This window comes from Novosphingobium sp. 1529, from assembly GCF_040544855.1.
Classification (GTDB): domain Bacteria; phylum Pseudomonadota; class Alphaproteobacteria; order Sphingomonadales; family Sphingomonadaceae; genus Novosphingobium; species Novosphingobium capsulatum.
Genome location: NZ_JBEPKW010000014.1, coordinates 1 through 56,018, shown reverse-complemented (window position 1 = coordinate 56,018; position 56,018 = coordinate 1). Strand labels below are relative to the sequence as shown.

The window sequence follows — 56,018 nt, the reverse complement described above, 5'->3', positions numbered from 1 at the left end:
GCAGGTCCATGTCTTCCACATGAGCCGGGCCACTCGCTTGCAGGGCGGCGCGCAGCGCGTCCATCGCGCGCTCGATCACCAGCATCTGTTCGGCCGAGCGGCGCTGCGCGGCCAGGCGTGCGGCTTCTGCCTCGAGCACCAGGCGCACTTCATAGCTGCCCATGGTGGCGGCAAGGTTCTGCATCGGCAGATGGCTGCCCAGCCGTTCGGACGGACGCCGCTTGACGAACGAGCCGGCGCCGCGCCGCGCTTCGGTAAAGCCGTCGGAGGCGAGGCGGACCAGCGCCTCGCGCACCACGGTGCGCGACATGCCGAACATTTCCGCCAGGCGCGTTTCGGAGGGCAGGCGGTCGCCGATCTGGAGATCGTCGGTGTTGATCAGTTCGACGATCCCGGCATAGGCGCGATCGGCCAGGCGTTCCTCGTGCATGGTCCTCCCCTTCTTCAGACGATCCATCCGGCGGCCAGCACCAGCACCAGGCCTACCACCGAAATCAGCGTTTCCAGCACCGACCAGGTGCGGAACGTGTCGGGCGTGCTGGTGCCGAGATAGCTGCGCACCAGCCAGAACCCCGGATCGTTGACGTGGGAGAAGAACACCGAGCCAGCGCCGATGGCAAGCACGGTCAATTCCGGCGAGGCGCCGGTGGCGGCGACTACCCCAGGCATGATGCCGGCGGCAGTGATCGTGGCGACCGTGGCCGATCCGGTGGCCAGGCGGATGCACACCGCCACGGCCCAGGCCATCGGCAGCGCCGGAATGCCGCCGTGGGCGGCGAGGTGGGCCAGGAAATCGGCCAGGCCGGCCGAGACCAGCACCTGCTTGAGCGCGCCGCCCGCGCCGATCGCCAGGATGATCGCTCCGGCCGGGGCCATCGCTTCCTTCCAGATCGCGCTCTGGATCGCCGGGGCGCTGAACCTGCGGCCGAACAACAGCGGCAGGGCAACGAGATTGGCGAGCACCAGCGCGAGCACCGGATTGCTCGCTAGGCCGAGCCAGGCAAGATGCGGGGCTAGGGCTGGCGGCGCCACAGCCGCGATCTGACCAGCCGCGATCAGTACCACTGGCAGCAGCACGCACAGCAGCGCGCGGCCCACGCCGGGTGCGGTGACGATTGGGGCGGCCGGCGTCATCACCGGGGCATCGGGCCGAACCCGGCGCGCGATCCACAGCGCGAACAGCGGGCCAGCCACGATCGCGGTGGGCACGCCGATCAGCAGGCCATAGAGCATCGTGCGCGGCAGGCTGGCGTGCAGTGCGTCCACCGCCAGCAGCGGGCCGGGATGGGGCGGCACCAGGGCATGCAGGGTGGAGAGGCCTGCCAGCGCCGGGAGGAGCAGGCGCAGGCGCGTGGTGCCCGCATCAGCCGGCCCGGTCATCGCTGCGGCTGCCGCCGCCGCGATCGGTAGCAGCAGCACCACACCGGTTTCGAAGAACAGCGGCAGGCCGATCAGCAGCGCGACCGCCATGCTCAGCCAAGGGGCCGCTGCCGGCCGGCCATGGTGCAGCGCCATGCGGGCCAGCACGCCCGCCCCGTCGGACAGTTGCAGCATGGCACCGAGCGAGAGGCCCAGCGCCACGACGAGGCCGGTGCCGCCCAGCACGTCGCCGGCGCCTTTCTGCACGGCTTTGGCGGTTTCGGCGACGGGCATGCCGACCGCGATGCCCACGGCAAAGGCGCCGCAGAGCAGGGCGAGAAAGGGATGGAATCGCCCGCGCACGATCAGGGCGATGGCGAGGCCAATGCCGAGCAGCGCGGCCAGGACCAGGCGCAGATCGTCGCTCATCGCGCTGCCGCCGTCCGGGTGGTGGTGATTCGCCCCGACCTGCCTTGCCCCGATCCGTGATGGCCCATCCTGCTCTCCTCTCGCGCCATGGCGCTGCCTGCCTGCGCTTGTTCTGTGAAAAGTTGTATAACAGGTGCGCGCCGATTTCAGCAATAAATCGTGTATTGACGGGATAACTCCGGCATAATATCAGAAAGCTGTCTAACTGATATTGGATTTCGCCATGCCGATCCGAGCATGGACGCGCGGTAGATGCCGCAACGGTAGGCGATAGGGAGAGACAACGGTGACCGACTTTGCCCCTGCCAGTGTTCCGAACCAGCCGGCGCAGCGCCTGTCAGAGGCGCCCGCCGTCCGCCTGACCCCTACCCAGTTCAAAGTGATGCAGGGCGTGCGCTCGGGCCAGCTCAACAAACAGATCGCCTATGACCTGGGCATCGCGGAAAAGACCGTGAAGGCCCATATGACTGCGCTGATGCGCAAGCTCAACGTGCGCAACCGCACCCAGGTGGCGATCGCCGCCCAGTCGATCCTCGCGCAGTAGTTTTTCGCCCAACACGTTTTCGGCAGCAGGTTTCGGGGCGTGCGGTAGCAAGGGAGCGGGAAAAGGCGAAATCGCCGGCAGCGCATCTGATGTATGCCGACGCCGCCCAGGCAAATCCTGCCCTCAACCATCTCTCAACATCACCACACAACAGCCCCAGCCGAACAACGGCGTGGGGCTTTTTCACGTTCAGCCCAGATAGCCGCGATCGACATCATCGAATGCCGCCACCAAGGCTTGCCCGTGGGATGTGAGCGCCGCTTCGGCCAATGCCTGCGCCCGCGCCAGAAGCAGCCAATGGCGGCCCAGCGCGGCGAGGTGATCGTGCACAGGGCTGCCCGACAGTGCCGCCAGCCGGGCGGCGATCCATCCTGTCGTGGCCAGGGATGCCAGTTGCAGGAACGGATAGGCGACGACCGTTGCCGTCGGCTTGTCGAGGCCCGATGCGGCCTGCTCGAGCATGTCGAGCAGCGCCCGCAGGGTGGCATTGCCGAGCCGGTCCGCATCACCGCGGGCCTTTGCCAGGAAGGCGCGATAGGCGCGGCCTTCATCGCCGAGCACGCGGCGCAGGGCGAGGTCGAGCGCCTGCATGCCGCTGGTGCCTTCGTAGATCGCCAGAACGCGGGCATCGCGCAGATAGCGCTCGGCTGGCCATTCGCGGGTATAGCCGGCGCCGCCGAGAACCTGGATGGCATCGTTGGCGCACAGGCTCGCTGCCTCGGCCGCAAAATTCTTGGTGATCGGCAGCAGCCAGGCCAGCAGCAGTCCCGCTTCGGTGCGGGCCGCCTCGTCCTCTTCCCGCGCCTGGAGGTCTGACAGTGCCGCGGCGGTCAGCACCAGTCCGCGGGTGACTTCGGCGCGCGCGGCAAGGCCCAGCAGCATGCGCTGCACATCGCCGTGCCGGTCGATCGTGACTGGCGGCGCATCGGCCCGGCCGCCCTGGCGCCGCTCCGCGGCATAGCGCCAGGCGAGGCTGGCTGCTGCGCCGGCAAGGCCTGCACCCTGGCTGCCCACCGAGAGGCGCATGCCGATGATCATTGTGAAAAGCTGGGCGAGGCCGCGTCCCGGTGTGCCGATCAGGTGGCCCGTCGCGGCCTCGAACCCCAGGGCACAGGTGGGCGAGCCGTGCAGGCCAAGCTTTTCCTCGATGCGCCGCACCACCACGGCATTGCGTTGGCCCGCGATATCGGATGGCACCAGAAACAGGCTGAGGCCTGCCGGACCATGCGCCCCCTCTGGCGTGCGCGCCAGCACCATGTGGGCGATGCGCGGGGTAAGGTCGTGATCGCCAAAGCTGATCCAGATCTTTTCACCCGTAATCCGCCAGGTGCCATCGGCATGGGGCACTGCGGTCGTGCGCAGTCGCGGTACGTCTGACCCGGCATCGGGTTCGGAAATGCAGATCGTCGCGGCCCAGCTGCCATCGACCAGGCGCGGCGCCCATTCGGCGCACAGCGCTGGGTCGGCATAGCGTTCGATCACCTTTGTCGCGCAGCGCATCGGCGTGGGCAGCATGCCGAAGGCGGGTGAGGCACGGTTGAGCAGTTCCTCGCACGCGCTGTGCACAAGCATCGGCAGACCCGCGCCGCCCCACTGTGGCGCGCCTTCGATCGTGTTCCAGCCACCGGCAACAAAGGCCTGCCAGGCGTCATGATGGCCTGGTGCCAAGCGCACGCGGCCCTGTTCCAGGCGGCAGCCAACCTGATCGGCCTGGGCGTTGAACGGCTCGATCACGCCTTCGGCAAGGTCACCGGCCGCGCCGATGATGTCGAGCAGCATCGCTTCGTCCAACCCGGCATAGGGAAATAGCGCCTGCACCCGCACGAATTCGGGCAAGGCCAGGATTTGGGCGACGATCGTGCCGGCGGCATCGGCGTAGGACATCTTGGGTTCCTCTCTCTATACGCTACCGTATGGTTTGAGGACGGACCTGGGTCAAGGCCGGTTCTGGACGGGGCATGGCAAGGCGCCTAAGCCGCATGGCATGACGTCGTCCCCGTCCAATCCAGCGTCCGATCCCGTCGCAGCGCCAGCAGCGGCCGCGCCATTGCCGCACAGCAAGCGCCTGGGCCGCGCCGACTGGATCGACGCAGCGATCCAGGTGATGGCCGACAGCAGCGTGGAACAGGTCCGCGTGGAAAAGCTGGCGATCGATCTCAAGGCGTCGAAGGGCAGCTTCTATTGGCATTTCAAGGATCGCAATGCCTTGCTCGACGCCGTTCTGGAGGAATGGCAGGCACGATCGACGCTGATGGTGCAGGAGCGGCTGATGCGGGACGAGCCCGATGTACCCACCCGGATCAGGCGGCTGATGGAACTGCCGTTTCATTCCGGTGCCGCAGCGCGCGCGGCCGATCTGGAACTGGCCATCATGGGCTGGGCACGCCGATCAGCGGCAGCACGGGCCGCAGTTGGCGCGGTGGACGCGGCGCGCACGGCTTATCTGGTGGACCAGTTCGTGGAACTGGGTTGTGGGGTGGCAGACGCGCAATGGCGCGCGCACCAGGCCTACGCCCTCCTGCGCTATGTCGCGCAGCGCACCGATCTTGCGCTGGCCGATCGGCAGCAGATGATTGCCAAACTGCATGCCCGGCTGACGCAGGACTGCGCCGCCGGGCATTGATCGACACATTCAGGACAAGGCGGCGGGGTTATTCGCCCTGCCAGCCTTCGAGCAGATCGCGGAATTCGTCGGCGTGGTTTTCTTCCTGCGCTAGAATGCCTTCCAGCATGATCCGCGTGGTGGGATCGCGATCGCCGACATAGGCGATCAGTTCGCGATAGGCTTCCACCGCGATGCGTTCGGCGATGAGGTCTTCCTTGACCATGTCCTTGAGCGTCTTGCCCACCTGGTATTCGGCATGGCTGCGCTGGGTCAGCGTGGCAGGATCGAGATCGGGTTCGCCACCCAGCTGGACGATGCGTTCGGCCAGCTTGTCGGCATGGGCGCGCTCTTCGTTGGCATGCTCAAGGAAATGCGCCTTGATCGGTTCCGAAACCAGACCATCGGCAGTGTAATAGTGCCGCATATAGCGCAGCACGCAGACCCATTCGGTGGCCAGCGACTTGTTCAGCTGGGCGATGATCACCTCGCGGTCCTTGGGGAAGGACTGGGTGACCGGGCCCTGGTCGATATGCTTGCGGGCCTGGGCACGCAGGGTGGCGGTGTCGGTAAAGCTGGCGTCAGACTTGGCCGGCTTGGCGGCGGTGGCAGTGGCCATGGAACATGCTCCTGCAAAAGGGATGGCATGGATCGAGGTGGCCATGCCGTGACACCGGGCAAATGATCGGGCCGCCCTCCGGTTCCATTGCCCGACAGGGCGGGTGTGATCGCCGGGGATGATCGCGCGTGCCGCTCGCTATCCTTGAACACTTTCCCTCATGGCCGGGGCTGCTATAGCCGCGTCACGATGGACCTAGTGACGACACCCTTGCGCATGCCCGCCGATTGGCGTGATTTCTTTGCGCTGACCAAGCCGCGCGTGATGACGCTGGTGATCTTTACCGGGCTGTGCGGCCTGCTCGCCGCGCCGGGAGAGATCCATCCGGTCTTGGGGTTTGCGGCGATTCTGTGCATTGCTGTGGGCGCCGGGGGCGCTGCCGCGCTCAACCAGTGGTGGGAGGCAGACCTCGACGCTGGGATGAAGCGCACCGCGCGGCGGCCCGTGCCGGCCGGGCGGATGGAACGCGAATCGGCACGCGATTTCGGCTTTGCCCTGTCGGGCGGATCGGTCGTGGTCATGGGCCTGGCGATCGGTTGGCTGGCGGCCGCGATCCTGGCGATCTCGATCTTCTATTATGCCTGGGTCTATACCGTGTGGCTCAAGCCGCGCACCCCGCAGAACATCGTGATCGGCGGTGGGGCCGGTGCCTTTCCGCCGTTGATCGGGTGGGTGGCCGTTACCGGGCACATCACCTGGATGCCGGTGGTGCTGTTCCTGATCATCTTCCTGTGGACGCCGCCGCACTTCTGGGCACTCGCCCTGTTCGTGCAGACCGATTACGCCAAGGTCGGCATTCCGATGCTGCCGGTGGTGGCGGGTGAAAAGGCGACGCGCCGGCAGATCCTGTTCTATACCCTGGTGCTCGTGCCCGTGAGCCTGGTGCCATGGGCGCTGGGTGGCGCCGGGCTGGTCTATGGCGTGGCGGCGGCGCTGCTCGGCCTGGGTTTCCTGGTGCTGGCCATGCGGGTGGGCCTGCGCGACAGCGTGGCCAATGACAAGATGAAGCCGGAAAAGCGGCTGTTCGGCTATTCGGTGCTCTATCTGTTTGCATTGTTCGCCGCGCTGGTGCTGGATCGGTTTGCCGGGCTCCAGGGGTGGGCCTGAGCGGAGAGGAAACAACGTGGGCGACAAGCCGGAAAATATTGACCTGAAAGCCTTTCGTGCGCGACAGAAAGCACGCAACCGCGCTTTGGGACTGGTGCTGGGGGCTTTGGTGGTGCTGTTCTTTGCCATCACCGTCGTGAAACTGGGTGTGCAGGCCGCACACCGCAACGAAAGCGCACAGCACGCCTGACCCGGACAATGCCGGGCGGGCGGATAAGGGAGAGAAAGCGTGGCAGCGGCAATCGACAAAACCACCCGGGCCAATCGCAAGGTGGCGATCATCGCCGGCGCGGCGGCCTTGGGCATGCTGGGCATGGGCTATGCCGCCGTGCCGCTCTATCGCATGTTCTGCCAGGCCACGGGCTTTGCCGGCACGACCCAGCGGGCCACTGCGGCCCAGGCGGCCAAGGTCAAGCCCACGCTGCGCCCGATCACCATCCGCTTCGATGCCAATGTCGCGCCGGGCCTGCCGTGGACGTTCAAGCCCGAGCAGGTGACCCAGGACGGACGAATCGGCGAGCGCAAGATCGCTTTCTTCACCGCCCGCAACAATTCCGACCAGCCCATTGTGGGCCGCGCGGTGTTCAACGTGACGCCAGAGCAGACCGGCTCCTACTTCCACAAGATTCAGTGCTTTTGCTTCAATTATCAGAAGCTTATGCCGGGTCAGGAAGTGCGCATGCCGGTGGTCTACTACGTGGACCCGGCTATGTTGGATGACGCGAACACGCGCGATATCCCGGAAATCACGCTCAGCTATACGTTCAACAAGGCCGCAAATTGACTGGACCGGGCCAGATGTGCCCGATAGACATTGCAGCCACCACAAAAATGGCTCCCGTCGCTGTGCGCACGAGGATGCTGGTTAAGCCTTGGGGGAAGTAGACGATCATGGCCGGCGCCAAGAACCACGATTATCACATCCTGCCGCCCGATATCTGGCCGTTCATGGGCGCTATGTCAGCCCTGGTGATGACCAGCGGCGGCGTTTTCTACATGCACAAGATGGCTGGCGGCACGCAGATCATGCTGCTGGGCCTGCTGGGTGTCCTGCTCACCATGTTTTCGTGGTGGGGCAAGGTAATCAAGGAAGCCCACGCCGGCGATCATACCCCGGTGGTGCAGCTGCACCAGCGCTATGGCATGATCCTGTTCATCGCTTCGGAAGTGATGTTCTTCGTCGGCTGGTTCTGGGCGTTCTTCGATTTCTCGCTGTTCCCCAGCAAGCTCAACACCGACGTGATCGGCGGCGTGTGGCCGCCCAAGGCGATCGAGGCGGTCATCAACGCGTTCGACCTGCCGCTGCTCAACACGCTGATCCTGCTGTGCTCGGGCACCACGCTGACCTGGGCCCATCACGCGCTGATCCATGGCGATCGCAAGGGCCTGAAGCTGGGCCTGACGGCCACGATCCTGCTCGGCCTGCTGTTCACCTCGATCCAGGCCTATGAATACGTCCATGCCCCGTTCGCCTTTGGCAAGAACACCTATGGTTCGGCCTTCTTCATGGCGACGGGTTTCCACGGCTTCCACGTGATCATCGGCACGATCTTCCTGATCGTGTGCTGGATCCGCGCCGAGCGGGGCGAGTTCACGCCGCGCCAGCATTTCGGCCTGGAGGCGGCGGCCTGGTACTGGCACTTCGTCGACGTGGTCTGGCTGTTCCTGTTCGTGGCCATCTACGTCTGGGGCAACTGGGGCGCGGTGGTCGAATAACCGCCCACGCCTATGGCCCACAAAAAGGGGCGCCTTCCGGGTCTGGAAGGCGCCCCTTTTTTGTGTCGCTGCCCCGGAGCCAGCCCCCGGGGCAGCGATCATGGTTACTTTAAGCTGGCCAGTTCGGCCGACAGCGCGGCAGCGCGCTGGTCCTTGAGCACGGCGCAATCCTGCACCCGCTCGATCGCGCGATCGAGTTCGAGCGCGCCGGAGTTGTTGGCAAAGTGCGGGCGCCAAGCAGCAATGGTCTTGGCCTTGTCCACCGAGCAGAATCCGCTCACCGCCTGGGGCAGGCTGCGCGCCAGGAAGATGCCGCCACCGCTGGAGAGCAGGGTGTCGACGTGGGCATTGGCCCAGGCAAACGCGTATTCGGCCGTCTTGGGCGAGGCGATGGCCAGCGAAATGCCGGTCAGCTTTTCCGAAAGGCGCAGGCGCTTGTCGGAAAACTCTTCGATCAGCCACTTGGCCACGCCCGGATCGTTGCTGCGGCCCACGGCGCGCAGGGCGGCCGGGCGCAGCAGCGGATCTTCCGTCGACAGTGCCTTTTCCATCAGCACCTTGGCGCCTTCCAGGCCGCGCGGCTTGAGCCACGCCTTGAACGCGCTGTTGTAGAAGGCGGGATCGAGCGCCGTGGCATCGCCGGCCAGCAGGCTGTCGACCGCCTTGGCCAGCTTGGCATTGAGCGCGGCATCTTCGGCCACGCCCGACATTTCCGCCACCAGGGCAACGCGGCGCTGCTGCTGATCGGGATCGTCACCCGCATGCGCGCCGGCGCGCGGATCGAAGCCCAGCTTGGCCAGCTGCGGACCACGCACCTCGGCCACCAGGCGGCGCAGGCCCTCGTGCGCAGCCGGGGACAACATGCCGCGATCGTCGAATGCTTCAAGCTGGCCGGTCGCGCCGTCGCTGGCATAGCTGTCGGGATTGGCGGCAAAGCTGCGCACGGCCGCCACCAGTTGCGCCGGCGTGGCGCGCCCGGCCAGGAAGCTGGCTTCCAGGCTGTCGATCGCGGCCAAGGCTTCGCCGCCGGGCAGGGCTGAACCCTGCGCGATCAGGCTGTCCCACTGCGCGGCGGGCAGTTCGAAGCGGTAGTACCCGGTGCCGCCGGCGTTGGGCATCAGCGCGCCGTTGCCGGTGATGGCCACGGTGCCGCTCTTGTCCACCAGCAGCTGGCAGACGCGGGCATCGCCCTGGCGCAGGCACAGTGGCACGCCCCAGGTCTGGGCCAGGGCTTGCGCCGGGGCCTGGGTGCCGAGCCTGACATAGCGGCTTTGCGTCACGTTCCATTTGCCTTGCCCGGCTGGGGCAAAGGTCACCAGCGGCACGCCCTGCTGGTCGGTAAAGCTTTGCATGGCAGGCAGAATGCGCGGATCGCCGGCAGCATCGGCCATGGCGCCAAAGAAATCGGCGGTGCTGGCGTTGCCGTACTTGTGCTTGGCCATGTAGCCGCGGACGCCGTCGCGGAACTTGGTATCGCCCATGAACGCGGCGATCATCGATACCACGTGGCCACCCTTGCCATAGGTGATGGTGTCAAAGGCCGCGTCGATCTGGCTGTTGCGCTCGATCTTCTGGTGGATCGGCCGGCCGACGATCAGCGCGTCGGTGTTCATCGCGGCAAAGCCTTCTTCCAGCGCGCCGGCCCCGATGTTGAGATCGGGGCGCCATTCGTTGCCGATGCGGAAGCCCATCCAGTTGGCAAAGCTTTCGTTGAGCCAGATATCGTCCCACCACGCCGGGCTGACCATGTCGCCAAACCACTGGTGCGCCAGCTCGTGCGCCACGACCATGCCGAAGTTGCGCTTTTGCGCGGTCGAGGCCTTGTCATCGAGCACGAGGAGCGAATCCTCGTAAAGATCGGCCCCGGCATTTTCCATGGCGCCCGGCATGATCGGCGCGGTGATCTGGTCCAGCTTGGGGAAGGGGAAGGCCTGGCCGAAATAGTTCTCCAGGTGGCTGACGATGCCCTTGGTGCCATCGAGGGCAAAGGCCAGCTTGTCGGCATTGGGCTTGGTCGAAACCACGCGCAGCGGCAGCGGGGTGGCGCGCTGCGGCGTAGCCGGCACGGCGCCATCCACGCTCACGAACGGACCGGCCATTACCGCCACGAGGTAGCTGGGCAGCGGCAGGGTCGGGGCAAAGCGGTGCACGGTCTGGGCGCCGCGCGTTTCGGTCGCCACTTCGGGCGCGTTGCTTACCGCGCGCTGGCCCGCCGGCGTGGTGATGGTGACAGTATAGGGCGTCTTGAAGCCGGGCTGGTCGAACGAAGGGAACGCGCCGCGCGCATCGATCGATTCGAACTGGCTCCAGCTGTACCACTGGTTGTCCACGTGCACGCGGAACAGACCGGTGGGGCCATCGTTGAAGCCGGCTTCGTAATCGAACGCCAGCGTCGCGGCGCCCTTGGGCAGCGGCTGGGCAAACGTGACCAGCGCCACGCCAGTGGGATCGGCCTGCTGGAACGTGCCGGCAATCGTCTTACCACCCACCTTGGCGACAACCTGCTTCACCTTGAGGTTTAGCCCGTGCATCCACACATAGCGGCCGCCCTGGTTCACGGTCACGTCGATCTCGGTATGGCCGGTAAAGCGCGGCTGGGCCGGATCGAGCGTGAAATCGAGGCGATAGGCGCGGGGCACCACGGCATTGCCGAGCTTGCCCACGGGCATCACGCCAGCGGCGGCGGGAATGGCCACGGCCTTGGCATCGGCGGAAGCAGCGGGGGCGGCAAGTGCCGGGGCGGCGGCAAGGGTGCCGGCCAGCATCGTGGCGGCAAGAAGCAGAGCGCGCATGGGATCCTTTCACGCGAAAAGAGGCTGGGCGCCTGCTTGCGCCCGGCTCGTTGCACGTGCAACCGGTTTCGACGAACCGCCGGGAATGATCTGCCAACGGCTTGGTGGTGTCTGAGTCAATGGCACGCTTTCCATTGCGTTGGCTGAAAGCCATTCCATCTACACCGCGAGATTTCCATCGACAGGCCGGTTCAAATCCGGAATGTCGGCAGACATGACGCAGTGGCGGCCCCAGTTCCAAGCAGCACTTGAAAAGCTGGCAGAAATCAGTTCGGCCATGGATGAGCTTGGACTAAATCCGCCAATCCTTGTGGGCGGCGGTGCGGTGGAGCTTTATACTCAAGGTGCCATCAACACTGGTGATTTCGATCTCGTCACCTCCCAGCAATCCGCGCTTGAAAGTGTTATGGTCGAACATGGGTTTGTGCGGCCCCGAGGCGCCGGTCGGTTGACGCGGGGGTGGATCCATCCTTCTCTCAAACTGGGATTTGAAGTGGTGGGAAGCCGTTTGCTCGACGGACATGCCGACACCAGCCTGCTGCAGTTAATCGAAGTGGGAGCCCACGGGACTGTTGCGGTAATTTCCATTGAAGACCTGATCGCCGATCGCATGGGCCAATATGCTTCCGGCGCTGCGCACGATATGATTGGTCAGGCTCAGGCGCTGTTCACCCTTTCTGAAGGGCTCGACACGGATTATATGGAGCGCCGAATTCGCGAAGAGACGATCGACACATATGGCGTTCAAGACCTTAAAGCCGACGCGCGGGACGATCAGTCTTGACGCACTGGGCGAACGTATAGCCGCACGGCGGAGTGTTGTCGGTGATGTCGCTGTGCCGCGCAACGCTGGCAACCGGCGCACGCCGTCAAAGCAAGCCTTGCTCGATGCTATTGCCGAGACAGGCGCAGATTGGTGATTGCGTGCGGTGAACGTCTATTGGGATGACGTTTACTGACAGGCAAGTGCAGCGGCTGGGCATGTTGGCTCAGACCCGTGGCGATCCAGCCGCTGCTGGCATCTTACCGCAACAACCCACCCAGAAGCCCGCGCGCGAAGCGGCCCAAGGCTTCGCCGCCCAGGCTCGTCGCGATCGAGCCAACCATTGCAGTAACCCCGCTGGCCACCGGCGCGGCGCGGGATTTCTTGCCGGCGATCTGGGCGGCGACCATCGCACCGGCCGATGAGGCGGCAGCGCCCATCGCGGCCTTGCCCGCACGGCCCCACAGTGTGGGGGACTGGCGCGGCTGGGCACGCTGGGCGTCTGTGCCCTGTTCCTGCACGGTCTGCGCCGCAGCAGCGGCGTCTGCCGCCTTTTGTGCCAGCACTTCGGCCGCGCTCTCGCGGTTGACGGCGGTATCGTATTTGCCGCCAAACGGGCTGGCGGACTGGATGGCAGCACGCTCGGCCGGGCTGACCGGCCCCAGGCGCGAGCGCGGCGGCGCGATCAGGGTGCGTGCGACCATGCCCGGCGCGCCATCGGCGTCGAGCATCGAGACCAGCGCTTCGCCCACTTTGAGCTCGGTAATCGCGCGGCCCACGTCAAGATCGGGGTTGATGCGAAAGGTTTCAGCCGCGGCGCGAATCGCCTTCTGATCGCGCGGGGTGAACGCGCGCAGCGCATGCTGCACGCGGTTGCCCAACTGGCCCGCCACCTTTTCGGGAATATCGATCGGGTTTTGGGTGACGAAATAGACCCCCACGCCCTTGGAGCGGACGAGGCGGACGACCTGCTCCACCTTGTCCATCAGCGCATCGGGTGCATCGTCGAACAACAGGTGGGCTTCATCGAAGAAGAACACCAGGCACGGCTTTTCCGGGTCGCCCACTTCGGGCAGCGCCTCGAACAGTTCCGACAGTAGCCACAGCAGGAACGTGGCATAGAGCTTGGGGCTCTGCATCAGCTTGTCGGCGGCGAGCACGTTGACCATGCCGCGGCCCTGTTCGTCCACCTGCAGGAAATCGTGGATCTCAAAGGCCGGCTCGCCAAAGAAGCGATCGGCACCCTGGCTTTCCAGGCCGAGCAGCTGGCGCTGGATCGCCCCGACGCTGGCCTTGGTCACGTTGCCATACTTGGTGGCCAGCGCGCCAGCGTTTTCGGCGCAGGCGGCCAGCACGGCCTGCAGGTCGGCCAGGTCCACCAGCAGCAGGCCGTTGTCGTCGGCATAGCGGAAAGCGATGGTCAGCACGCCTTCCTGGGTTTCATTAAGGCCCATCAATCGTGCGAGCAGCAGCGGCCCCATTTCGGAAATCGTGGTGCGGATGGGGTGGCCCTGCTCGCCATACAGATCCCAGAACACCGCCGGATTGTCGGCATAGGCATAGTCGGCAATGCCCAGGTCCTTGGCGCGCTGTTCCAGCGAGGCGGCGTGCTTGAACGTGGGGCTGCCAGGCATGGCGATGCCGGAAAGATCGCCTTTCACGTCGGCCAGGAACACCGGCACCCCGGCGCGGCTGAATTGTTCGGCCATGCCTTGCAAGGTCACAGTCTTGCCGGTGCCGGTGGCCCCGGCGACCAGGCCATGGCGGTTGGCCCGGCCCAGCAACAGCACTTCGCGTTCGCCCTTCGCGCCCAGGCCCAGGAAAATCTCGTCCATCCGCCGCACTCTCTCTCGATTTGTTGCCTTGCTGTGTAGGATGAGCCGCGATTGCCCGCGAGGGCTTTTTGCATCCGCATCGGCTTGTCGCTATGCGCGTGGGGTCATGACACGCGCCCCCTTTCTTTTGCTCGATGATGCCCGCCAAGGCGATCACGGCTCGGCCCGCCTCTATGAAGCGCCGCTGGAGATCGTGGTGGCGCGCCGGCCCGAAGAGGTGGACGCGGCCCTGGCGCGGATCGGCGCAACGCCGGGATGGTGGGCCGGCGCGCTGGCCTATGAAGCCGGGCTGGCACTGGAAGAGCGGCTGCTGTCGCGCGCGGCGGCGCGCAGCGGCAGTGCCGGGCCGCTGGTGTGGTTTGCCCGCTTTGCGCAGATGACGCCGATGGCCAGCGCAGACGTGGCAGCCTGGCTGGCGCGCGAAAGCGCCGGGCAGGGCAGCGGCGGCCGGCTGGGTCCGCTAGGCCCGACGCATTCAACCGGCGGCTATGCCCGCGCTTTTGCCCAGGTGCAGGAAGCGATCCGCAGCGGCGATATCTATCAGGCCAACCTGACGTTCCAGCTGGCCGGTTCCTGGCAGGGTGATCCGCTGGCGATCTATGCCGCGCTGCGTGGTGATGCGCTGGCCGGGCATGGCGCCGTCTTGTGGGATGGATCGCACTGGCATCTCTCGGTCTCGCCCGAGCTGTTTTTCGAATGGCGCGGCGATCGTGTGACCGTGCGCCCGATGAAAGGCACGGCGCCGCGCGGCGCCACTCCGCAGGAAGATGCCGCGCTCAAGGCCGCGCTCGCTGCCAATCCCAAGGATCGCGCTGAAAACCTGATGATCGTTGACCTGATGCGCAACGATCTGTCGCGCGTGGCCGTGCCCGGCACGGTCAAGGTGCGCGATGCCTTTGCCGTGGAAAGCTATCCCACCGTGCACCAGATGGTCACCACAGTGACCGCGCAGATGCAGCCCGGCGTGGCCGTGGCCGATGTGTTGCGCGCCATCTTTCCCTGCGGATCGATCACCGGCGCGCCCAAGATTCGCGCGATGGAGTGGATCGACATGGCCGAACGCGATGCGCGGGGACTCTATTGCGGGTCGATCGGCTTTGTCGATGTGCCCGACACTGCGGCGCCTGATCGCGGTGATGCGCCGGGGGCTGGCAGCGCGGCGTTCAATGTGGCAATCCGCACCGTGCGCCTGGTGCCAGACCATCCCGGCGCGGCCGGCGGGCGGGCGACCATGGGGGTCGGCTCGGCCGTGGTCGCGGATTCCGTCATGATGGGCGAATGGCGCGAATGCGTGGTAAAGGGGAATTTCTTGCGCCTGAACGCCGGCAGTGCCGATCTGATCGAGACCATGGCCTTTGATCCGACGGCGGGGATCCCGCTGCTGGAGCGGCATCTCGAGCGGATGAAGCAAAGTGCGCAGGCATTGGGCTTTGCGTTCGATCGCCATGCCTTGCGCAACGCCATCCATGCGCTGTGTTTCGATCTCGATGCCCCGGCCAAGGTGCGCCTGGTGGTGGCGCGCAGCGGCGCCCATGCGCTGGAGGCAGCGCCGCTGCCGCCTGCCTTTGCTGGGCCGGTTACCTGCGCCGTGCTGCCCCTGCCGGTCAGCACCGGCGACTGGCGCCTGCGCCACAAGACCACCGATCGCGGCTTTTACGAGGCCGGCCTCAAGGCGGCGCGTGGTGTTGGCGCGAAGGAAGCCCTGTTGCGCCGCGACGATGGGCTGATCACCGAAGGCTGCTTTACCTCCGTGTTCGTGGAGCGCGACGGCGTACTCGTCACCCCGCCGGCCGATCTGGGCCTGCTGCCCGGTGTGCTGCGCGCGCAATTGCTGGAAGAAGGCCGCGCGGTGGAGGGCGAGGTTCGCCTGGAAGACCTGGCGCAGGGCTTTTTCCTGGGCAATGCGTTGCGCGGCCTGATGCCAGCGCGCCTCCTGGGCCAGGGCTGAGCCATCATGGACAGCCACGCCACCAGCGCCGCGCTGGGCCGCATCGCGCCTTCGCGCACCAATGCGATGACCGACCGCGCGATCGAACTGCGCGCCGCCGGGCGTGACATCATCTCGCTGTCGGTGGGGGAACCCGATTTCCCCACGCCGCCCCATGTGATCGCGGCGGCCAAGGCGGCGCTCGATACCGGGCAGACCCGCTATACCGCCGTGCCTGGCACCCTGGCCTTGCGTGAAGCAGCCGCTCTGCATTTCCAACGCGACCTTGGCCTTGCCGTGCCACCAAGCCAGGTGATCGTGACGGCAGGTGGCAAGCAGGCGATCTTCGAGGCGCTGCTTGCCACGCTCAATCCGGGTGATGAGGTGCTGATTCCCTCGCCTTGGTGGGTCAGCTATCCCGAAATCGTGCGCTTTGCCGGGGCCAGCGTGGTCGATCTGCCGACGCAGGCCAGCAGCGGGTTTCGCATCACGCCCGACCAACTCGCCAGCGCGATCACGCCCGCCACACGCTGGCTGCTGCTCAACAGCCCGGGCAATCCCACCGGGGCCACCTATCCGGCGGCGGAACTGCGCGCGCTGGGCGACGTGCTGCGCCGTTTCACGCGCGTGCTGGTGCTGTCTGACGATATCTATGCCCCGCTGCGCTATGGCGGCGGGGCGCATGCCACGCTGGCAGTGGAATGCCCCGATCTGGCCGACCGCGTGTTGACGGTGTCGGGCGTTTCGAAAAGCCATGCGATGACCGGCTTTCGCATCGGGGTTTCGGCCGGGCCGGAATGGCTGATCAAGGCCATGGCCAAGCTGCAATCGCACAATTCGGGCAATCCCTGCTCGATCGCCCAGGCCGCCGCCACGGCGGCATTGGCCGGCCCGCAAGAATTTCTGGCCGATTGGCGCGAGCGTTTCCGCGCCCGGCGCGACAAGGTCGTCGCCGCGATCAACGCCATCCCCGGCCTGTCGACGCCAGTGCCCGATGGCGCGTTCTACTGCATGATCGATGCCGCGCCCTTGATGGAGCGCTTTGGTGATGACGAGGCGCTGGCCCTGCATCTGCTGGAACATGGCGTGGCGGTGGTGGCGGCCTCGGCGTTTGGCGGTGCGCAGGGCTTCCGCATCTCGTTTGCCGCCGATGATGCCGTGCTGGATGAAGCGCTGCGGCGCATTGCGGCGGCGCTGGCCTGAGGATTTACGCCCGCCGCGCTTGCCCGCCGGCGATTTCGCGCGCAAGGGGTGGGCATGATCGAAATCCCCATCCTGTTCGAAGACGGCGAAGCGCTGGTCATCGACAAGCCGGCCGGCCTGCCGCTCGACCGGCCGCGTGCCGGCGGCATCTCGCTGGAAGACCGTCTCGATGAATTGAAGCTCGGCTTCCAGCGCCTGCCCGCGCCGGTCCACCGGCTCGACCGCGACACCTCGGGCTGCCTGTTGCTCGCGCGCAATCCCAAGGCGCTCAAGCGCTTTTCCGCCGCGTTCGAAGCGCGCCAGGTGGAAAAGGTCTATTGGGGCGTGGTGGCCGGCGATGTCGAAGGAACGGCTGGCACTATCGCCCTCAACCTGTCCAAGATTTCCAGCGCGGCGGCCGGCTGGCGCATGATCGCGGCCAAGAAGGGCAAGCCCGCCGTCACCCACTGGCGCGTGCTGGCCCGGCTGCCCGGCCGCACCCTGGTGGAATTCCGCCTCGAAACCGGCCGCACCCACCAGGTCCGCGTCCATGCGCTGACGGGCCTGGGTGCCCCGCTGCTGGGCGATCCGGTCTATGGCGATGGCAAGGGCGCGGCCCGCACTCTGCTGCACGCTACGCGCCTGGTCATGCCGCGCGAGGGCAAGGAGGCCATCGTGGCCGAAGCGCCGATCCCGGCCGATATCGCGGGTCTGGGCTTCACGCTGTGACCGACACTCCCGAGGCGATCGTGGCCCGTGCCATGGGCCTTGTGGAGGAAAGTTTCATCGCCGCCGCCGGGCCGGGCGGACAGAATGTCAACAAGGTGGCCACGGCGGTGCAACTGCGCATCAACGTGTTCGCGCTGCGCCTGGTGCCGCCGGTGTTTCACCGGCTCAAGGAACTGGCCGGCAGCAAGTTTACCGCCGGCGGCGAGATCGTGCTGACCGCGCGCCGCTTTCGCACGCAGGAAGCCAACCGCGAAGACGCCCGTGCGCGCCTGGCTGACCTGTTGCGCGACGCCTGCAAGCTGCCGGAAAAGCGCGCCAAGTCGCGCCTCAACCGCGTAGGCAAGGTGCAACGCCTGCAAGGCAAGAAGATCCGCGGCGCGGTCAAGGCCGGCCGCGGCAAAGTCCGCCTGGATTGAATACAAAAGCCGGCGCGCGATGGCGTGCCGAACACAAGATCCTCCCCGCGTGGCGGGGAGGTGGCAGGCCACAGGCCTGACGGAGGGGCAAAGCCCTCACACCATGTCCTGCGGCCGCACCAGGCGGTCGAACGTGGCTTCATCCACCAGGCCCAGGGCCAGCCCGGCCTCGCGCAGGGTCAGGCCGGCGGCATGGGCGTGCTTGGCGATCTTGGCGGCATTGTCATAGCCGATTTCGGGGGCCAGCGCCGTTACCAGCATCAGCGAGCGATCGACCAGTTCGGCAATGCGGCGCGTGTTGGGCTCGATCCCGTCGACACAGCGCACGGCGAAGCTTTCCATGCCCACGGCCAGCAGGTGAACCGAGCGCAGCACCGCCGCGCCGATCATCGGCTTGAACACGTTGAGTTCCAGATGCCCCTGCAGGCCGCCCAGCGTCACCGCCTGGTGGTTGCCGATCACTTGCGCGGCCACCATGGTCAGCATCTCGCACTGCGTGGGATTGACCTTGCCCGGCATGATCGAACTGCCCGGTTCGTTGGCCGGCAGGTCCAACTCCCCCAGCCCAGACCGCGGGCCTGAGCCCAGGAGGCGGATATCGTTGGCGATCTTGGTCAGCGCCACGGCGAGCGTCGCCAGCGTCGCCGAAAACTGCACCAGGGCATCGTTGCTCGCGAGCGCTTCGAACCGGTTTGGCGCCGGGACAAAGGCATGACCGGTAAGGTCGGCCAACTGAGCGGCCATCGCCTCGGCAAAGCCCTCCGGCGCGTTGAGGCCGGTGCCCACCGCCGTGCCGCCCTGGGCGAGGCGCAGCAGGTGCTCCTCGGCATGGCGCAAGCGCTGATGGGCATCGCGCAATTGCTGGACATAGCCGGAAAATTCCTGCCCCAGCGTCAGCGGCGTGGCATCCTGCAGATGGGTGCGCCCGATCTTGACGATCCCGGCCCATTCCCGCGCGGCGGTATCGAGCGAGGCGGTCAGCAGGTCGAGTGCGGGCAGCAGGTCGCGGTTGAGCGCGACGACTGCTGCTACGTGCAACGCGGTGGGGAAGCTGTCGTTTGACGATTGCCCGCGGTTCACATGGTCGTTGGGGTGCACCGGGCTCTTGCCGCCGCGCGTGCCGGCCAGTTCCTCGTTGGCGCGGCCGGCGATCACCTCGTTGACGTTCATGTTGCTCTGGGTGCCGCTGCCGGTCTGCCAGATCACCAGCGGGAACTGGTCATCGTGATGCCCGGCCACCACTTCGGCGGCGGCCTTTTCGATGGCATCGGCGAGCCGGGCATCGAGCCCATGGGCGCGGTTGACGCGGGCGGCAGCCTGCTTGACCAGGGCCAGCGCATGGACGATGCCGATCGGCATGCGCTCGCCCGCGCCGAATGGGAAATTCTCGATCGAGCGCTGGGTCTGCGCGCCCCAATAGGCGGTATTGGGCACCGGGATCGTGCCGATGCTGTCGCTTTCGATGCGGGTGGTCATGCCGGGGTCCTTTCGCGGCGCCGGGGCGGCGTGGACCCCGGTGGTGTCAAAGTGGGCGGTGGGTTGTGGCGGCCTGGGCGCGGCGCTGGAGAAAGCGGGCTTCGACTGTGGGGCCGGCCTGTTCGGCCAGAAGGGACAGCGCGGCATGCAGGCCGCGCTCGGCCAGGCGATCCACCGCCTGGTCGGGCGCAATGCCCAACTCGCGCGCCAGATCGCGGATCGCGCGTGCCATCTCGATGAATTCCAGTTCGCTCTCGCGTGCCGCGCGCCATTCCGCCGATGGGGAAAAGCTGTGGTGCATATCCATGCCGTTGCTCCTGCCGTTGTTGCCGGACAGAGGCTAGCAGTTGCCGGACGGGCAGGGCTTTAAGGGAGGGCATAGGCATAATGCGGAGGGGCTTAACCCAGCCGCACGGGCGAGGGATCGCCATGGAGCGCGATCAGGTCTGCGCGTGCTCTGGCCCTGGCCCGCAGGAATGCGCCGTCCACCGCGTCGGCGCTCTGCCCCGCCTGCCGCGCGATCATGGTTAGTGCGCGGGCAAGACCCTGCTCGACCATGGCGTCAAGCAAGGGGCGCGGATGCAGCGCGCGGTCGGCCGCCATCGCCTTGAGCGCGCGCACCGTTTCGGCAAATTCGAACGCGGTAAGGCGTGCGGATTCGTATTCCTCCTTGCGCAGCAGTGCGTTTCGCAGATCAAACGCCATGGCGGTCGCTCCTCTTGCACCCACACGATACTGTGCCAGATGGAGCCCGCCTTGACCCACGGCAAGTGTGCCGGGGCATTTTGGGGGTAGGAGCGGGGCATGGGTACGGTCACGGGCACTGGTATGGGGACCAGTGAAATCTTCCTGATCGCGTTGACGATCATCCTGGCGGTGCCATGGCTGGTCTGGCGCGCGTTCAACCGCGATGATCATGCGCCGCTGGTGGTGGTGCAGATCGTCGGCGGCATCCTGCTCGGGCCGGGCGTGCTGGGCGCGCTCTATCCCGGCTATTACGCGTTCGTGTTCAATCCGCAGGTGATCGGCGCTCTCAACGGCGTGGCCTGGTGGGCGGTCAGCCTGTTCGTGTTCATCGCCGGGGTGGAACTCGATCTGGCCGATGCCTGGGGCAATGCCCGCGAAACCCTGATCACCGCCAGTTGCGCGCTGCTTACCCCGCTGCTGCTGGGCGCGGTGGCGGCGGCCGCGCTGCTCACCGTGCCGGGCTGGCTTGGCCCCAAGGGCACCTGGGGGCAGGGTGTTGCCGGCATCGGCATGGCCTGTGCCGTTACTGCGCTGCCGATCCTGGTGCTGCTGATGGAAAAGCTCGGCATCTTCCGCACGGCGCTGGGCCAGCGCCTGCTGCGCTATGCCAGCATGGACGATGTGGCGATCTGGGGCGTGCTGGCGCTGATCCTGCTGGATTGGCAGCGCATCGGGCGCCAGGGCCTGTTCCTGGTGGTGTTTGCCGTGGCGGCCTGGGGCCTGCGCCGGCTGATGGACCGTGTGCGTGAGGATGATCGCTGGCATATCGCACTGGTCTGGCTGGCGGCGGTGGGTTTTGCCGCCGATTGGTCGGGGTTGCATTTCATGGTGGGCGCGTTCCTGGCCGGTGCGGTGCTTGACGCGCGCTGGTTCGAGCAGGGGCGGCGCGACGCGTTCCGCCATTTCCTGCTGCTGGCGGTGATGCCGGTGTTCTTCCTGTCCACCGGCCTGCGCACGCAATGGGGCCAGGTCGGCGGGCTGGGCCTGACGGCCGTGCTGGGCGCGGCGGTGTTGCTGCTCGTGGCTTCGGTGGCCGGCAAGCTGATCGGCGTGCACCTCGCTGGCCGCATCCTGGGCTGGAAAAAGGGCGAGGCCAGCGTGATCGGCTGGATGCTCCAGACCAAGGCGCTGATCATGATCATCTTCGTCAACGTCCTGCTCGACAAGAAGATCATCACGCCCGAAGCGTTTACGGCGCTGCTGCTGATGGCGGTGTTGAGCACGATGCTGACCATGCCGATCGTACGCCCCAAACTCAAAGGGCTGGCGGCAGCAAATTCTTGACGGATTGCCGCTAGGACAGGGGCCATGGCCGATTTCCTTGTCCTGGCGGCACTGGCGTGCTGGCTGTTTTTCGTATTCTGCGTGTGGCGGGCGCTGTGCCTGTTCGGCACCTGGTGCCCTGCGCCGGCAATGGTCTGGCGCAGCGACTATAGCGAGGGCCAGCAGTCCGAGGATTTCTGGTCTTTGGGGATGACGATGTTCACCTCGCGCGGATGGAACTGGCGCGATGGCGACGATACCCGCTATATCGAGGACGAAATCCGCTTTCGCGACCAGGACGGGATCGAGCGGCGCGCCCTGGTGCATCGCTGGGTCCACCGCGGGTGGAAGCCAGCGGGCGCCTATACCGTGTGGTATGATCCGGCCGATCCCACGCGCGCCACTGTGCTCGGCCCGTTCACATGGGGCGCCTGGGGCCTGCTTTCGCTGGTGCTGCTGTTCGTGGTGGTGCAGATGATCAGGACGATCGGCCTGCCGCCGATGCTGGCGGGCCTGTTGGGCTAGCCCTTCTGCGTTAGGCGCTTGGGCTAGCCGGGTGCGCCCCTATCTGCCATAGGCGGCGGCGTGACTGCCGTTATGCCCGATCTTTCGCCCGATCTTGATGCCGCGCGCCAGCGCCTGGCGCAGGTTTTCGGCTTTTCCGGCTTTCGCGGGGTGCAGGACCAGGTGGTGGGCCGCGTGCTCGGCGGGCGATCCACCCTGGCGGTCATGCCCACTGGGGCGGGCAAGTCGCTTACCTATCAATTGCCGGCGGTGATGCTGCCGGGCACCTGCGTGGTGGTTTCGCCGCTGATCGCACTGATGCACGACCAGTTGCGCTCGGCCACGGCCAACGGCATCCGCGCTGCCGCGCTGACCAGCGTGGATACCGACCGCGAATGGACGATCGAGCGGTTCCGCAATGGCGAGCTCGACCTGCTCTATGTCGCGCCGGAACGCGCCAGCCAGCCGCATTTCCGCGAGCTGCTGGGCAAGGCGCCGCTGGCGCTGTTCGCGATCGACGAGGCGCACTGCGTTTCGGAATGGGGCCACGATTTCCGCCCCGATTACCGCCTGCTGCGCCCGATGATGGACGCGTTTCCCGATGTGCCGCGGCTGGCGCTGACGGCCACGGCCGATCGCCACACCCGCGCCGATATCCTCGAACAGCTCGGCATTCCCCACGATGGCCTGATCGTGGCCGGGTTCGATCGCCCCAATATCCAGTATCGCATCGCCCCGCGCGACAATCCGCTGCGCCAGTTGACCCGCTTCATTGCCGAAAATCCCGGCCCCGGTGTGGTCTATGCCCCCACCCGCGCACAGGTGGAAAAGCTGGCCGAGCAATTGGGCGAGACCGGCCGCAGCGTGCTGCCCTATCACGCCGGGCTGCCGGCTGAAACGCGCGCGGCCAACCAGGAAGCTTTCGTCACCAGCGAAGACATGGTGATCGTGGCAACGGTGGCGTTTGGCATGGGCATCGACAAGCCCGACGTGCGCTTTGTCGCCCATGCCGGCCTGCCCAAGTCGATCGAGGGCTATTACCAGGAAACCGGCCGTGCCGGGCGCGACGGCGATCCCTCGGTGGCGCTGCTGCTGTGGGGGGCAGACGATTTCGCGCGCGCGCGCCAGCGCCTGGCTGAAGTGGACGAGACCCGCCGCCAGGGCGAGCGCACCCGCCTGGATGCGCTGGCTGGCCTGGTCGAAACCCCGGCCTGCCGCCGCGCCGTGCTGCTGCGCCACTTTGGCGAAGATCCGCCGGCCTCGTGCGGCAATTGCGACAATTGCCTCGATCCGCCAGGGCTGACCGATGCCACCGAGCTGGCGCAGAAGCTGCTGTCGGCCGTCTATCGCACCGGGCAAAGCTATGGCCTGGGTCACCTCGAAAAGGTGCTTACCGGCGTGGCCGATGAACGCGTGACCGCGCGCGGCCACGATCAGCTTTCGGTGTTCGGCATCGTGCCGTCCGATCAGGCGCCCTTGCTCAAGGCGCTGGCACGTGCGCTTCAGGCGCGGGGCAGCCTGGTGCCGACCGAGCATGGCGGACTGGCGCTCGGCGGCGATGCGCGTGAAATCCTCAAAGGGCAGGCGCGGGTCGACGTGGTGCTGCCGCCGCTGCGCGAACGTGGCGGCGGCCGGCGCCGGGGCAAGGCCGGCAGTGGTGCCGCGCTCAATCCCGTGGGTGATCCGCTGTTCGATGCACTGCGCGCGCTCCGCCGGGAAATCGCGCAGGAAGCCAATGTGCCGCCCTATGTGGTGTTTCACGATGCCGTCCTGCGCGAAATGGCAGCGGCGCGGCCCACGTCGCTGGCTGAAATGGCGGCGATCGGCGGCGTCGGCGCACGCAAGCGCGATGCCTATGGTGATCGCTTCCTCGCCGTGATTCGCGCGCACCTCTAGTTGGGACCATCGGCCTGATGGCAGGGTGTGCCCCGCTTCGACACAGCGGGCGCTGGAACCTAAATGGACGGTCAACCATTTTTCGCTAGGCTGCCTGCAATTGGTGGGGAGCCGAGTGAACGCCATGTTGACCGAAATACAAACCCGCCTGAGCCGGCACCGCACGTTGCGGCAGCGTCTGATGCTCCTGTCCGTGGCCGTTCTCGCCGCGATCCCTGCTGGTGCCCTGCTGGCGCAGTCAGCGCCCGGTGGCGCTCCATTCACTGTGGTCGAAACCGGCAAGGGGTATGACCATCTGCAGGATGCGATCAATTCGCTGGGCGAGGGCGACGGCACCATCCGCATCGCGCCCGGCACCTGGCACGATTGCGGCGTGCAGCCCCATGGCAATGTGACGTATGTCGCGGCCGTCCCCGGCCAGGCGATCTTCGATGGCAAGGTGTGCGAGGAAAAGGCCGCGCTCGTCATGCGCGGGCAATCGATGCGCGTGGAAGGACTGGTGTTCCAGAACATGCGTGCGTTTGATGCCAATGGCGCGGGTATCCGGCTCGAACGCGGTGACCTGACCGTGCGCGAGGCCTGGTTCCGCGATAGCGAGCAAGGCATTCTTTCCGCCAACTTCCCCGCTGGCCACGTGGTGATCGAACAATCGACCTTTACCCGGCTAGGCCGCTGCGATCGTGGGCTGTCCTGCGCGCATTCGCTCTATTTCGGTGACGAGGCCAGCGTCGTGATCCGCCGCAGCCGCTTCGAGCAGGGCACCGGCGGCCATTACGTGAAAAGCCATGCCGGCCGCATCGAGGTGACCGATTCGAGCTTTGACGATAGCCGCGGGCACACCACCAACTACATGATCGACCTGTCGATCGGCGCCACGGGCCTGATTTCAGGCAACTGGTTCGTCCAGGGACGCGACAAGGAAAACTACAGCACGTTCATTGCCAATGCTGCCGAAGGCCATGAGCACAGCGCCGATGGCCTGACTATCACCGGCAATACCGCGCGGCTGGTGCCCGGCCTGTCGCGCCCGACGGTGTTTGTGGCAGACTGGTCTGGTGACCGGATCACCGTGGGCAACAATGCGCTTGGCCCCGGCATCGCCCGGTTCGAGCGGCGCTGACCTTGCCCTGCGGCGTCACGTTCCCTAGGTTGCCCGCGTGTTGAACCGGTTGCCCTTGCATCTGGCCGGCCGCCTGTGGGCGGCACTGCTGGTCGTGACGATTGCCCTGAGCGCGCTGGCGCCCGGGGCAGCGCCGGTTGCGCTGCGCAGTGGTTCAGCCTTTTCGGTCGATACCGTGGAAGTGGCCGTGGCACCGGCCCGGCCGCAGGTGGCCGTCGCCCGCTTGGTGGCGCTGCCGCCGGTGCCGATCCTGCCGACGATCGCCGTGGTGCTGCCGCTGCTGGTGGTGCCGATTCTGGCCCGCCAAGCCCAGGCGACGCCGCCTGCCACCGGGCCGCCATTGTCCACTGCGCCGCTGCGCGCGCCTGGAACCCCGCGGGCACCCCCGCACGCCTGACAAAAACCATGATCGCCCTGCGCCCTCTGTGGCGCGGGCCTGTACCGTTTTTGCCAGGATACAAGAGAAATGACCATTCAGACCCAGAGCGCCACGGCGCTCGCCCGCCGTGCGCATGTCGAAGCCCTGCTTGCCGCCTATCCCGATGTCACGCCCGAGGAACACGGCATGCTCGTCCACTACTTCAAGCGCGAGGCCAATGCCCTCGATGTGGGGATGATCGCCAGCAACGACACGATCGGGCGCGGCTATGCCCGCTTTCGCGCCGATCACCTCGATCGCTTTACCTGGGCCGATCTGGCCAAGGGCATTGCCGGTACCGCCGTGCTGGTGCTGTGCGTGGGGCTGGTGATGTTCCGCGCGTTTTGACCAATACGAAAAGCCCCCTCTTCTTCAGAGGAGGGGGTTGGGGGTGGTGGAAACCCAGCCCAACGAGACGTTACTTCAGCAGGTGCCCGGTGCGATCGCGCTTGGTTTCGAGATAGCGCGCGTTGTGCGGGTTGGCCGGCAGCTGGTGGGCGACCCGTTCCAGCACGGTGACGCCCAGCGCTTCAAGCGCCGCGACCTTGGCCGGGTTGTTGGTCATCAGGCGGATCTGCCGTGCCCCGATCAGGTCCAGCATCCGCGCCGCCACCGGAAAATCGCGTGCTTCAGAAGGCAGGCCCAGGCGTTCGTTGGCATCGACCGTGTCAAAGCCCTGGTCCTGCAACTGATAGGCGCGCAGCTTGTTGATCAGGCCGATGCCACGCCCTTCCTGGCGGAGATAGAGCAGCACGCCCCAGCCACCCCGCGCCGTTTCCGCGGCCATCCGTGCCAGGGCGGCCTGCAACTGCGGGCCGCAATCGCATTTCAGGCTGCCAAGGATATCACCGGTCAGGCATTCGCTGTGCAGCCGCACCAGCGGCGGCACGGCATTGTCCTGCTGCCCCACGATCAAGGCAACATGCTCGCGCAGATCATCGCGCGCGCGAAAGGCGATGATCTCTGCTTCTTCGCAGGCATCGACCGGCAGGCGCGCGCGCGCCTGGATCGTGAGATTGAGCGGGTCCTTGAATTGTGCCAGATCGGCCGCGGCCACGGTTTCGGCCACGTCGATCCCGCTGCCGACCAGGAAGGCGGGCAGGATGCCGGCGAGCCGCGCCAGTTCCATCGCGGCTTCGGCGCCGGCCAGCGACGTGATCGGGCTGGCGCGAAATGGCCCGCGCAATGGGCTGGCGAGATCGTGCGCCGGATCAGCCAGATTGCGCGCATTCGCGAGTGTGAACGGTTCGGCGGCATGAATCAGCACCGGCGCATGGGGCACGGCGGCGTGGCGCTGGTTCGCCAGCTTGAGCGTGGCGGCGCGTGCGGCCGAAATCAGCATCTGCGCGGCATAGAGCCCGGGCTGGGCAAAGCCGGTTTCGGCCGGCAGCAGATCCAGCGCGCCGGCCGCATCCGTTACGCGGATCGCCCAGCCGTGGCGCAGGGCATCAAGCGCCCGTGCCACCCGGCGCGTCGCAGCCGCCGGCGTGGTCAAAGAGCAAACTCGGTGATCAGCGGCACGTGGTCGGAAGGCTGCTCCCAGCGCCGGGTTTCCTCGACAAAGCGATGCGAGAGCGATTGCGGCGCCAGGTCTGGCGAGGCCCACATGTGGTCGAGCCGGCGGCCCTGGTCCTTTTGCCGCCAATAGGAGCGATAGGACCACCACGAATAGTTGCGTTCCGGCGCGGGAATGTGCTTGCGGCCCAGGTCTACCCAACCATGGGCATCGGCAAAGCGCTGCAGCGTTTCCACCTCGATCGGCGTGTGGCTCACCACCTTGAGCAGCGCCTTGTGGTCGTAGACATCCTGCGGCAGCGGGGCGATGTTGAAATCACCGACGATCAGCGTGGGGCGATCGATCTTGTCGGCCCAGCGCGTCATCCGCTCCAGGAAATCGAGCTTCTGGCCGAACTTGGGATTGAGCGCGCGGTCGGCGATATCGCCACCGGCCGGGATATAGACGTTTTCCAGAATCAGGCCCTGGCCGGGGCCGAGCAGTTCCACGCCGACATGGCGCGCCTCGCCATTGTCCTGCCAATCGTGCCGGCTGAACTCGCGCAGCGGCAGGCGGCTGACCGTGGCCACGCCATGATAGCCCTTCTGTCCGTGGATCGCGCGATGGGTATAGCCCAGGCTTTCGAACACCTCATGCGGGAACAGGTGCTCTGCCACCTTGATCTCTTGCAGGCACAGCACATCAGGCTGTTCCGCTTCCAGAAAACGCACGACCTGATCGGCGCGCAGGCGGACGGAATTGATATTCCAGGTGGCGATCGAAACCATGGCAGCGCTTTACGATCGCCCGCCCACCCCGGCAAGGCGGATAAACATCCCCTGGTCCAAGGGGCTTCTTGTGGCGTTGCGGAGCTGGCCGGGCGCCGTTCGCAGCCGCCCGGACGCCCCGCAACACCACAAAAAGGAAAACCCTCGGACCGGGGGCAATGGTCCGAGGGTTCCATGTGCGTTCGTCACGCGGTCGACGAGAGGTTGAAGTCAGACCGGGCAACAGGGGGGAAACCCGTCTTGTCCGTCTCGTCTGAAACCGTTCTAGGGGCGGGCCGCTTGCTGCCCGATGAACGGAAGGGTCTGGTTGTTCGCAAAGTGTCGCAGAGGGTCTGGTAACGATGATGAACCGTTCGCCCGCTGCGGCCAGCGGGTGCATCAATGGCGGATTTGCGGGCGCGGGTCGTTGAAGCGGAAGGTGTTGGCCGGGACCGGCACGCCATATTGCTGGTTCGACAGGCGAATCGTGGTGCGCTGGTTCTGCGAATCGAGCGCCACCCAGCTATCGAGCTGCAGCCCGCCCGGCGCGCCGGGCTTGCGGACCATGATCATGGTCATCGTGCCATATTCGGGATGGCGCGGATCCTTGATTTCCAGGCTGACAACGTCGGGGTTGGTGGTGGGCAGCAGGCGGGCATAGCGCGCCACGTCCTTGTCCGGGTTGAGCAGCGCGCCCAGCGGGCTGTTGCGAATCGGCCAGCGCGACACCTGCCGCACTTCATAGTCGATCACGGTCAGCGCCGCGCCATCCGACACGATCAGTAGCGGCACGCCCGGCTGGTACTGAAAGCGGATCTTGCCGGGGCGCTGCAGCGTGACCGTGCCGGTCAGACGCTGGCCGTTGCGATCGGTCTGCACGAAATCGGCGCGCATCGTCGAAATCGCGCGCAGTGCGGCAACAGCGCGGTCGACATCGTTGGCAGGGGCTGCTGCCGGCGCAGCGGGGGCGGCCAGCGCGGTGGGCACGCCCGGCGAAACGAAAAGTGCGGCAGCCAGGCCGGCAATCGGCCCGGCGCGCAGGATCTTGGTCAAGCTGTTCATCGCCACTCCTTGAGGCAGTCGCATTGAACTGCCCGTGAACCTTTCGGTTCCGAATCGCCCCGGCGGCAGCCGAAAACACAAAAGGCCGGAGACAAGCCCCGGCCTTGTGCATGTTCTGGCAGGAAAGCCTTCAGATCACTTGATCTTGGCTTCCTTGAATTCCACGTGCTTGCGCACCACCGGATCGTACTTGCGGAAAGTCATCTTTTCGGTGGTGTTGCGCGGATTCTTCTTGGTGACGTAGAAGAAGCCGGTGTCTGCGGTCGAAACCAGACGAATCTTGACGGTAGTTGGCTTTGCCATGGGCTTGTCCTAAAATCCTTCTAGGCGTCAGCGCGCCGCTTGCTCAAACAAAACGGGCGGCGCGCGCCGCCCTGACAGGGGGCCGCCATTGCGGGAGGCGGCCGTGAAAGTCAAGCCTTGTAGAAAGGAAACGGGGCGCCAAGGCTGATGCCTGGCGCCCCGTTTCCTTTGTCCGCGGGAGATCAGTGGGCCTTTTCGGCCTTTTCCGCGTTTTCCTTGATCGCCGAAGCTTCGTCCTTGCCTTCGGCGCGAACGGCATCGGCCTTGCTGTTCATCTTGTCAGCGGCAGCGCCGGTAGCGTCGGCGGCCTGCGAATCGATGGCGTCGGCAGCAGCGTCCGACTGGGCAGCAACGGCGTCAGCCGTCTTGTCGGCAGCCTTTTCCTGCTTGCTTTCGCACGCAGCGAGGCTGAGGCCGAGCGCGGCGACGGGCAGAACGAGGGCGTACTTGGCGAACTTCATAACGGGCTCTCCCTGTTAGTTTGGCCGGAATGGCCGGCTCAGCGCACCGAACCGCGGCGCACGAGATTGACAATGGCCAGAAGGATCAGCGCGCCGAGGAACGAGACCACCAGGCTGCCGGCCGAGATGCCGTTGGTGATGCTGCCGCCGCCGAGCAGCGGGCCAAGCAGGAAGCCGCCGAGCATGGCGCCGACGATGCCGACGACGATGTTCAGGAAAACACCCTGCTGGGCGTCAGTGCGCATGACGATGCTGGCAAGCCAGCCCAGAACGCCGCCAACGATCAAGAGAACGATAAGGCCCATGACGGTTTACCCCTTTGTTGTTGCCACGAGTGGCTGTCTGGGTGGGATAATTCGCCACGCGGGGGTTGGTTCCGCATTTGCGACAGAACGTTGCGTGATGCTCTTGAAGGCCGTGAAAAACCCCGCCGCCCGGGTGGGCTGCGGGGTTATCGGCAATGTCATTGGCAGGGGCAGAAATGCGCGTTTTTTAGACGCCGAGCAACCACACCAGTGCGCCGGCACCGATCACGATGCGGTACCAGGCAAAGGGCGCAAAGCCGTGGCGGCCGATATAGGTGACGAATAACTTGATCACCACCAGCGAGACGAGGAACGAGACCACGCCGCCCACGGCGATATCGCCCCATCCCACGCTGGCCGCGCCGCTGGTCAGTTCGTGGCGATTGTCCCACAGCTGCTTGGCGGTGGCGCCGAACATTGTCGGAACGGCCAGGAAGAAGCTGAATTCTGCCGCCGTCTTGCGGTTGATGCCCATGGACAGCGCGCCCATGATGGTGGACGCCGAACGCGACATGCCCGGGATCATGGCCAGGCACTGCATCACCCCCACGGCCAGCGCCTTGGGTAGCGGCAGCTTGCTGACCGGCTGGTATTCGCCCTGCCGCGAGAGCCGCTCGATCACCAGGATCAGCACGCCGCCCACGACCAGCGCGGCGGCGACCACTGCCGGGGTCTCCATCAGCACGTCGATCTTTTTCTTGAGCAGCACGCCCAGGATCGCCGAGGGGATGAATGCCACCAGCACGTTGCGCACGAAGTGCAGCGAATCGGGATCGGCCCGCAGCGCCCCCTTGGCGACATCGACGAAAGTGCGCCAATAGAGCACCACCACCGCCAGGATCGCCGGCAGCTGGATCACCACGTTGAACACTTCCCATTCCTTGGCGTTGAAGCCGAGGAGTTCGGTGGCGAGGATCAGGTGCCCGGTGGAGGAAACGGGAAGGAACTCGGTGAGGCCTTCGACGATGCCGAGAATGACGGCAGTAATGGTGTGGCTGTCCATGGGCACCCGACTTGCCGCAGTGCAGCACTGCTTTCAAGCCGTTCCATGCATTGCCCACATGGCAAATCGGTAACCTTGGCGCCGGCAGCGGTACGAAAGAGCCGTGGCGCTGGCGCTCAGGCCCCTTCGAACTGCATGCGGGCAAGCCGGGCATAGAGCCCGTCGGCGGCCATCAGGCTGGCGTGGTTGCCTTGTTCCACGATCCTGCCGCCATCCATCACGACGATGCGATCGGCCGCGCGCACGGTGGCAAGGCGGTGGGCGATGACCAGCGTGGTGCGCCCCTGCATCAGGTGATCGAGCGCATCCTGCACCAGGCGTTCGCTTTCGGCGTCAAGCGCGCTGGTCGCTTCGTCGAGCAGCAGGATCGGCGCATCGCGCAGCAGCGCGCGGGCAATGGCCATCCGCTGGCGCTGCCCGCCTGACAGGCGCGCACCGCTTTCGCCCAGGAACGTGTCGAGCCCCTCGGGCAGGGCTTTCAGAAATTCCTCGGCATTGGCGGCGCGGGCCGCCGCCCAGATCGCCTCGTCGGTGGCGTCCCACGCGCCATAGCGCAGGTTGTCGCGCGCGCTGGCGGCAAACAGCACTGCTTCCTGCGGCACCAGGGCCATACGTGCGCGGATTTCCGAAGGATCGGCCTGGGGCAGCGGCACGCCATCGATGCGCACCACGCCGCCCTGCGGATCGTAAAACCGCTGCGCCAGCAGGAACAGCGTGGATTTGCCAGCGCCCGAGGGGCCGACGATCGCCACCGTTTCACCCGGCTCCACCGTCAGCGAGAAATCGGCCAAGGCGGAAATCTCGGGCCGGCTGGGATAGCGGAAGGCCACGTTCTGGAACGCCAGCGCGCCGCGCGGCGGGCTCGGCAGCGTGATCGGTCGCGCCGGCGGGGCGATATCGGGCTGTTCGAGCAGCAGTTCGTTGAGCCGGCCAGCCGCACCCGCGCCGCGCAGCAGATCGCCATAGACCTCGGTCAGGGCGCCACACGATCCGGCGACGATGCCGCCGGTCAGCACGAAGGCGGCGATCGTGCCGCCGGTCAGCGATCCGTTGGATACGCCCAGCGCGCCCTGCCACATCAGGGCGGTGATTCCTCCCATGACCAGGAAAATCACCACCGCGGTCATCACTGCGCGGATCAGGATGCGGCGGCGCGCGGTATCGAACGTGCGCTCCACCGCGCCGGCAAAGCGCGCGCGTTCGCGGCCTTCCTGGCCGAACGATTGCACGATGCGGATCGCGCCCAGCACTTCGGCGGTCATCGCGCCGATATCGGCGACGCGATCCTGGCTCGATCGCGAAACCTTGCGCAGGCGGCTGCCGAACCAAGCGATCGGAAAGATCACCACCGGAATGCCGATGACCAGCCCGGCGGTCAGCTTGGGCGCCAGGAAGAACAGGTAGATCAGCCCGCCCAGCGCGGTGATGGTGTTGCGCAGCGCGATTGAAACGGTAGTGCCCACAACCTGCTCGATGATCGCCGTGTCCGACGTCATCCGTGAAGAGATTTCCTTGGGGCTGTTCGTCTCGAAAAAGGCCGGCGGCAGGCGCAGCAGATTGGATTGCACACGGGCGCGGATATCGGCCACGACCCGCTCCCCCAGCCACGATACGTAGTAAAAGCGGATGGCGGTGGCAAAACCGAGCACCACCACGATCAGCAGCAGGGTGTGGAACGCCTGGTCGATCACGCCGGGTTGGGCGTGGGGGCCAAAGGCTTGGTCGACGATGCCCTTGAAGCGGGCGGGAATGGCAATGGTCGCGGTCGAGGTGGTGACCAGCGCGATCAGCGCGGCGGCGACCTGGCCAGGATATTTGATCGCCTCGCGCCAGATCATGCGCAGCGGGGTGAGGCGGCGCGGCGCGGGCGGCACGGTGAGGGTTTCATCCGCGTCCGCCGGCGCGCCTAGGGCCGGTGCGGGCGCCTGCCCAACGGCAGGGTTGGAGCCGGGGGCGGGCATGTCCGGCGCGGGCCGTTCCTGGGGAACCTCTTCCATGGGGCGGACCTAGCCGATGGCGCGCCAGACCGGAAGGGGCCTTGCGTGCACCAGGCCATGTTCCCATCTGTTGTGGACTGATTACCGCGCGCCCTGTCCATGATGCTGCATTGCAGCCAGCGCGATTCGCAGGCACTATCGCGGCAAGGGACGCATGATTGCCGCGCTGCGCCACGCCATGCCGGCGGGCCGCGCGCGGCGGGCAGCGGATAGAAAGGCAAGTATCCACGTGCTGTACAAGGCTTATGAAATCCAGCGGTCGCTGATGAATGCGAGCAGTGCCTGGGCCTCGATGATGGCCGACCTGCTCAATGATCCGCGGCTGCCCTTTTCCGCCTATGGCCCCAACCAGACCATGGCTTCCGCGCTCGACGTGTTTGCTCACGCCACCGCGCCGCGGGGCAAGCCGGCGTTCGGGATCCGCACCATCCAGGTCGATGGCCAGGTGCACGCGGTGCACGAAACCACCGTGGTGCATCGCCCGTTCGGCGATCTCAAGCGCTTTACCCATGATGGCCTCGGCGCCGATGCGCCGCGCTTGCTGCTGGTGGCGCCGATGAGCGGGCACTATGCCACGCTGCTGCGCGGGACGGTGGAACGCCTGCTGGAACGGGCCGAGGTCTACATTACCGACTGGGCCGACGCAAAATATGTGCCGCTGGCCGAAGGACACTTCAATCTCGACGACTACATCGACTATCTTATCGGCTTTTTCGAGCATATCGGCCCGGGCACGCACATGATGGCAGTGTGCCAGCCTTCGGTGCCGGCCTTTGCCGCCACGGCGGTGCTGGCCGCGCAGAAGCATCCCTGCCGCCCACTGACGCTGACGATGATGGGCGGCCCGATCGACACGCGCGAGAGCCCCACGGCGGTCAACGATCATGCCGTGACCAAGCCTTACGTCTGGTTCAAGCACAACGTCATCACCACCGTGCCGGAAAACTATCCCGGCGCCGGACGGCAGGTCTATCCCGGCTTCGTCCAGCTCACCAGCTTCATGTCGATGAACCTGGGCAGCCACATGATGAGCCATTACAAGCTGTTCCAGCACATGGTGCAGGGCGCGGAAGAAAGCGCCGAGGCGACCAAGACGTTCTACGATGAATATCGCTCGGTCTGCGATCTGCCGGCCGAATTCTATCTCCAGACGGTGGACGTGGTGTTTCAGCGCCACGCGCTGCCGCAGGGCGAATTCATCCATCGCGGCCAGCCGGTTGACCTGGGCGCGATCACCGATACCGCGATCCTGTGCATCGAGGGGGAGCGCGACGATATTTCCGGCATCGGCCAGACCCGCGCCGCGCTCAACGTCACGCCCAACCTGCCGGCCGACATGAAGCAGTACCTGCTGGCGCCCGAAGTGGGCCACTATGGCATTTTCAACGGCTCGCGCTGGCGTAAGAGCATTGCCCCGGTGATCGAGGCATGGATGGCCCGCTTTGCCACGCGCGACGATGCCGCCGACGGCAAGCCGCGCCGTGGGCGCAAGCTGGCCGCCGTAAATTGAACTGAGCCGTTCTGCACCGCCGGCGCTTCTGTCGCGTCGGCGGTGTTTTCGTGGGGCTGGGCCTCAGGCCTGGGCAGGGATCGCCCGGCGCTGTACGAACGGCACCGGCGCGGCCCTTCGCACCCGGCCGATATAGGCCGAAAGCCCGCATTGCAGCCCCACCAGCATGTAGCAGAACGGCTGGAACGCGATGCCGACGAAGGTCGAGCCGACGAGGTAGCAGATCTGCGCCTGTTGCAGCGCATCGGCCAGCGGCGAAACCCAGGCAAATCCTTCGGGCGGGTCCTTGCGATAGCGCCGCCGGATCAGTTCCATCTGGAACACGCCCATCAGGTGCAGCAGCAGCCACAGGGCAAGGCCGGGGTAGCCCTGCTCGCCCAGCATCTCGAAATAGGCCGAGTGATAGGCGCGGCCCTTTTCCTCGATATGGTCGGTCTCGATCGCGGCGTTGTTGGCGCCGGCATAGTCAGCCTTGACCGTGTCATAGCTCACGCTGTTCTGGCGAAAGGCGTCGAAGCCGCCGCCGAACGGGTGAGTCTTGGCAAATTCGATGGTCCATTTCCACACCGCCACGCGGGTGGAAGCAGATTGGTCGGCCTGGTGATTCTTGATCGTGCCCATGCGCTCGGTAAAGCTCGACGGCAGCAGCGGCACCGCGATCAGCGCCCCGGCACAGACGATGCTGATATAGAGCATGCGCCGCCGGGTGGAGCGCAGCATCATCACCGCCAGCACTGCCGCGCAGATCAGCCCGGTGCGCGCCTGGGTGCCCACCGGCATGAGCAGGCAGGAAAAGCAGATGCCGGCGGCAAACAGCTTGGCCTTCCAGTCCGGCTTGAAGATGGTGCCGTGATTGGCCAGCCATAGCGCCAGGGGAATGACGCACATCGCCACGGTGGAAATGATCGAGCCTTCATAGAGGCCGGTATTGTCGTTCACCAGCAGGCGCAGTTCGCCATAGCCGCCGCCCGAGCTGAGCGTCTTGATCCCCCCGCCGATGACGATCACCCCCACCGAGAGCACCATGGTCAGCGTCAGCGCCTCGATGCGCAGGCGGGTGCGCAGGGTCAGCGGCAGGAACAGCGCGAAGATCAGCGCTTTCCACACCCAGTCCCACTTCGCCGCCGCCTCTACCGGGAAATCGGCGGTGCGGGTGGTGAGGCCGCAATAGACTAGCAGCAGGAGCAGCACGAACTGGCGCGGCGAGATGCGTATGCCGTTCTTGTCTTCGGCCACGATCCAGCCCAGCAGGGCGCAGGAAAACGCGATCAGCGAGATCGGGATGTGCGTAAGGAAACCCCAGCTGACCTTCTGCGGCGCGACGATATCGATATAGGCATAGGCCATCACGAACAGGAACGGCCGCTTGAGCCCGGCGCCCAGGAACGCCAGGCAGAACGCCGTGAAGAACAGGTCAAGCATCGCGCCCGGTCCTGTCGGGGGTGTTCGCGTTGGCCTGGGCACCGTCGCTATCGGGGCGTGGGCTGGGGCGCCGCCCCATCAGCGGCTGGCGGCGATTGGGCAGGGCGGGGTCATCGTCCAGATCGGCGCGGTGGACGAGCTTCCAGATCATCAGCGCCATCAGGATATGCGGCACGAAGATGGTAATCTTGTCGATCATCGTTGCGCGCCGCCTGCCATAGCCGCCGGGAATAGTGCCGCAGGGTTGACGCCGCGTTAAGCGAAGAATTTGCAGCGCGTTAAGGCTTGCTGTGCCAAGCATCGGGGATGGCCCGGATTCTCCACGTCCTCGATCACTCCCTGCCGCTACACAGCGGCTATACCTTTCGCACGCGCGCGATCCTCAAGGCGCAGGAAGGCCATGGGCTGGAAGTGCGCGGGCTGACTGGCCTGCGCCACGGTGTCTCCCCGACTGAACCCCGGCCCGAACCTGCGCCGGGCAGCGCACCGGGCGATGACCTGGAAATCCATGACGGCCTGCGCTTTCACCGCACCCCCGGCGTGGCCTCTGGCCCGCCGGGGGTGCGCGAATGGCGCGAGGCCGGGGCGCTGGCGGATCGCATCGTCGACCTGGCGCGCCAGTGGCGGCCCGACGTGTTGCATGCCCACAGCCCGGCGCTGTGCGGGCTGGCCGCGGTGCGCGCCGGCCGCCGCCTGGGGCTGCCGGTGGTCTATGAAATCCGCGCGTTCTGGGAAGACGCTGCCGTGGGCAATGGCACTGGCCGCGAGGGATCGGCGCGCTATTGGCTCACCCGGCAACTGGAAAACCGCGTCGTGGCGGGCGCCGATGCCGTCGTCACCATCTGCCAGGGCCTGAAGGATGATCTGGTGGCACGCGGCGTGGCCCCGGCCAAGATCACGATCATGCCAAACGGCGTCGACCTTGCTCTGTTCGGCACCCCGCCCGCGCCCGATGCCGCCTTGCGCGCGCAGCTCGGGCTGGGGGAAGGGCCGGTGATCGGCTTCCTTGGCAGCTTCTACCCCTATGAGGGTCTCGACGACATGATCGCCGCCATGCCGGCGATCGTGGCCGCAGTGCCCGGCGCGCGGCTGTTGCTGGTGGGCGGCGGGCCAGCGGCAGATGCCCTGCGCGCCCAGGCTGCGGCCAGCCCGGCTGCCCATGCCATCCATTTCGTCGGTCGCGTGCCGCATCACGAGGTGGACCGCTATTACGCGTTGGCCGACGTGGTGTGCTATCCGCGCAAGGCCATGCGCCTGACCGACCTGGTTACGCCATTGAAGCCGCTGGAGGCGATGGCCCAGGGCAAGCTGGTGGCGGCGAGCAACGTGGGTGGGCATCGCGAACTGATCGCTGACGGGCAGACCGGCACGCTGTTTGCGCCCGACGATCCGGCCGCGCTGGCCCAGGCCATGGTGGCGCTGTTCGCCCGCCGCGCGCAATGGGACGCGCAGCGCGCCGTGGCCCGCCGCTTTGTGGAAACCGCGCACGATTGGGCCGCCAACGCGGCGCGTTATCTTCCCGTTTACCAAGGCCTGATAGCCCAAGGGCTAGACACGCCTGGCCTGGCTGCCTGAATTGTCAGGATATTGGCTTTGGCGCAGGCTTGGGCAAAGACCGATTCGCGCCGGTTCGATGCGCAGGTGGTTGTACAAACGGGGGTAAGCACAGGTGACCAAGACCAAGCGCAAGGCCAAGGCCAAGCCGATCACCGCCCATCGCCTGTTTCCCGCCCTTGCCGCGCTGTGGTTTGCCGCGCTGTTCGGCTTGGCCAGCTTTGCCGTTCCGGTCGAACTGCTGCAGCGCGTGGTCGTTGCCAGCGGGCTGCCCCATCTCGTTGCGGCTGCCGCGCCGCCGCTCGGTTTTACCGCGCGCGCGCTGGTGGCCTCGCTGCTGACCGGTCTGGGCGGCGTCATCGGCCTGGCGCTGGGCCTGCGTCTGAGCGCCCGCCACCGGGTGGCGATCGATCCCGCCACTTGGGCCGAAGTGCAGGATGATGCGCCGGTCGCGCCTCGGGTGCGCGCGCGCGATGCCCATCCCGACGCCCCGCCGCGCCGCCCCCTGGTGGTGAGCGCGGACATGATCGATGAATCCGAAACCGCGATCCTGATCGATGAGCCCGCCAGCACGCTGCCGCGCCTGCGCCCCCTGGCGGCCGATGATGCGCTGTCGGCCGAGCTGGCCCCGGCGGCCTTCGATCCCTTTGCGATCTACGAGAACGAGGAAGAACCGGCCGACCTGTTCGTGCCGCCCGCGTTCCTGACGGTAGCCCGCGAGCAAGCGGCGCCCCGCGAAGAAGCCGTGGAAGCGCCGACTGAAATGCCGATCGTCGCTGAGGCAGAGGCGGACGCCGTGCCTGCGGCACAACCTGAAGTCGAAACGGCAGCCGCAGCTGAAGCCGAAGCCGAAGCGCAGGCAGAACCGGATGCTGTGAAAGAAGCGGACGTTGCAGCGCACGATCCCGCCCCGGTGGCGATGGCATCGCCCGCGCTGACGCCGTTGCTCTTTGCCAAGGCGCGTGACGCGATGGGGGAAAATGGGCCTTCGCCGGTCGCCCAGGCCGATCTCGATGGTCTGGGGCTGGTGCAACTGGTCGAGCGGCTGGCGCTGGCGATTGCCGACCACCGCCGCGCGCTCGACAGCGTCGCCGACGATCTGGCCGGGCTGGACGGCCGCGACGTGCGCGCCATGCCGCGCCCGTCGCGCCTCGGTGCGGCAGATGCTGACAGCACCGACCGGGGCCAGCCCGAAGGCGCGGTGCGCGAAGAACGCTATTCCTCGCTGCTCGACATGGCCGCGGCCGTCCGGCGGAGCGATCCGGCGCGCCATTTCCTCTCTGGCCGCGGTGCTGCATCGCCGCAGCCGGTTGTGATCTTCCCCGGCCAGGGCCGCGCCCAGCGTCCGGACGGTGATGAGGTGGCGAGCGCTGCTCCGGCGCCGTTCGAGCGGCCCTATCTGGCTGCCGTTCCCACCCGTTTTCAAGCGGTTGAAGACGAGGCCGAGGATGCCCCGCGCGATGCCGCCAGCACCGAACAGGCCCTGCGCGATGCCCTCGCCACGCTGCAACGGATGACTGCCCAACGCTGATGCTGTGATCGCATCGCCCTGCTGCGCTGCGACATTTCGGCATCGCATCCGTATTTCCCGGCACGGTTTCCCGTTTGGGTGGTCCTGACCGGTTGCAAAATAACTTTCCAACAGTCATGGGGGACTCTCGCGCAATTTTTGACGCATTCCGGCGTCGTGATTCGTGCGAGCTGTCTTTTTTGGGTGTAGGGACGATCAACGCGATGGGATTTCCGCCGGTTCAGGGCCTGTATGATCCGCGTAACGAGCATGACGCATGTGGCATGGGCTTTATTGCCCACATCAAAGGCGTCAAAAGCCACGCGATTATTGGCCAAGCCCTGGAGATTCTCCGCAATCTCGACCACCGCGGTGCCGTGGGCGCCGATCCGCTGCTGGGCGATGGCGCCGGCCTGCTGATCCAGCTGCCCGACCAGCTGTTCCGCAAGTGGGCGGCTGGCGAAGGCAAGGAACTGCCGCAGCCGGGCGACTATGCCGTGGCGATGTGCTTCCTGCCGCAGGATGAAGCCGCGCGCACGTTCGTGATCGAAAAGTTCGAGAAGTTCATCGCCAAGGAAGGCCAGGAACTGATCGGCTGGCGCGATGTGCCGACCACGCTCGATGGCCTGGGCAAGACCGTGATCGCCTCGATGCCGGTGATCCGCCAGTGCTTCATCAAGCGCGGCGAAAACTGCGCTGACCAGGACGCGTTCGAACGCAAGCTGCTGGCGATCCGCAAGCAGACGCAGAACCCGCTGGCGGCCATGGCCGAAAAGCATGGCCTGCCCGGCGTGACCGAGCTGTACATGCCCAGCTTCTCCTCGCGTACGATCGTGTACAAGGGGCTGCTGCTCGCTGGCCAGGTCGGCTCGTTCTATGACGATCTGCGCAACCCGGACTGCGTTTCGGCACTCGGCCTGGTGCACCAGCGCTTTTCCACCAACACCTTCCCCAGCTGGAAGCTGGCGCATCCGTTCCGCTTCGTGGCGCACAACGGTGAAATCAACACCGTGCGCGGCAACGTCAACTGGATGAACGCCCGCCGCCGCACCATGGAATCCGAGCTGCTCGGCCCGGATCTCGACAAGATGTGGCCGCTGATCCCGCATGGCCAGTCCGACACCGCCAGCCTCGACAACGCGCTCGAGCTGCTGGTCGCGGGTGGCTATGGCATAGCCCATGCGATGATGATGCTGATGCCCGAAGCCTGGGCCGGCAATGCGCTGATGGATGCCAAGCGCCGCGCGTTCTATGAATACCACGCTGCGCTGATGGAGCCGTGGGACGGCCCGGCGGCGGTGGCTTTCACCGACGGTCGCCAGATCGGTGCCACGCTCGATCGCAATGGCCTGCGTCCCGCGCGCTTCTCGATCACGCGTGACGATCTCGTCTGCATGGCCTCGGAAAGCGGCGTGCTGCCGTTCCGCGAGGAAGATATCGTGCGCAAGTGGCGCCTCCAGCCCGGCCGCATGCTGCTGATCGATCTGGAGCAGGGCCGCATCGTCGAGGACGACGAGCTCAAGGCCGAGCTGTCTGCCGCCGAGCCCTACGAGGAATGGCTGGGCGCGGCCCAGTACAAGCTCAAGGAACTCGAAGTGGTCGAGCCGGAAGTGGTGGCGCTGCCCGCGTCGACCGACAGCCTGCTCGATCGCCAGCAGGCCTTTGGCTACACCCAGGAAGACGTCACCAAGTTCCTGGAGCCTATGGCGGCCGTGGGCGAAGACCCGATCGGTTCGATGGGCACCGACACGCCGATTGCCGTGCTGTCCAAGCGCTCGCGCCTGCTTTACGACTATTTCAAGCAGAACTTCGCCCAGGTCACCAACCCGCCGATCGACCCGATCCGCGAGGAGCTGGTGATGAGCCTCGTCTCGATGATCGGCCCGCGCCCCAATCTGCTCGGCCACGATGCCGGCAGCCACAAGCGCCTGGAAGTGGATCAGCCGATCCTCACCAACGAGGACGTGGCCAAGATCCGCTCGGTCGAAGCCGCGCTCGATGGCGCGTTCCGCACCGCCACGATCGACACCACCTGGGACGCGGCCTCGGGCGCCGATGGCCTGGCCATGGCGATCAAGGAAATGTGCTGGGCGGCGACCGAAGCGGTGCTGGCCGACAAGAACATCCTGATCCTGTCGGACCGCGCGCAAGGCGCTGATCGCATCGCCATGCCGGCCCTGCTTGCGACCGCCGCCGTGCACCATCACCTGGTGCGCCAGGGCCTGCGCATGCAGACCGGGCTGGTCGTGGAAACCGGCGAAGCGCGCGAAGTGCATCACTTCTGCGTGCTCGCCGGCTACGGCGCCGAGGCGGTGAACCCTTATCTGGCGTTCGAAACGCTCGAGGCGATCCGCGTCGACAAGGGCCTGCCGCTCACGCCCTATGATGTTCAGAAGAACTACATCAAGGCGATCGGCAAGGGCATCCTCAAGGTCATGTCCAAGATGGGCATCTCGACCTACCAGTCCTATTGCGGCGCGCAGATCTTCGACGCCGTCGGCCTATCGTCGGGCTTCATCGACCAGTACTTCACTGGCACCGCCACCTCGATCGAGGGCGTCGGTCTCAAGGAAGTGGCCGAGGAAACCGTGCGCCGCCATGCCACGGCCTATGGCGACAACCCGATCTACAAGAAGATGCTCGACGTGGGCGGCATGTACCAGCTGCGCCTGCGCGGCGAAGAGCATGCCTGGACGGCCGGCAACATCGCCAGCCTGCAGCACGCCGTGCGCGGCAACATTCCTGAAAAGTACAAGGAATTTGCCCAGACGATCAACGACCAGTCGGAACGGATGCTCACCATCCGTGGCCTGATGGAGCTCAAGCCGGCCGACAAGCCGCTCAGCCTCGATGAGGTCGAGCCGGCCAGCGAGATCGTCAAGCGCTTTGCCACTGGCGCGATGAGCTTCGGCTCGATCAGCCGCGAGGCGCATACCACGCTGGCGATCGCGATGAACCGCATCGGCGGCAAGTCAAACACGGGTGAGGGCGGGGAAGAACCCGATCGCTTCAAGCCACTGGCCAACGGCGATTCGATGCGCTCGGCGATCAAGCAGGTCGCTTCGGGCCGCTTTGGCGTCACCGCAGAATACCTCGTCAATGCCGACGACATCCAGATCAAGATGGCCCAGGGCGCCAAGCCCGGTGAAGGTGGCCAGCTGCCGGGTGACAAGGTCGACAAGGTGATCGGCAAGACCCGCCACTCGACGCCGGGTGTTGGCCTGATCTCGCCGCCGCCGCACCACGACATCTATTCGATCGAAGACCTTGCCCAGCTGATTCACGATCTCAAGAACGTGAACACCAAGGCGCGCGTCTCGGTAAAGCTGGTGTCGGAAGTGGGCGTGGGCACCGTGGCTGCGGGCGTGTCCAAGGCGCGTGCCGACCATGTCACGATCTCGGGCTATGAAGGCGGGACCGGCGCTTCGCCGCTGACCTCGCTGACGCATGCCGGCAGCCCGTGGGAAATCGGCCTGGCGGAAACCCAGCAGACCCTGCTGCTCAACAACCTGCGCAGCCGCATCTGCGTGCAGGCCGATGGCGGCCTGCGCACGGGCCGCGACGTGGCGATCGCCGCGTTGCTCGGCGCCGACGAGTTCGGCTTTGCCACCGCGCCGCTGATCGCGGCCGGGTGCATCATGATGCGCAAGTGCCACCTCAACACCTGCCCGGTGGGCGTGGCCACGCAGGACCCGGTGCTGCGCGCGCGCTTCACCGGCCAGCCCGAGCACGTGATCAACTACTTCTTCTTCGTTGCCGAAGAGCTGCGCGCGATCATGGCCGAGATGGGCTTCCGCACCATTGCCGAGATGGTCGGCCGGGTTGACCGGCTCGATACCCGCAAGGTCGTCGCCAACTGGAAGGCCCAGGGCGTCGATCTCACGCGCCTGCTGCACAAGGTGGAGCCGGTGGCAGGGACCAGCCTCAACTGGACCGGTCATCAGGATCACGGCCTTGATGCCGCGCTCGACAACGATCTGATCGCGGCGGCCGCACCGGCGCTGGAAGCGGGCGAGGCGGTGCGCATCGAACGCCCGGTGATTAACGTCAACCGCACCGTGGGCGCGATGCTCTCGGGCGAAGTGGCGCGGCGCTATGGCCACGCCGGCCTGCCCGACAACACGATCAACATCGCGTTCAAGGGCGTGGCGGGCCAGTCGTTCGCCGCATTCCTCGCCCATGGTGTCACGCTCGATCTGGTCGGTGATGCCAACGACTATGTCGGCAAGGGCCTGTCGGGTGGCCGGGTGATCGTGCGCCAGCCGGCGCATGTCGACCGCGAGGCAGCCGAGAACATCATCGTCGGCAACACCGTGCTCTATGGTGCGATTGCCGGGGAAGCGTTCTTCAACGGCGTGGGCGGCGAACGCTTTGCCGTGCGCAATTCGGGCGCCCTCGCGGTGGTCGAAGGCACAGGCGACCATGGCTGCGAATACATGACCGGGGGCGTCGTCGTCGTGCTGGGCAAGACCGGCCGCAACTTTGCCGCCGGGATGTCTGGCGGCGTGGCCTATGTCTATGACATGGACGGTAACTTTGCCTCGCTCGTCAACGGTGCCATGGTCGACGTGCTGCCGGTTTCGGCTGACCGCGACGAAGACGACGGTGCCGGCCGCCCGCAACAGCGTGGAGTGGACGTCAACGACTTCGGCATGGGTGACATGCTGCGCCATGATGCCGATCGTCTGCGCGTGCTGATCGAGCGCCACCTGCTTCATACCGGGTCCAAGCGGGCCCGCGCGATCCTCGACAACTGGGATCAGGAAGTGGTGCGTTTCGTCAAGGTCATGCCGCGCGACTATGCGCGTGCGCTCCGCCAGCTTGAGGCTGAACGCCTTGAAGCCGCGTCGGTCGCTGCGGAATAAGGAATAGAATACAATGGGTAAGGCAACCGGCTTTCTCGAACTCGATCGCAAGGACCGGGGCTATGACGCCCCGGCCGAGCGCCTCAAGCACTATCGCGAGTTCATCGTTCCCCATGACGAAGCCTCGCTCAAGGGCCAGGCCTCGCGCTGCATGAACTGCGGCATTCCCTATTGTCACAACGGCTGTCCGGTGAACAACCAGATCCCGGACTGGAACCACCTGGTCTACGAAAGCGACTGGCGCGAGGCGCTGGACAACCTGCACTCGACCAACAATTTCCCCGAATTTACCGGCCGCGTCTGCCCCGCCCCGTGCGAGGCCGCCTGCACGCTCAACATTGTCGACCAGCCGGTCACCATCAAGTCGATCGAATGCGCCATCGTCGACAAGGGCTGGAAGGAAGGCTGGATCGAGCCGCAGGTGCCGGCGAAGAAGACCGGCAAGTCGGTGGCAGTGGTCGGCTCGGGCCCGGCCGGCATGGCCGCCGCGCAGCAGTTGGCGCGCGCTGGCCATTCGGTGACCGTGTTCGAAAAGTCGGATCGCGTTGGCGGCCTGCTTCGCTACGGCATTCCCGACTTCAAGATGGAAAAGCACCTGATCAACCGTCGTCTCGTACAGATGATGGCCGAAGGCGTGGATTTCCGCACCTCGGTGGAAGTGGGCGTGACCGTGTCGGTCGACTCGCTCAAGGAAAACTTCGATGCCGTGGTGCTGTCTGGTGGCGCCGAAGATCCCCGGCCGATCGGCATCCCCGGCTTCGAACTGCCGGGCGTGCGCTTTGCCATGGAATTCCTGACGCAGCAGAACAAGCGCGTGGCCGGTGACGATGAAATCCGCGCCGCGCCGCGTGGTTCGCTCACTGCCACGGGCAAGCACGTTGTGGTGATCGGCGGCGGTGACACCGGCTCTGACTGCGTTGGCACGTCGAACCGCCAGGGCGCCCTCTCGGTGACCCAGCTCGAAATCATGCCGCGTCCGCCCGAAAAGGAAGACAAGGCGCTGACCTGGCCGAACTGGCCGCTCAAGCTGCGCACCTCGTCCAGCCACGAAGAAGGCGTGACCCGCGAATTCGCCGTGCTGACCAAGCGCGTGGTGGGCCAGAATGACGTGACCGGCCTGGAATGCGTGCGCGTCGTATGGGTCGACGGCAAGATGCAGGAAGTGCCGGGCAGCGAATTCGTGATCAAGGCCGATCTCATCCTGCTCGCCATGGGCTTTGTCGGCCCGCGCAAGCAGGGCCTCCTCGAACAGGCTGGCGTGGAACTTGATCCGCGCGGCAACGTCAAGGGCAACACGGTCGATTACAAGACCAGCGTGGACGGCATCTTCGCTTGCGGCGACATGCGCCGTGGCCAGAGCCTGGTGGTCTGGGCGATCCGCGAAGGTCGCCAGTGCGCCCGCGCCGTGGACGAAGCGCTGATGGGCGTGACCGAGCTGCCGCGCTGAACGGCCGCAGCAGCATCGAACCAAAGGAAGGGCGCCCGCAACGGGCGCCCTTTGCTTATGCGATAGCCGCTTGTTCGGCGGCAGCCATCTTTTCGACCAGGCGGTTGAACAAGGTGATGCCGCGATCATGCACGGTGGGCATGACCCGGGGATGCGCGGTTTGCGCGATGACCCGGTGCTGCGCCTCGATCATGGTCTTGTCTTCGGCAAAGGCTTGGCCAGCCATTTCCATCAGCCGATCGCGCAAGGCTTCATCGCCAAAGCGGCGATGGGGACCCCAGGAAAAGAAATAGCGGGCGGTGGTCTCGGTCATCGGTGTCACGGCCTGGCTGGTGAACGTGATGCCGCCGGTTGCCAGGGCATCGTCGGGTTGGCCGTAGCCGCAGGCCTTTGCCGTACCCAGTGGGAAGGTTCCGCCGGTCATCAGCAGCACCCCCGGCAGCAGAAAATCATAGGTCATGTAGCTGTCGATCGGCGTTGCCGAACTGCGCGCCGATGATCCCAACGAGTTTTCGATCCAGCGCTCGTAGCGTACGCCGCGCGATATCGGGGTAATGCGCGCAGGCGAGTTGGCAAATTCGGGTCCGGAGCCGAAACTTTGCGTATGCACGAACGACAAGTGGCTGAAATCGAGCAGATTGTCGTTGATGAGCCGGGCCGGCGCGGCATAGTCCAACTGTCCATGGCCCAGCACATAGTCGGGATGATCGAGGCCGACCGCCGGCGGAATCAAGGTGTGATCTGCCTGGACCGGGTCACCTGGCCAGATCCACACCCAGCTATGGCGCTCGACAACGGGATAGGCCTTGACCCGCGCCTGGGCCGGTATCGCGTCCTGGCCCGGTATGGCGATGACCTGCCCTGCGCCGTTGAACAGCAGGCCGTGATACATGCAGCGCAGATTGGCGCCTTCGCAGCGCCCGAGGGATAGCGGCGCCATACGGTGCACGCAGCGGTCCTCCAAGGCGAAGAGCTGCCCCGTCGCATCGCGCCACAGCACGATCCGCTCGTCCAGAATGGTCAGGGCCTGCGGAACCTGCACGCCGATATCCTGGCTCCACGCTGCGACATACCAGGCGTTGCGCACATAAGGCATGGCTCTCTCCCCTTGATTCTGCTGTCTGATCTTGGTTGACTTAACAGTGTTAAGGAGTCAACCCGGCAAGCATGAAGACCCCAGCACAAGGCAGCCTCGATCGTGCCCACCTCGTGACGACGGCGTTTGTCCTCCTGGAGGACGAGGGGCTGGATCGGCTGAGCATGCGGCGATTGGCGGCGCGCCTGGGCGTTCAGGCGCCCGCGCTCTATTGGCATGTGCGAGACAAGGGCGAACTGCTCGGGTTGATGGCGAGCGCGATCTATGCCGCCGGCTATGCCGGCGTCGGTGATGTGCAGGGAGACTGGCGCGCCTGGCTACGCGCTTTCGGGGCAGCACTGCGCGGCAGCCTGGCGGCGCATCGCGATGGCGTGCACCTGTGCGCCGGGGCGCATCCGGTAGCGCAGGGATCTGTTGAGGAGCAGGCCCGCCGCATCGCCGCCCCAGTGGTGGCGCTGGGCCTCACGCAGGAGCAGGCCCTGGCCTATCAGGCTGCGGTGATTTCGTTCACGCTGGGCTGGGCGACCTTCGAAGCCAATGGTCCGATGCGCGATCATCTGCACGCGATGATGGATTTTCCCGCTGCGTTCACGACCGGGCTCGATGCCCTGGTGCGCGGCCTGGGTTGAGCCATCTAGACCAACAGGTCTTCGTAGAACGCCCCGAACGCCCGGGTGGGGTGGCGGATCTGGATTTCCAGGATCCACAGGCCAGCGGTGGGCAGGCTGTCAAGATTGCCGAGCTTGCCCGCTAGGCGTGAGGGGTGGGGGTAATCGGCCACGCGGTGGCCGCGCACGTCGAGGTTGAGTTGCCACCCCATGGCCGCCGCTTCTTCCGCTGCCCGTGCATAGAGCGCGGTGCCGCGGATCGCGCCGTGATTCCAGATGGCGGCCACGCGGTGCCACAGGTCGCGCGCGGCCGCGGCGCAGGCGTGCATGTCCGGGTCTTCGCCCACCGCATAGCTGGCGCCGACATCGGCCTCATGGCCCAGGAGAACGGGGCCGATGTCGATGAAAAAGATGTCGTCCTGGCCAAGTGCGAGGTCTTCGCCGCCACGGTCGCTGAAGACGCGCAAGGTGTTGGCACCAAAACGCACCATCATCGGGTGCCAGGCCTCGCCCATGCCCAGTTCGCCAAGAACGGCTTGGCCGATCGCTCTTGCCTCGCTCTCGCGCAGGCCAGGGTGCATGGCCGAGGCAATCCGCTCCACGGCGGTCCAGGCCAGGGCCTGGGCCTGCCGCATCGCCGGCAGCGACCAATTGGGCCCAACCGAATCGGCGCCGGTCGGGGCATTCATGGATCGACCCGCCAGTCGATCGGCGCCTGTCCGTGGCTCTCCAGGAAGGCGTTGGTCTTGCTGAAATGGCGGCAGCCGAAGAATCCGGCATGGGCCGACAGCGGGCTGGGATGCGGCGCCTTGAGCACGAGATGCGCACCAGAGGCGAGGCCGGGCACGCGCGCGGCCTTTTTCTGGGCGTGGCTGCCCCACAGCAGGAACACGATGGGATCAGGCCGCGCTGCCACGGCGGCAACCGCCGCATCGGTGAATTCTTCCCACCCCTTGCCCTGGTGCGATCCGGCTTGGCCTGCCTCCACCGTCAATGCGTTGTTGAGCAGTAGAACACCCTGCCGGGCCCAGTGAGTGAGATTGCCATGGGCCGGCCGGGGCAGGCCCAGATCGCTTTCCAGTTCCTTGTAGATGTTGACCAGGCTGGGCGGCACTTTCAGCCCGCGCTGCACCGAGAAGGCCAGCCCCATCGCCTGGCCCGGGCCATGGTAAGGATCCTGCCCCAGGATCACCACTTTCACGGCCGGAAGCGGCGTCAACTCCAGCGCGGCAAGTCGCTCGCCCCGTGGCGGATAGATTGTCTTGCCTGCGGCTTCCTCTGCTTTCAGGAAACCGCCGAGGGCCCGTAAGGGGCGGCTGGCCAGGACAGGATCAAGGGCCGCAGCCCAGCTATCAGGAACCGAAGAAGCGCTCATGCCCCGGGCCTATCACGGACAAGGCGATGCGCGCTATCTTCAATCAGGTGGCGGGACGCACGATGATGGCCTGGCCCTGGGGATCGAACGTCAGTGCATCGATGCTTGCTGCCGAAGCGCAGTCGCCTGGATTCAGCACGTCGTCGCCCAGCGTGACGCTGCCGCTGCGCGGGATGACCAACAATGGGCCGGCATATTCGGCACGCAGCGCCGCGTCGGGTACGCCCTGCAGCCGGTGCGCTGTGAAATAGGCGCCACGCGCCAGTTCCACAGTGCCGGTATCGGGAATGTGCCGGTGCAGTGCGGGATCGAGCGGTTCGCCACGCGACACAGCGATGCCGGCATCGAGATGCAATTCGCGCGGGCGGCCATAGTCATAGAGGCGATAGGTAATGTCGCTGTTCTGCTGGATCTCGATCACGCTCACGCCGGCGCCAATCGCGTGCACCGTGTTGGCCGGGATATAGAAGAAATCGCCCGGCTTGACCGGGTGCCACACCAGCATGTCCTCGATGCTGCCATCGAGCGCTGCCGCACGCATGGTGTCATGGTCGACATGGCCCTTGAAGCCGACGCCCAGTGTGGCCCCGGGTTCAGCAGCGATGACCAGCCAGCATTCTTCCTTGCCCCGGTCCTTTTCGCCCGCAGCTGCCGCTTGCGCATCGCTCGGGTGAACCTGGACCGAAAGCTTCTCGCTGGTGAAGATGTACTTCACCAGCAGGTTGGGAGCATCGGCCGGCGGTTCGAACCAAATCTCGCCGATGCGCTTGCCTTCGGGCGCGGAGAACGGGGCGGGAAGAACATCCTTGCCCCAGGGCTTTTCAACTTCGCGGATCGGCAGCTTGCTCATTGGTTGGCGGCCCCTTGCAGTTTGCCGACAAGTTGCGCGCCTTCGGGCGTGCACACCAGGATTTCGTCGCCATCGACGACTACGATGAGATTGCTGGCACCGACCACCGACACGCGCGGGCCATCGGTGTGAACCAGCACATTGCTGCAGTTCTTCAATTCGACCCGGCCCTTGGTGGCATTGCCCACGTCGTCCTTGTCGAGCGCTTCGTGCAGTGCCTGCCAGTTGCCGATATCGGACCAGGCCATCGTTGCCGGCACCATGGCGGCGCGGTCGGTCTTTTCCATCACGGCATAGTCCACCGATTCGCCCGCGATCTTGGCAAACTCGGCCGGATCAGGATGGAAGGCGTTGCCGTCGGCACGGCCCTTGTCCACCGCCGCGCGCACCGCACCGGCAATATCGGGGCGGTGCTTGTCGAGTTCGTGGAGGAAATGGCCGGCGCGGAAGGCAAAGATGCCACCGTTCCAAGCATAACCACCATCCGCGAGGAAGGCTTGAGCGCGTTCAAGATCCGGCTTTTCGACAAAGCGTTCCACCTTGCGGCCGCCGCTGCCTTCGATCGGATCGCCTTGCTTGAGATAGCCAAAACCCGTTTCCGGGGTGGTGGCGGCAATGCCGAAGGATACCAGCCAGTCGTCGGCGGCCAGCTTGGCCGCAGCCTTGGCCGAAGCCTGAAAGGCATCGCAATCGCCGATATGGTGATCGCTTGGGCAGACCAGCATGATCGCATCGCCCGGCAGGCGCAGCGCAGCGAGCGCGATGGCCGCTGCGGTGTTCTTGCCTTCCGGTTCCACGATGATCTGGCTGGCGGCCGGATCAGGCAACTGGTCGACCACATGATCGAGATGTTGCGCGCCGGTAACCACGATCGGCGGCGAAAAGCCAGCTTCGATGTTGCAGCGCAGCACTGAAGCTTCGAAAAGGGTCGTATCACCGACCAGCGGCAAGAACGGCTTGGGCTTTGCCTTGCGCGAACGGGGCCACAAACGGGTGCCATTGCCGCCGCACAGAATAACCGGTGTGATCATGGTCTTAGACGTTCCTGATTGCTTGGTCCCAAGTGCCATTTTCTGGCGCTTTACGACAACTTGTCTTAGTCTGCCGAGTTAAATGCTGCGTTGGAAAGACGTGCCTTTCCGGCGGGCTGATGCGGCACCGCCGCCCAATTCTAGAGGACGGTGTAGAGAGCTGCAACGGACAATACGCTGCAACACGGAATCGCGATTGTGCGCCGCGCCGCATTTTTCGCATTGCGAGCGAATTCGCGTGCCCAGCTGAAGGGGAGAGCCCTTGGGCTTGCCGGTCGCGCTGAACCGGCCTAAGCACGCGGACATGGCCGTTTATCTGCATGAACAAGACCTGCCTTCCGCTGATTTGCTGGCGCCGGGCATCGTAGCTGTCGATACCGAGACGATGGGGTTGATCACGCCACGCGATCGGCTTTGCGTGGTGCAGATTTCCGACGGACAGGGTGACGAACATCTGGTGCGTTTCAACGTGGGCAGCGATTACGCAGCTCCGAACCTTTGCGCGGTCCTGTCTGATCCGACCCGTCTCAAGCTCTACCACTTCGCTCGTTTCGATCTGGCGGCCATCCACCATTACCTCGGTGTGATGGCAACGCCAGTGTTCTGCACCAAGATCGCCTCCAAGCTGGTACGGACTTATACGGACCGGCATGGCTTGAAAGATCTCGTGCGGGAGCTGCTGGGCAAGGAGCTTTCCAAACAGCAGCAGTCCAGCGATTGGGGCGGGGCGGTGCTGAGTGAAGCTCAACTCGAATACGCCGCGTCCGATGTGCGCTATCTTCATGGGGCCCATACCATTCTCGTGGAACGCCTCGCACGCGAAAAGCGTTCCGAGATCGCCCAGGCCTGTTTCGACTTTCTGCCGACACGGGCCCTGCTCGACATCGCTGGCTGGGCCGACCGCGATATCTTCAGCCACGAGTAAGCCTGCACCTGCCATGATCTTTACGCCATGACTATCCAGGCAGAACAGATGCGCAGCCGCCGTCGGCACATGGCGGCACCGGGCGGGCGGCATGATCGCACCGTGCGCGTGCTGGCCATAGTGTTGCCTGGCTTGATCGGTGTGCTCTTGGCGGTGATGGTGTTGAGCCCACTGGCCCCGCGCGGCGAGATCAGCTTTTTGCTTGATCGCACCAAGGTGGCGGTGGTGCAGGATCGCCTCAAGGTCGTCAGCGCGATGTATCGCGGCGCAGATAACAAGGGGCGGACCTTCTCGGTAACCGCCGGCAACGCTGTGCAGCATTCGGCCGCGCAGGATGTGGTCCAACTCAAGGATGTGACCGCTCGCGTCATGCTCAAGAATGGCCCTGCGATCCTGACGGCGCAACAAGGCGCCTATGATTTCGGTAAGCAATTCATCAAGGTGCCGGGCGTGGTCAATTTCGAAAGCTCTGACGGCTATCGCATGATCACCGACGGTGCCTCGATCGACCTGACAAAGCGGCAACTGGTCAGCGATGGGCACGTCGATGGCCGCCTGCCCACCGGCACTTTTTCAGCAGACCGCATCGTTGCCAATCTTGACGATCGGGTTGTTACGCTGGAAGGGCATGCCCACATGCGGATGGATCAGGGCAAGCTGCCGCTGCCGGCCAAACCCTGAGGCTTGTCACGCCGTACCGCGCGATTCGATGAGGACAACGCTGAAGATGATTGACCCGCTTCCTTCCTCGCCGCGCACCACTGGTCGCGTGTCCACGCGGGTTCTGGCACTGCGTTCGCTGGCCTGCGGCTTTGCCCTGTCGGCCGCGGTGGTGGCCGGGGCTTCGCATATCGATGCGCAGACCTTTGGCAAGCACAACTCCAACGCGCCGGTGAATTTCGGTGCAGACCGCATGGAGTTGCAGGACAAGCAGAAGCGCGTGGTGCTGACCGGCAATGTCGATATCACCCAGGAAGACTTACGGCTCCAGGCAGCGCGTACGACGCTCGCCTATACCGATGCGCAGACGGTGCAGGTGCAGCGCATCGATGCGGCCGGCGGCGTGGTGGTGACACGAGGCGACCAGCGCGCCAGCGGCAACACTGCCGTCTATGATATTCCGCGCAAGATCATCACCATGGTTGGTAACGTCGCGCTGCGCCGGGGCAAGGATACGCTCAACGGCGGCCGCTTGGTGATCGACCTCAACACCGGGCTTTCGAGCGTGGATGGGCGCAGCGGCGGCGCGCCGAGCGGTACGGGCGGCACGACCACGACATCGAGCGGCCGCGTTACCGGCACGTTCAACGTCGCCAAGAAGGCCAGCTGACCGCTTTCCCAGACGCGGGCGTGCGTTACACTTTGTTCGCTTCTGCCGGCTATGGCGGGAGCGAGCGCGCGGCGTTGTTGCCCGAAAATGGAGATGCGGCTTGGCTACCCTGGTTACCGGCAATGCCGGCTTCATCGGCTTTCACACCGCCAAGACCTTGCTCGAACGCGGCGATGCCGTGGTCGGTCTGGACGTGGTCAACGATTACTATGATCCTGCCATCAAGGAAGCGCGGCTCAAGATCCTTGCGGAAACCGCCGCTCGTACCGGATCGCCCTATCGCTTCTTTCGCGCCAATCTGGCCGATCGCGCCGCGGTAGAGGAAGCGTTTGCCCAAGGCGGGGTGCGCCGCGTGGTCAATCTCGCGGCACAGGCGGGCGTGCGCTATTCGATCGAAAATCCCCACGCCTATGTCGAAAGCAACATCGTGGGCTTTACCAATATCCTCGAGGCGTGCCGCCATGGTGGGATCGAGCATCTCGTCTATGCCTCAACCAGTTCGGTCTATGGCGCCAACAAGGCGATGCCGTTCAGCGAGCACGTCGGCGTGGACCATCCCCTGCAGTTCTACGCGGCCACCAAGAAGGCCAACGAGCTGATGGCGCACAGCTACAGCCATCTCTATCGACTGCCGACCACTGGCCTGCGCTTCTTCACGGTCTACGGCCCCTGGGGCCGGCCGGACATGGCGCTGTTCCTGTTCGCCCGGGCCATTCTCGATGGCACGCCCATCAACGTGTTCAACCACGGCAACCACACGCGCGATTTCACTTATGTCGACGATATCGTTGCCGGGGTGATCCGCGCGCTGGATCGCCCTGCCAGTCCCGATCCGGCGTGGGATGCGATGAAACCGGATCCAGCCACCTCGGACGCGCCCTATCGAATCTACAACATTGGCAACAATGCCCCGGTCAAGCTCACGGCCTATATCGAAGCGCTGGAAGAGGCGCTCGGGCGCAAGGCAGAGCGCAATCTGCTGCCGTTGCAGGCTGGTGACGTACCCGACACCTTTGCTGACGTGTCCGATCTCGAACGCGAACTGGGATATAAGCCCGCGACCCCGGTTCGCGAAGGCGTGACGCGTTTCGTTGACTGGTATCGCCAATACCATGGAGTGTGATGGTTTGTTCGTAAAACGGGTTGAGTGCTATCGGCTGGTTGGCCCTTCCAGGCCCCCGCGAAATGCTTCTGCCCAAAGATGACCGTGCCCTCGGAGATGATGGCTGTAGCGGCTTAGAATGCGCAATGTCGGGTGCCAGTTTCGCGGCGAGAAGCGCAGGAGTGCCACTTATGCCTTGACCACCGTCCTGGGCGCGGGGCCGCTTTAGCAGTTCAGCAGTTGGGAAGCAGGCTGTGCCAAATGCTCCATGGCCTTATGAAATCCGCTAGCGCCTGTTGCGCTAACCGGAGCTTGCCCATGCCATCCGCCGCAGGACAAATGGTCCGGATAGACTACGTTGGAGCGCATGTGGGTGGCATCAGACGAGGCTGGGGTAGAGAAGAACCGCGATGTCGCGTCCTTCGTCGCGCCCACAACCGAAATGGATGCCACCCTGCATCGACCCAAATCACCTGCCGACTTGCAATCGGCCATCAATTGTCGACGTCCGTGTTCGGATGAACAAAGACCTGCAATACTACGCGCAAAATCCGCTGCCCTGGTCGGCAGCACGCCGGATAGTTGTTCATACGCGCTGCCACCGTCTCCCCACCTCCTTGCCGTGGCAAAACTATTGCAGGCAGCATAGGAAAGTGCCTCACAGCGCCAGGCCTCGCCAGCAAGATTGCCTGACGCCGGGGGCTGGAAAAAAGCAAAAAGCGAGGCCGAAGCTGATCTCTGCTACGCCAGTTTCCGGAGCCTGTCAGGGCATGAGCAGGTGTGCCAAACGTCTTGATGGTCCCTGCTAATTGCGGCATCGCCGAATAAATCGCAGGGAACGCGTCATGGCATGCGCAGACAATTTGATCTTATTTTGTTCGCAGCCGCACGCAGTGGCAACCCACTCCGCTTCATGGTCAAGCGCGTTCGTCGCTGATCGTCTCTATGAGGTCTCGACACGGTGAGCAAAGGGCTTTCATCATTTTTCGACGCCTCCCGCTGGATCGCCGCACTAATGGTGCTGATCTATCACGTGCGGCTCCTGATATTACTGAGCCCCAATCAAACCGAGGTCCGCGGCATCCTTTTCAAATTGATCTATTTTGTCACCGGTTTCGGCCATGCTGCCGTGATGATCTTTTTTGTCATCAGCGGATATCTGGTAGGGGGGCTAACAGTAACCCGCCTTCCCGAGCGCGGCTTTCATCTGGCGCGCTTTGCCGCCCACCGTGCCAGCCGCATATACACCGTGTTGATCCCGGCGTTGGTCCTCTGTGGACTTCTCGATCTAATCGGGCTTAGATTTCTCAACCAGGATGCGATCTATAACGCGGGCGCCACTAGTCCGATTGCTTCGTTGCAATTCGTTGTCGCAGATAACCTAAACATCCGGACGTTTCTCGGTAACATTCTTATGTTACAAACGCTCGATGGAAGCATCGTTCATGTTTTCGGGAGCAATGGTCCATTGTGGAGCCTTGCTTATGAGTGGTGGTATTATTGCTTATTTGCCGCAGTGATGGTCGCCGCGACTCGGCGTCATGTTGTCGCTCGCGTGGTTGGAGCGGTGGTGTTTGTAGTCATCATTACGAACTTGCCTCATGAAATTATCATGCTTGCACCAATTTGGCTTATGGGGATTATGGCCTGCCTATACAACAGGTCAAATCTGTGGAAGCCGCCATTTTGGTTGGGGCTGGTGATTATGTTCAGTGTACTGACTTACGTGCGCATTCAGCATCCATCCACCGGTGCTAGTGGGGGCAGCCAGCTGGTGTTCGCTTTCAACGATTTCATCGTTGGACTTGGTTTCGCAATCGCTACTGTGGCTTGCTCAAATCGGCAGCGGCCACTTGCCTTTGGTGTCTTGCATCGGACATTGGCAGATTTTTCATACTCGACCTACCTGTTCCATTTTCCGATGGTCTTGTTTGCTGTAGCGGTGGCGAAAGTTGTCTTTGGCATACCTTTTGCCCAAAGGCCAAACTTGCTATCTATAGGGTGGCTATTTTTCCTGGTGGTCATTATTCTGTCTGCTTGTTTCTTCTTGTCTCGTTTCACCGAGCGGAATACCAATGCTGTACGGGACAAACTTTTATCTTGCCTGTAGTTGTCGAAAATTTTGATCTATTATAATAATACGTCGAACCGATCGTGATAACGTTCGGTTCCAGTAAGGATTCGTCTCGCGTTGTCATCTGCCGCGGCCGCGTAACTGCTCAGGTGGTTGGCAAAAAGGGCTTGCGCGTGGGGGCAGGCGATGATTCAAACTACCCATGGCACCGCCCCCGCTTCATGTCCTGACCGAGGCCGAGAAGAACGATCTGCTGCTTGCGCAGCATGAGATGATCGAGCGGATGGCTGCGCGGATTTCGGAACTGGAGGCGCTGGTGGGCAAGCCGCACAGGACCTCGAAGAATTCGCATATCCCGCCCTCGAAGGACGATTTCGGCAAGGGCGGCCTGGAGGCGGCGGCAGGGGTGGCAAATCCAAGGGAGGCAAGCGTCCCTCGCGCGAAGGCAAGCACCGCCTGCTGGCCGAGGCGCCGGACAAGAC

The 56,018-nt window shown here is 65.2% G+C and carries 52 protein-coding genes and 1 pseudogene (1 of these 53 running past the window's edge); 29 read left to right on the top strand and 24 right to left on the bottom strand.

Annotated elements, in window-relative coordinates; translation table 11 throughout:
- Together ABIC78_RS19415 and ABIC78_RS19410 are read right to left on the bottom strand one after the other, a co-directional pair.
- Positions 1 to 430, bottom strand: the 5' portion of a protein-coding gene (locus tag ABIC78_RS19415; protein ID WP_107716820.1) for a FadR/GntR family transcriptional regulator. The gene continues 248 nt to the left of window position 1, outside the view; only the first 430 of its 678 coding nucleotides appear in the window; it begins with the start codon at positions 428 to 430; its stop codon lies off the left edge, out of view.
- 14 nt (positions 431 to 444) lie between these two features.
- Positions 445 to 1,788 (bottom strand): GntT/GntP/DsdX family permease, encoded by a 1,344-nt coding sequence (locus ABIC78_RS19410; protein WP_171797632.1) that lies wholly within the window; start codon positions 1,786 to 1,788, stop codon positions 445 to 447.
- 334 nt (positions 1,789 to 2,122) lie between these two features.
- Between ABIC78_RS19410 and ABIC78_RS19405 the strand changes: the two genes are divergently transcribed.
- Entirely contained in the window at positions 2,123 to 2,332 is a 210-nt protein-coding gene (locus ABIC78_RS19405; RefSeq protein WP_210427002.1) for a helix-turn-helix domain-containing protein, read from the top strand.
- A 189-nt stretch (positions 2,333 to 2,521) separates the two neighbouring features.
- On the opposite strand, the gene ABIC78_RS19400 is transcribed toward ABIC78_RS19405, so the two are convergent.
- Entirely contained in the window at positions 2,522 to 4,216 is a 1,695-nt protein-coding gene (locus ABIC78_RS19400; RefSeq protein ID WP_171797631.1) for an acyl-CoA dehydrogenase family protein, read from the bottom strand.
- Positions 4,217 to 4,316: 100 nt separating this feature from the next.
- On the opposite strand from ABIC78_RS19400, the gene ABIC78_RS19395 reads away from it, so the two are divergent.
- Positions 4,317 to 4,955: a TetR/AcrR family transcriptional regulator gene (locus ABIC78_RS19395; protein WP_171797630.1), complete on the top strand. Its 639-nt coding sequence runs from the start codon at positions 4,317 to 4,319 to the stop codon at positions 4,953 to 4,955.
- Between the two features lie 28 nt (positions 4,956 to 4,983).
- Here the strand turns inward: ABIC78_RS19395 and ABIC78_RS19390 are convergent, their stop codons facing one another.
- Positions 4,984 to 5,553 (bottom strand): ferritin-like domain-containing protein, encoded by a 570-nt coding sequence (locus tag ABIC78_RS19390; RefSeq protein ID WP_022674737.1) that lies wholly within the window; start codon positions 5,551 to 5,553, stop codon positions 4,984 to 4,986.
- 189 nt (positions 5,554 to 5,742) lie between these two features.
- On the opposite strand from ABIC78_RS19390, the gene ABIC78_RS19385 reads away from it, so the two are divergent.
- From ABIC78_RS19385 to ABIC78_RS19370, 4 genes are all read left to right on the top strand, one after another.
- Complete coding sequence (locus ABIC78_RS19385; protein WP_107716823.1) at positions 5,743 to 6,660, top strand: heme o synthase; 918 nt, start codon at positions 5,743 to 5,745, stop codon at positions 6,658 to 6,660.
- A gap of 16 nt (positions 6,661 to 6,676) precedes the next feature.
- Complete coding sequence (locus tag ABIC78_RS19380; RefSeq protein ID WP_166643350.1) at positions 6,677 to 6,850, top strand: cytochrome c oxidase system small membrane protein; 174 nt, start codon at positions 6,677 to 6,679, stop codon at positions 6,848 to 6,850.
- A gap of 39 nt (positions 6,851 to 6,889) precedes the next feature.
- Positions 6,890 to 7,444 carry a cytochrome c oxidase assembly protein gene (locus tag ABIC78_RS19375; RefSeq protein ID WP_022674740.1) on the top strand — a complete coding sequence of 185 codons (555 nt, stop codon included), beginning with the start codon at positions 6,890 to 6,892 and terminating at the stop codon, positions 7,442 to 7,444.
- 107 nt (positions 7,445 to 7,551) lie between these two features.
- Positions 7,552 to 8,376, top strand: a complete 825-nt coding sequence (locus ABIC78_RS19370) for a cytochrome c oxidase subunit 3 (protein ID WP_022674741.1) — start codon at positions 7,552 to 7,554, stop codon at positions 8,374 to 8,376.
- Between the two features lie 104 nt (positions 8,377 to 8,480).
- On the opposite strand, the gene ABIC78_RS19365 is transcribed toward ABIC78_RS19370, so the two are convergent.
- The gene (locus ABIC78_RS19365) at positions 8,481 to 11,168 is read right to left on the bottom strand and encodes a M1 family metallopeptidase (RefSeq protein WP_171797629.1); all 2,688 of its coding nucleotides are present in this window, start codon (positions 11,166 to 11,168) and stop codon (positions 8,481 to 8,483) included.
- Between the two features lie 214 nt (positions 11,169 to 11,382).
- Between ABIC78_RS19365 and ABIC78_RS19360 the strand changes: the two genes are divergently transcribed.
- On the top strand, positions 11,383 to 11,952 hold the full coding sequence (locus tag ABIC78_RS19360) for a hypothetical protein (RefSeq protein WP_028657436.1): 570 nt from the start codon (positions 11,383 to 11,385) through the stop codon (positions 11,950 to 11,952).
- Between the two features lie 239 nt (positions 11,953 to 12,191).
- On the opposite strand, the gene ABIC78_RS19355 is transcribed toward ABIC78_RS19360, so the two are convergent.
- Complete coding sequence (locus ABIC78_RS19355) at positions 12,192 to 13,766, bottom strand: helicase HerA-like domain-containing protein (RefSeq protein WP_171797628.1); 1,575 nt, start codon at positions 13,764 to 13,766, stop codon at positions 12,192 to 12,194.
- A gap of 106 nt (positions 13,767 to 13,872) precedes the next feature.
- On the opposite strand from ABIC78_RS19355, the gene pabB reads away from it, so the two are divergent.
- Genes pabB through arfB form a run of 4 tightly spaced genes read left to right on the top strand, consistent with a single transcriptional unit; the run spans position 13,873 to position 18,020 of the window.
- Positions 13,873 to 15,714, top strand: coding sequence for an aminodeoxychorismate synthase component I (gene pabB, locus ABIC78_RS19350; RefSeq protein ID WP_171797627.1), 1,842 nt, complete (start codon positions 13,873 to 13,875; stop codon positions 15,712 to 15,714).
- 6 nt (positions 15,715 to 15,720) lie between these two features.
- Complete coding sequence (locus tag ABIC78_RS19345) at positions 15,721 to 16,896, top strand: pyridoxal phosphate-dependent aminotransferase (RefSeq protein ID WP_354491461.1); 1,176 nt, start codon at positions 15,721 to 15,723, stop codon at positions 16,894 to 16,896.
- A gap of 54 nt (positions 16,897 to 16,950) precedes the next feature.
- Positions 16,951 to 17,604, top strand: a complete 654-nt coding sequence (locus ABIC78_RS19340; RefSeq protein ID WP_022675180.1) for an RluA family pseudouridine synthase — start codon at positions 16,951 to 16,953, stop codon at positions 17,602 to 17,604.
- A 32-nt stretch (positions 17,605 to 17,636) separates the two neighbouring features.
- Positions 17,637 to 18,020, top strand: a complete 384-nt coding sequence (arfB, locus tag ABIC78_RS19335; RefSeq protein ID WP_171797636.1) for an alternative ribosome rescue aminoacyl-tRNA hydrolase ArfB — start codon at positions 17,637 to 17,639, stop codon at positions 18,018 to 18,020.
- A gap of 96 nt (positions 18,021 to 18,116) precedes the next feature.
- Here arfB and fumC read toward each other — a convergent pair whose 3' ends face one another.
- From fumC to ABIC78_RS19320, 3 genes are all read right to left on the bottom strand, one after another.
- Entirely contained in the window at positions 18,117 to 19,496 is a 1,380-nt protein-coding gene (gene fumC / locus ABIC78_RS19330) for a class II fumarate hydratase (protein ID WP_171797626.1), read from the bottom strand.
- A gap of 46 nt (positions 19,497 to 19,542) precedes the next feature.
- Positions 19,543 to 19,803, bottom strand: coding sequence for a hypothetical protein (locus ABIC78_RS19325; RefSeq protein WP_022675183.1), 261 nt, complete (start codon positions 19,801 to 19,803; stop codon positions 19,543 to 19,545).
- Positions 19,804 to 19,895: 92 nt separating this feature from the next.
- On the bottom strand, positions 19,896 to 20,201 hold the full coding sequence (locus tag ABIC78_RS19320; protein WP_171797625.1) for a hypothetical protein: 306 nt from the start codon (positions 20,199 to 20,201) through the stop codon (positions 19,896 to 19,898).
- Between the two features lie 123 nt (positions 20,202 to 20,324).
- Between ABIC78_RS19320 and ABIC78_RS19315 the strand changes: the two genes are divergently transcribed.
- The 6 genes from ABIC78_RS19315 to ABIC78_RS19290 all read left to right on the top strand — a co-directional run bounded on the left by ABIC78_RS19315 (position 20,325) and on the right by ABIC78_RS19290 (position 25,792).
- Positions 20,325 to 21,527 (top strand): cation:proton antiporter, encoded by a 1,203-nt coding sequence (locus ABIC78_RS19315; RefSeq protein WP_171797635.1) that lies wholly within the window; start codon positions 20,325 to 20,327, stop codon positions 21,525 to 21,527.
- A 24-nt stretch (positions 21,528 to 21,551) separates the two neighbouring features.
- Entirely contained in the window at positions 21,552 to 22,031 is a 480-nt protein-coding gene (locus ABIC78_RS19310; RefSeq protein ID WP_022675186.1) for a DUF3592 domain-containing protein, read from the top strand.
- A gap of 72 nt (positions 22,032 to 22,103) precedes the next feature.
- Positions 22,104 to 23,906: a DNA helicase RecQ gene (gene recQ, locus ABIC78_RS19305; RefSeq protein WP_354491474.1), complete on the top strand. Its 1,803-nt coding sequence runs from the start codon at positions 22,104 to 22,106 to the stop codon at positions 23,904 to 23,906.
- Between the two features lie 181 nt (positions 23,907 to 24,087).
- Positions 24,088 to 25,026, top strand: a complete 939-nt coding sequence (locus ABIC78_RS19300; protein ID WP_043608310.1) for a hypothetical protein — start codon at positions 24,088 to 24,090, stop codon at positions 25,024 to 25,026.
- Positions 25,027 to 25,063: 37 nt separating this feature from the next.
- A complete protein-coding gene (locus ABIC78_RS19295) occupies positions 25,064 to 25,423 on the top strand; it encodes a hypothetical protein (protein ID WP_354491457.1) in 360 nt (119 codons plus the stop codon).
- A 69-nt stretch (positions 25,424 to 25,492) separates the two neighbouring features.
- Complete coding sequence (locus tag ABIC78_RS19290) at positions 25,493 to 25,792, top strand: hypothetical protein (protein ID WP_022675647.1); 300 nt, start codon at positions 25,493 to 25,495, stop codon at positions 25,790 to 25,792.
- A 70-nt stretch (positions 25,793 to 25,862) separates the two neighbouring features.
- On the opposite strand, the gene ribA is transcribed toward ABIC78_RS19290, so the two are convergent.
- From ribA to ABIC78_RS19250, 8 genes are all read right to left on the bottom strand, one after another.
- Positions 25,863 to 26,939 carry a GTP cyclohydrolase II gene (ribA, locus tag ABIC78_RS19285; protein WP_354491455.1) on the bottom strand — a complete coding sequence of 359 codons (1,077 nt, stop codon included), beginning with the start codon at positions 26,937 to 26,939 and terminating at the stop codon, positions 25,863 to 25,865.
- Entirely contained in the window at positions 26,936 to 27,727 is a 792-nt protein-coding gene (locus tag ABIC78_RS19280) for an exodeoxyribonuclease III (RefSeq protein ID WP_171797623.1), read from the bottom strand. Before ABIC78_RS19280 ends, ribA begins: the two co-directional genes overlap by 4 nt.
- Before the next feature lie 378 nt (positions 27,728 to 28,105).
- Positions 28,106 to 28,768 carry a LolA family protein gene (locus ABIC78_RS19275; protein WP_022675644.1) on the bottom strand — a complete coding sequence of 221 codons (663 nt, stop codon included), beginning with the start codon at positions 28,766 to 28,768 and terminating at the stop codon, positions 28,106 to 28,108.
- Between the two features lie 135 nt (positions 28,769 to 28,903).
- Positions 28,904 to 29,071 (bottom strand): 50S ribosomal protein L33, encoded by a 168-nt coding sequence (gene rpmG / locus ABIC78_RS19270; RefSeq protein ID WP_011446825.1) that lies wholly within the window; start codon positions 29,069 to 29,071, stop codon positions 28,904 to 28,906.
- A gap of 182 nt (positions 29,072 to 29,253) precedes the next feature.
- The gene (locus ABIC78_RS19265; RefSeq protein WP_022675643.1) at positions 29,254 to 29,532 is read right to left on the bottom strand and encodes a hypothetical protein; all 279 of its coding nucleotides are present in this window, start codon (positions 29,530 to 29,532) and stop codon (positions 29,254 to 29,256) included.
- A 38-nt stretch (positions 29,533 to 29,570) separates the two neighbouring features.
- Positions 29,571 to 29,837: a GlsB/YeaQ/YmgE family stress response membrane protein gene (locus ABIC78_RS19260; RefSeq protein WP_022675642.1), complete on the bottom strand. Its 267-nt coding sequence runs from the start codon at positions 29,835 to 29,837 to the stop codon at positions 29,571 to 29,573.
- A 187-nt stretch (positions 29,838 to 30,024) separates the two neighbouring features.
- A complete protein-coding gene (locus ABIC78_RS19255; protein ID WP_022675641.1) occupies positions 30,025 to 30,840 on the bottom strand; it encodes an undecaprenyl-diphosphate phosphatase in 816 nt (271 codons plus the stop codon).
- A 116-nt stretch (positions 30,841 to 30,956) separates the two neighbouring features.
- A complete protein-coding gene (locus ABIC78_RS19250; RefSeq protein WP_051146280.1) occupies positions 30,957 to 32,678 on the bottom strand; it encodes an ABC transporter transmembrane domain-containing protein in 1,722 nt (573 codons plus the stop codon).
- Positions 32,679 to 33,066: 388 nt separating this feature from the next.
- Here ABIC78_RS19250 and ABIC78_RS19245 point away from each other — a divergent pair, with 388 nt between their 5' ends.
- The gene (locus tag ABIC78_RS19245) at positions 33,067 to 34,347 is read left to right on the top strand and encodes a polyhydroxyalkanoate depolymerase (RefSeq protein WP_171799656.1); all 1,281 of its coding nucleotides are present in this window, start codon (positions 33,067 to 33,069) and stop codon (positions 34,345 to 34,347) included.
- A 63-nt stretch (positions 34,348 to 34,410) separates the two neighbouring features.
- Here the strand turns inward: ABIC78_RS19245 and ABIC78_RS19240 are convergent, their stop codons facing one another.
- Both ABIC78_RS19240 and ABIC78_RS19235 read right to left on the bottom strand, forming a co-directional pair.
- Positions 34,411 to 35,769: a putative O-glycosylation ligase, exosortase A system-associated gene (locus ABIC78_RS19240; RefSeq protein ID WP_022675638.1), complete on the bottom strand. Its 1,359-nt coding sequence runs from the start codon at positions 35,767 to 35,769 to the stop codon at positions 34,411 to 34,413.
- A complete protein-coding gene (locus tag ABIC78_RS19235; RefSeq protein WP_171799631.1) occupies positions 35,762 to 35,968 on the bottom strand; it encodes a hypothetical protein in 207 nt (68 codons plus the stop codon). The genes ABIC78_RS19240 and ABIC78_RS19235 overlap by 8 nt, the downstream gene beginning before the upstream one ends.
- A gap of 107 nt (positions 35,969 to 36,075) precedes the next feature.
- Between ABIC78_RS19235 and ABIC78_RS19230 the strand changes: the two genes are divergently transcribed.
- From ABIC78_RS19230 to ABIC78_RS19215, 4 genes are all read left to right on the top strand, one after another.
- Entirely contained in the window at positions 36,076 to 37,344 is a 1,269-nt protein-coding gene (locus tag ABIC78_RS19230) for a TIGR04063 family PEP-CTERM/XrtA system glycosyltransferase (RefSeq protein ID WP_168353157.1), read from the top strand.
- 94 nt (positions 37,345 to 37,438) lie between these two features.
- The gene (locus tag ABIC78_RS19225) at positions 37,439 to 38,854 is read left to right on the top strand and encodes a hypothetical protein (protein ID WP_171799641.1); all 1,416 of its coding nucleotides are present in this window, start codon (positions 37,439 to 37,441) and stop codon (positions 38,852 to 38,854) included.
- Positions 38,855 to 39,057: 203 nt separating this feature from the next.
- Positions 39,058 to 43,698, top strand: coding sequence for a glutamate synthase large subunit (gltB, locus tag ABIC78_RS19220; protein ID WP_062787086.1), 4,641 nt, complete (start codon positions 39,058 to 39,060; stop codon positions 43,696 to 43,698).
- A gap of 13 nt (positions 43,699 to 43,711) precedes the next feature.
- Positions 43,712 to 45,145, top strand: coding sequence for a glutamate synthase subunit beta (locus tag ABIC78_RS19215; RefSeq protein ID WP_171799642.1), 1,434 nt, complete (start codon positions 43,712 to 43,714; stop codon positions 45,143 to 45,145).
- 55 nt (positions 45,146 to 45,200) lie between these two features.
- Here the strand turns inward: ABIC78_RS19215 and ABIC78_RS19210 are convergent, their stop codons facing one another.
- Positions 45,201 to 46,241 (bottom strand): Rieske 2Fe-2S domain-containing protein, encoded by a 1,041-nt coding sequence (locus ABIC78_RS19210; RefSeq protein WP_022677462.1) that lies wholly within the window; start codon positions 46,239 to 46,241, stop codon positions 45,201 to 45,203.
- 71 nt (positions 46,242 to 46,312) lie between these two features.
- Here ABIC78_RS19210 and ABIC78_RS19205 point away from each other — a divergent pair, with 71 nt between their 5' ends.
- Entirely contained in the window at positions 46,313 to 46,870 is a 558-nt protein-coding gene (locus ABIC78_RS19205) for a TetR family transcriptional regulator (RefSeq protein WP_171799643.1), read from the top strand.
- Between the two features lie 5 nt (positions 46,871 to 46,875).
- Here ABIC78_RS19205 and ABIC78_RS19200 read toward each other — a convergent pair whose 3' ends face one another.
- The 4 genes from ABIC78_RS19200 to ABIC78_RS19185 are packed head-to-tail and all read right to left on the bottom strand — an operon-like array spanning position 46,876 to position 50,105.
- Positions 46,876 to 47,538 (bottom strand): M24 family metallopeptidase, encoded by a 663-nt coding sequence (locus tag ABIC78_RS19200; protein WP_171799644.1) that lies wholly within the window; start codon positions 47,536 to 47,538, stop codon positions 46,876 to 46,878.
- Positions 47,535 to 48,224 carry a uracil-DNA glycosylase gene (gene ung, locus ABIC78_RS19195; protein WP_171799645.1) on the bottom strand — a complete coding sequence of 230 codons (690 nt, stop codon included), beginning with the start codon at positions 48,222 to 48,224 and terminating at the stop codon, positions 47,535 to 47,537. The genes ABIC78_RS19200 and ung overlap by 4 nt, the downstream gene beginning before the upstream one ends.
- A 43-nt stretch (positions 48,225 to 48,267) precedes the next feature.
- Positions 48,268 to 49,074, bottom strand: a complete 807-nt coding sequence (locus tag ABIC78_RS19190; RefSeq protein WP_171799646.1) for a class I mannose-6-phosphate isomerase — start codon at positions 49,072 to 49,074, stop codon at positions 48,268 to 48,270.
- Positions 49,071 to 50,105 carry a mannose-1-phosphate guanylyltransferase gene (locus ABIC78_RS19185; protein ID WP_171799647.1) on the bottom strand — a complete coding sequence of 345 codons (1,035 nt, stop codon included), beginning with the start codon at positions 50,103 to 50,105 and terminating at the stop codon, positions 49,071 to 49,073. The genes ABIC78_RS19190 and ABIC78_RS19185 overlap by 4 nt, the downstream gene beginning before the upstream one ends.
- A 304-nt stretch (positions 50,106 to 50,409) precedes the next feature.
- On the opposite strand from ABIC78_RS19185, the gene ABIC78_RS19180 reads away from it, so the two are divergent.
- From ABIC78_RS19180 to ABIC78_RS19155, 6 genes and pseudogenes are all read left to right on the top strand, one after another.
- On the top strand, positions 50,410 to 51,030 hold the full coding sequence (locus ABIC78_RS19180) for a ribonuclease D (protein ID WP_354491446.1): 621 nt from the start codon (positions 50,410 to 50,412) through the stop codon (positions 51,028 to 51,030).
- Between the two features lie 27 nt (positions 51,031 to 51,057).
- Positions 51,058 to 51,711 carry an LPS export ABC transporter periplasmic protein LptC gene (gene lptC, locus ABIC78_RS19175; RefSeq protein ID WP_171799649.1) on the top strand — a complete coding sequence of 218 codons (654 nt, stop codon included), beginning with the start codon at positions 51,058 to 51,060 and terminating at the stop codon, positions 51,709 to 51,711.
- 46 nt (positions 51,712 to 51,757) lie between these two features.
- A complete protein-coding gene (locus tag ABIC78_RS19170) occupies positions 51,758 to 52,360 on the top strand; it encodes an LptA/OstA family protein (RefSeq protein ID WP_354491444.1) in 603 nt (200 codons plus the stop codon).
- 100 nt (positions 52,361 to 52,460) lie between these two features.
- Positions 52,461 to 53,483, top strand: a complete 1,023-nt coding sequence (locus tag ABIC78_RS19165) for an NAD-dependent epimerase (protein WP_022677453.1) — start codon at positions 52,461 to 52,463, stop codon at positions 53,481 to 53,483.
- Positions 53,484 to 54,423: 940 nt separating this feature from the next.
- On the top strand, positions 54,424 to 55,572 hold the full coding sequence (locus tag ABIC78_RS19160; RefSeq protein WP_171799653.1) for an acyltransferase family protein: 1,149 nt from the start codon (positions 54,424 to 54,426) through the stop codon (positions 55,570 to 55,572).
- A 166-nt stretch (positions 55,573 to 55,738) separates the two neighbouring features.
- A pseudogene (locus ABIC78_RS19155) lies at positions 55,739 to 56,018 on the top strand (IS66 family transposase); the annotation flags it as partial.

What these genes read in the sequence shown, in the direction of transcription:
- lptC (WP_171799649.1), top strand. Translation starts at nt 51,058, where the DNA reads ATGACTATCCAGGCAGAACAGATGCGCAGCCGCCGTCGGCACATGGCG.
- ABIC78_RS19280 (WP_171797623.1), bottom strand. Translation starts at nt 27,727, where the DNA reads ATGGTTTCGATCGCCACCTGGAATATCAATTCCGTCCGCCTGCGCGCC.
- ABIC78_RS19170 (WP_354491444.1), top strand. Translation starts at nt 51,758, where the DNA reads ATGATTGACCCGCTTCCTTCCTCGCCGCGCACCACTGGTCGCGTGTCC.
- ABIC78_RS19370 (WP_022674741.1), top strand. Translation starts at nt 7,552, where the DNA reads ATGGCCGGCGCCAAGAACCACGATTATCACATCCTGCCGCCCGATATC.
- ABIC78_RS19210 (WP_022677462.1), bottom strand. Translation starts at nt 46,241, where the DNA reads ATGCCTTATGTGCGCAACGCCTGGTATGTCGCAGCGTGGAGCCAGGAT.
- pabB (WP_171797627.1), top strand. Translation starts at nt 13,873, where the DNA reads ATGACACGCGCCCCCTTTCTTTTGCTCGATGATGCCCGCCAAGGCGAT.
- arfB (WP_171797636.1), top strand. Translation starts at nt 17,637, where the DNA reads ATGGGCCTTGTGGAGGAAAGTTTCATCGCCGCCGCCGGGCCGGGCGGA.
- ABIC78_RS19390 (WP_022674737.1), bottom strand. Translation starts at nt 5,553, where the DNA reads ATGGCCACTGCCACCGCCGCCAAGCCGGCCAAGTCTGACGCCAGCTTT.
- ABIC78_RS19185 (WP_171799647.1), bottom strand. Translation starts at nt 50,105, where the DNA reads ATGATCACACCGGTTATTCTGTGCGGCGGCAATGGCACCCGTTTGTGG.
- ABIC78_RS19265 (WP_022675643.1), bottom strand. Translation starts at nt 29,532, where the DNA reads ATGAAGTTCGCCAAGTACGCCCTCGTTCTGCCCGTCGCCGCGCTCGGC.
- ABIC78_RS19190 (WP_171799646.1), bottom strand. Translation starts at nt 49,074, where the DNA reads ATGAGCAAGCTGCCGATCCGCGAAGTTGAAAAGCCCTGGGGCAAGGAT.
- ABIC78_RS19180 (WP_354491446.1), top strand. Translation starts at nt 50,410, where the DNA reads ATGGCCGTTTATCTGCATGAACAAGACCTGCCTTCCGCTGATTTGCTG.
- ABIC78_RS19355 (WP_171797628.1), bottom strand. Translation starts at nt 13,766, where the DNA reads ATGGACGAGATTTTCCTGGGCCTGGGCGCGAAGGGCGAACGCGAAGTG.
- ABIC78_RS19345 (WP_354491461.1), top strand. Translation starts at nt 15,721, where the DNA reads ATGGACAGCCACGCCACCAGCGCCGCGCTGGGCCGCATCGCGCCTTCG.
- ABIC78_RS19400 (WP_171797631.1), bottom strand. Translation starts at nt 4,216, where the DNA reads ATGTCCTACGCCGATGCCGCCGGCACGATCGTCGCCCAAATCCTGGCC.
- rpmG (WP_011446825.1), bottom strand. Translation starts at nt 29,071, where the DNA reads ATGGCAAAGCCAACTACCGTCAAGATTCGTCTGGTTTCGACCGCAGAC.
- ABIC78_RS19300 (WP_043608310.1), top strand. Translation starts at nt 24,088, where the DNA reads ATGCTCCTGTCCGTGGCCGTTCTCGCCGCGATCCCTGCTGGTGCCCTG.
- ABIC78_RS19325 (WP_022675183.1), bottom strand. Translation starts at nt 19,803, where the DNA reads ATGGATATGCACCACAGCTTTTCCCCATCGGCGGAATGGCGCGCGGCA.
- ABIC78_RS19200 (WP_171799644.1), bottom strand. Translation starts at nt 47,538, where the DNA reads ATGAATGCCCCGACCGGCGCCGATTCGGTTGGGCCCAATTGGTCGCTG.
- ABIC78_RS19410 (WP_171797632.1), bottom strand. Translation starts at nt 1,788, where the DNA reads ATGAGCGACGATCTGCGCCTGGTCCTGGCCGCGCTGCTCGGCATTGGC.
- ABIC78_RS19340 (WP_022675180.1), top strand. Translation starts at nt 16,951, where the DNA reads ATGATCGAAATCCCCATCCTGTTCGAAGACGGCGAAGCGCTGGTCATC.
- ABIC78_RS19235 (WP_171799631.1), bottom strand. Translation starts at nt 35,968, where the DNA reads ATGATCGACAAGATTACCATCTTCGTGCCGCATATCCTGATGGCGCTG.
- ABIC78_RS19260 (WP_022675642.1), bottom strand. Translation starts at nt 29,837, where the DNA reads ATGGGCCTTATCGTTCTCTTGATCGTTGGCGGCGTTCTGGGCTGGCTT.
- ABIC78_RS19360 (WP_028657436.1), top strand. Translation starts at nt 11,383, where the DNA reads ATGACGCAGTGGCGGCCCCAGTTCCAAGCAGCACTTGAAAAGCTGGCA.
- ABIC78_RS19315 (WP_171797635.1), top strand. Translation starts at nt 20,325, where the DNA reads ATGGGGACCAGTGAAATCTTCCTGATCGCGTTGACGATCATCCTGGCG.
- ABIC78_RS19240 (WP_022675638.1), bottom strand. Translation starts at nt 35,769, where the DNA reads ATGCTTGACCTGTTCTTCACGGCGTTCTGCCTGGCGTTCCTGGGCGCC.
- ABIC78_RS19250 (WP_051146280.1), bottom strand. Translation starts at nt 32,678, where the DNA reads ATGATCTGGCGCGAGGCGATCAAATATCCTGGCCAGGTCGCCGCCGCG.
- ABIC78_RS19205 (WP_171799643.1), top strand. Translation starts at nt 46,313, where the DNA reads ATGAAGACCCCAGCACAAGGCAGCCTCGATCGTGCCCACCTCGTGACG.
- fumC (WP_171797626.1), bottom strand. Translation starts at nt 19,496, where the DNA reads ATGACCACCCGCATCGAAAGCGACAGCATCGGCACGATCCCGGTGCCC.
- ABIC78_RS19385 (WP_107716823.1), top strand. Translation starts at nt 5,743, where the DNA reads ATGGACCTAGTGACGACACCCTTGCGCATGCCCGCCGATTGGCGTGAT.
- ABIC78_RS19365 (WP_171797629.1), bottom strand. Translation starts at nt 11,168, where the DNA reads ATGCGCGCTCTGCTTCTTGCCGCCACGATGCTGGCCGGCACCCTTGCC.
- ABIC78_RS19320 (WP_171797625.1), bottom strand. Translation starts at nt 20,201, where the DNA reads ATGGCGTTTGATCTGCGAAACGCACTGCTGCGCAAGGAGGAATACGAA.
- gltB (WP_062787086.1), top strand. Translation starts at nt 39,058, where the DNA reads ATGGGATTTCCGCCGGTTCAGGGCCTGTATGATCCGCGTAACGAGCAT.
- ABIC78_RS19215 (WP_171799642.1), top strand. Translation starts at nt 43,712, where the DNA reads ATGGGTAAGGCAACCGGCTTTCTCGAACTCGATCGCAAGGACCGGGGC.
- recQ (WP_354491474.1), top strand. Translation starts at nt 22,104, where the DNA reads ATGCCCGATCTTTCGCCCGATCTTGATGCCGCGCGCCAGCGCCTGGCG.
- ABIC78_RS19310 (WP_022675186.1), top strand. Translation starts at nt 21,552, where the DNA reads ATGGCCGATTTCCTTGTCCTGGCGGCACTGGCGTGCTGGCTGTTTTTC.
- ung (WP_171799645.1), bottom strand. Translation starts at nt 48,224, where the DNA reads ATGAGCGCTTCTTCGGTTCCTGATAGCTGGGCTGCGGCCCTTGATCCT.
- ABIC78_RS19255 (WP_022675641.1), bottom strand. Translation starts at nt 30,840, where the DNA reads ATGGACAGCCACACCATTACTGCCGTCATTCTCGGCATCGTCGAAGGC.
- ABIC78_RS19275 (WP_022675644.1), bottom strand. Translation starts at nt 28,768, where the DNA reads ATGAACAGCTTGACCAAGATCCTGCGCGCCGGGCCGATTGCCGGCCTG.
- ABIC78_RS19395 (WP_171797630.1), top strand. Translation starts at nt 4,317, where the DNA reads ATGACGTCGTCCCCGTCCAATCCAGCGTCCGATCCCGTCGCAGCGCCA.
- ABIC78_RS19290 (WP_022675647.1), top strand. Translation starts at nt 25,493, where the DNA reads ATGACCATTCAGACCCAGAGCGCCACGGCGCTCGCCCGCCGTGCGCAT.
- ABIC78_RS19230 (WP_168353157.1), top strand. Translation starts at nt 36,076, where the DNA reads ATGGCCCGGATTCTCCACGTCCTCGATCACTCCCTGCCGCTACACAGC.